The following is a 57,671-nucleotide window of genomic DNA, read 5'->3' on the forward strand; positions in this document are numbered from 1 at the left end:
ACATCCATGTATTCCTTCATTGTTTCAAGGGAGCTCTTGGTTTCATTCAAAGCACTGGCTTGTTCTCTATCAAAGGCATGAAGAGAACCAATGGTTTTCGAAATGTTCATCCATGCTTTTTGATAGCTTGCTTGAAAATCAGAATCGTCCACTCTTGGTAAATTAATGATATGGCTGACTTTACCGATGGCGCTGTTCGCATCTGACACGATGTCGGAAATGGCCTGTTCGGCATTTTTTAAGCCTTGATCAAGTTCATGTTCGAGAAACGATTGTGAGATAAAGCCTTTTTCGTTTGATTCAAATGAGCGAAGTGATGTTTTTATCTTTTTGAGCGCGGCGCTGTATTCCTCAATGGTAAGCACGAAGAATTTCAAAAAGGGGATATGACACTCGGTATAAAACGCTCGAATGGCTTCTCCAGCTTCTCCCTTTAGAGCACCATCTAATGAGATGATCTGATTGATTTGTTTTTCTAGGGATTTGATGTTCTGTGATTGTTGCTTTAAGCTTGTCAGTGTTTGAGCAATTGCATCATCCAAAGCTTGAACATCTAACGTTTTCATGGCAATCTCCTTCAATGCTTGGTTACAATCAATAGAGAGTTTACCACTAGATGGAGGTAAATTGAGAAATAAACCCTGGGTTTCCTTAAAAATGAATTTAATTGCATAGGTGAAATAGACTAGATAAGAATAAAAAAATTCTTGTGACTACATCTTAAAGTGTGCAAGTTGAGAACTAGTCTTTTATTACAGCAGAATCAAAAATAAAAAAGCCCTTCCATTTGGAGGGGCTTCATTTGAGGGAACGTTTATTCAACACTATCAATGTTAGTATCTACTTCCGAAATCCATTTTTTGGTTTTAGTTGTTTTATACTTTCCGTTTACATAGATTTTTGTTGTTGCTTGGTATTCAGCTTTGGTGTATTTTCTAATCCATCTATATTTTTCTACTGACTTTAATTTTATTTCTCCTTTGGATGCGACATAACCAGTCACCATTCCAGTAAATGCGGCAGCTGCAGCTGGTCCAAGTTGCAATGTTGAGGCTAAATATCTAGTGATATGGAACATGCCGTATGATGCGGCAGATGCGACTACATAAGAAGGTATAGTGTAATTAGAGGTGAATTGTCCGTCCCACTTTGCTTGAGCTTCCAATTCAGATTTTAACAAGTTCTCATTAAGAGCAAATCGAGAAGGTTCGTAGCTTACTAGTTTTTTAGGAGTCTCATCATTCTCCTGAGCTAATAAAGGAGCACTTACAGAAAACATTAAAACCAAAGACAAACTGACGAGAAACAAAGTTTTGAAGATGTTCATAATAACCCTCTTTCTGGTAATAATGTAGTACATTTCCGATTATAGACAATAAAGGCTTTTAATGCCATCCCTTATGTATTAAAATGTATATGATTTATATAAAGGGGTGTGGTGAGGGTGAGGCATTTTTTAACGGCAATCGTAGTGGCCATAGTTGTAGGGGTAATCGTATATGTTGCAGATCATCGTTTGGGCATGATCCCATTGATGCTAATCTTAGCAGTTGCGATCTATATTGTAAGTAGGATTAGTGAAGCACTGGTTAAGAAATATTCAAAAGAAGACAGTCAATAAAATGCCCCTCCATTCGAAGGGCATTTTTTACTTAAACCGCCATTCCTTTTTCTCTTTATCCCATTTCAATTCCTCACGAGAAACCAGATTCTTAACAGCCTTGCGGATCGCTTCCTCACCTTTGCCTGTTTTCCTTTTAAGGTCATCTATCGTGGGGTTTTTTCTGAATCTGCTCATGTTATAGATGATTCGATAAAGTTTTCTTTCAAGATCGGTCACAGGTCTTCCCTCCTGCAAAGAGAATATATGTTCGATTATAAACGTAAATAAAAGCCCCTTCAAATTGATTAGGAGGGGCTTTTTAATACATATACCAAAGAATTTACTGTTCGATTAATGACGTATCGGCTACAAAAGCTTAAAATCATTCATTTAGAAATTTGTGTGAAGCTTTAACACATTAGGTTCAATCGTATATGACATTCTTACCTTCTTCGCTTAACTTCTTTAAAGATGTGAGCATATGATTGATTTCTTCATCAGAATGTCTTTCCCATGAACCTAATTCAGCTACTATTTTTAAGGGAGATTTCGATCTATAAGAACGTGTTGGGTTTCCAGGGAACCTTTTGTCGGTTAAATTCGGATCATTTTCAAATTCACCTAAGGGTTCTACAATATAAATTCGCTCTTTAGATTGGGTTCTTGCTAATTCAGCGCCCCATTTAGCAGCTTCTAATGTTCCAGTAAAATAGATATGGTTAGATTTTTTATCTTGATAATTGGATAAGTACAATGGTTCTAGCAGGTCACCAATTTTTAGTTTTGCTTTAGTGCCATGAAAAAACGGACCAGGATCTAACACATTTTTCTTATCATTCATATAGCGACACCCCTTATCGATTTTGACTAGCGTATTACAGTATAAGGCTTGATTTGAGTGGAAAACAGTCTATAAAAAGTTTTCAATTAGGGTTATAATAAAAGTAGAGATTAGGATTTGATCGGACACAGAACATGTAGTATTTTCCTTACGATGAGGGTGCGAAAGAAAAGAGTCTATAAGGATTTGTATAACCCAGCTAAAAAAGCTGGGTTTTTCTTTTGAGTATCATAGGAACTCTCTCTAATAAGGAAGTACGCTCTATCATAAACATAAATATGAGACCTTTAAAATTGAATTGCAAATTTTATAAGGATAATGAAATCTTGATGCGGGATGGTATAATTTACATATAAGTTAATAACTGGGGGTATGTTATATGCATTTTCGTAAAGAGACAGTTGACGAAATCACTAAATATGACGACTACCCGTACAAGGTCTATACAAGGGTCTCGACAGATCGTGATGAACAAATATCATCAAAAGAAAACCAAATCGATGTTTGTAGGTACTGGATTGAACAACACAATTATCAATGGGATGACCGTTCTGTTTTGTTAGATGACGGTATTAGTGGTACTGTCCTTGAAGATAGAGCAGCAATGAAATACATTTTTTCATTGGCAGAAAAGAAAGAAATAAAAATGGTTATTTTCAAATCCATCACACGTCTTGCGAGGGATCTGAAAGATGCTCTTTATATTAGAGAGATCTTAGTATCTAACGGTGTTCGTGTCGTCACGCTTGAAGAAGATTATGACAGCCTTTATGAGAGTAAAGCGTCGATGAAATTTGAAATGTCAGCCCTTTTCGCAGAGCAGTTACCTAAATCTATGTCCGTAAACATAAGTGGTGTTCTTGCAGCAAAGGCCAGACGGGGAGAGCACTCTGGAAGAGTACCATATGGTTATATGAAAGAGGGGAAATACCTCGTAATCAACGAAAATGAAGCTGATGTGATCAGGTTGATTTTTCATTTATATAACAACGAGGGATTAGGTCAGAAAAGAGTTACATACGCTTTGCAGGAGAAGTGTAAAGCTGGTGAAATACCTCCACCAAGGAAAAGAAGTAACTGGCAGCTTACAACGGTCCAGACTATTTTAAAAAACCCTATTTATTGTGGAGTTCACATTGCTAATAGACATACAACGATAAAGGTAGATGGGCGAAAGAAATTTATTAGAAATCCACCTGAAAAATGGAATGTTTATGAAGATTTCTGTCCGCCAATCGTTTCTAGAGAAGATTGGGAAAAAGCTAACAGTAAACAAACAGTCAATAAAAAGAGAAAATTCACACCTTGGAATGAGTTGAGAAAGTTAATTATCTGTGGGAAATGTGGATCTAAAATGGTGATTATCCAAACACATCGAGTCAAGAAAAATGGAGAGCGGACTTATTGGAAATACCTAAAATGTAGTAATTTCAGAAGGTCCGGGCAAGATGGGTGTGTGAATCATGTCCCGATCAAATACGAGGAACTTAGAGATTTTGTGATTGAAAATCTCATTAAATTTTCAGAGGGAATTTCACACGACTTCAAGAAAAATTCGCTTGAACAAAAGGAAAAACAAATTAAAGCTATAAAGGCAGAATTGAAATCTTTAGAGACGCAAAACAAAAGATTGTTAGAACTGTACTTAGAAGATCAAATGATTACAAAAGCCGAATTTCAAAGTAAACGGAACGACATTCAGGCTAAAATAACAAATCTTGAACAGAGTTTATTTTCATTGCAACATGTACAAAATGAGAAGAATTCCATCATTGAAATGAAAGCAGTCATTCAAGAACTTGAGGATAGAGAAAAAGATTTAAAGCATGTGTTTGAGAAGCTCATTGATCGTATCGTGATTGATCCAAATGGGCAAATAAACATCTATTATAGATTCAAATGACAAAGCGCGGATAACAATTTGCAAAAGGTACGCTTAGCAAATGCCATGCAAAAGCTAGGAGTCAAAGGTCGTTCACAGGCCGTAGTCGAGCTTCTGCGTATGGGTGAGCTAGAGCTCTAAAGTCAGCCGGTTTTCCTCCATATCGAGGAGGAACCGGTTATTCTGTGTGAATTTCCTCACAGCATCTTCTTGCATTTTCTTTGAAAAACGAGGAAAATAGATGTGTACGTGTTAATTAAAGTGAGATGCTATAGTGAGGTATCAATGAAATGGAAACGAATGAGTTCGACCATGTTGCAGATATTGAGAAATCATTGCGCCATATTGCCGCAATCATTAAGCAAAAAGGTAGAGAAATCCTCAATCAATATACGATTACACCACCACAATTTGTAGGGCTTCAATGGCTCTATGAATTCGGGGATATGACAATAGGTGAATTATCACAAAAGATGTATTTGGCATGTAGCACGACCACTGATTTAATTGATCGAATGGAAAAAAATGAACTTGTTGAACGGGTCAAAGATCCTTCTGACCGCCGAGTCGTCCGTATTCATTTATTGCCAGAAGGTGAGCGGATTATTCAAGAAGTGATCGCCAAACGACAAGAATACGTCAGTGAACTTCTAGGGGCTTTCTCAGAAGAAGAAGCCATCGTTTTCAATCAATCTTTAACGAAACTACAGCAGCAAATGAATAGAAAATGAGGCGATTTTGTTGGATCAACCAATCGGCGTAATTGATTCCGGCGTCGGCGGGCTAACCGTAGCGAAGGAAATCATGAGACAACTGCCAAAAGAAAAAATTATATACGTGGGTGATACAAAACGATGTCCCTATGGCCCGCGGGAACAGGAAGAAGTTCGCCAATATACATGGGAAATGGCGCATTACTTATTGAGACATCACCACATTAAAATGCTCGTCATTGCTTGTAATACGGCAACTGCGATTGCCCTTGATGAAATCAAAGCAACGCTCGATATCCCAGTCATTGGGGTGATTCAGCCTGGTGCACGCACGGCCATCAAGGTGACGAATAATCAACATATTGGTGTTATCGGGACAGCCAATACGATCAAAAGTGAAGCTTATAAAGAAGCGCTGCTTTCTTTAAAAGAAGGTTTGACTGTTCAAAGTCTTGCTTGCCCGCTGCTCGTTCCATTTGTTGAGAGTGGCACGTTTTTAGATCAAACAGCAGACGAAGTTGTCAAAGATTCGCTTGAACCGATGAAAGATACTGGCATCGATACATTGATTCTTGGATGCACACATTATCCTATTTTAAAAGAACCCATTCAGCGCTATATGGGCAGTGATGTTCGCATCATATCATCAGGGGACGAGACAGCAAGAGAAGCCAGTACGATTCTTTCTTATAAAGGGTTGTTAAATGCGTCTCAGGAAGCACCCGATCATACATTTTACACAACAGGCGATCAACTAAATTTTCAAAACATTGCAAGTGACTGGTTCGGCTACCTACCAGGTAAGGTCAAATCCGTGTCACTTGAACGAATGTACCAGTCATAACTCACTTCTACTTGAAGTGGGTTCTTTTTTTATGAAAAGGGTCTAATCGTCCTCTGGAGCTCGTATACATAGTAGTACAAACTACCGGAGGAGGGTGAAGTATGCTGAAAAAAGGATCTACAGCAGCTGTCACATGTATTGCGTCAGCCATGCTTTTATCAGGATGCGGATTATTTCAAACAGACCAAGCGAAGACAGAGATTGATCCACCACAAAACGTCACATATGTGAACGAAAATAAAGAAGAAAAACAAACAGCGAAAGAAGGAAAAGAAGAGAAACAGGCTGATACCGTCATGAGAGAATTATATTTAATTGATAAAAACGGCTATGTCGTCTCCCAATCCATTCCGCTGCCGAAAAATGAAGGAAGTGCCAAGCAAACGCTTGAATATCTCGTAGATGGAGGACCGATTTCAAACCTCATGCCCAATGGATTTAGAGCGGTTTTGCCAGCTGATACGAGCGTATCTGTCGACATTCAAGACGGTACAGCCGTTGTGGACTTTTCAAATGAATTCAAAAACTATAAAAAAGAAGACGAACAGCGCATTTTGCAATCTGTCACATGGACGTTAACGCAGTTTGATTCAGTCGCCAAAGTCAAATTGAAGATGAATGGGCATGAACTAAAAGAAATGCCTGTAAATGGGACACCCATCTCAGATGATTTAAGCAGAGAAGATGGCATCAATATTCAGCACGAGGCGGCCGCTGATATGACGGCGACAAAGCCAGTCACGGTCTACTATTTATCAGAATCCGATGAGCAGACTTACTATGTACCGGTAACAAAGAGAGCGTCAAATGAAGAGGATGATCTGATTGTATCAGCCATTGATGAGCTGGTTTCTGGGCCAAGCAAAACAAGCCAATTGCTCACCGACTTTGACCGAGACGTAAAACTGAATGATGTACCAAAAGTAAAAGATGGTCATGTCACACTCGACTTTAATGAGTCCATTTTTGGCAGCGCAGATGAAAAGAAAAAAGTCATTTCTCAAAAAGTGCTAGATAGTATTGTACTCACATTAACAGAGCTACCTGATGTCAAAAGCGTTTCGGTGAAAGTAAATGGGAAGGCAGACCTGGTGAACGAAAAAGGAGCTGAGCTGACAAAGCCGGTTTCAAGACCAGAACAAGTGAATACAGGTAGTTTTTAACGGCACACATTGATATAATGTAGGAAAAGGGGCAAGCATTGACGCTGCCTCTTTTTTATTCTAGGCGACTAGAACTGAACGAGGTTGTCAAAGTTAGTAGGAGAACCTATTAACAACACATGGAAGTTATATCGTAACGGAGGTAAATCATGAGATTAGATGAAAGACAATATGATGAATTAAGAAAAATTGAAATAGAGGCAGGCTACATCACGCACCCAGAAGGCTCTGTCTTAATCTCAGCGGGAAATACAAAGGTGATTTGCAACGCATCCATTGAAGACCGCGTACCTCCTTTTTTAAGAGGCGAAGGAAAAGGCTGGATCACAGCAGAATATAGCATGCTACCAAGAGCAACAGCACAACGAACCATTCGTGAATCCTCAAAAGGAAAAGTCACAGGACGTACAATGGAGATCCAACGCTTAATTGGACGAGCACTTCGTGCAGTTGTTGATTTAGAAAAACTCGGTGAACGTACGATTTGGATTGATTGTGATGTCATTCAAGCAGATGGCGGAACACGGACGGCTTCCATCACAGGTGCTTTTGTCGCCATGGCGCTTGCCATTCAAAAGCTTCAAGCGGAAAAAGTGATCAAAGAAAACCCAATCACGGACTATTTAGCGGCAATATCCGTCGGAATTGATTCAAAGCAAGGACTTCTGTTAGATTTAAATTATGAGGAAGATTCCTCGGCTGAAGTGGATATGAATGTCATTATGACAGGTACTGGACGTTTTGTAGAACTGCAAGGTACAGGAGAAGAAGCGACATTTACAAGAGAGCAGCTGAACGGTTTGCTTGATTTAGCCGAAAAAGGCATTCGAGAATTAATTGAAAAACAAAAAGCAGTCACAGGAGAAGTCATATAAGGAGAAAGGTTTGATTAGGATGAAAACAGCGATCATTGCTACGCATAATTCGGGAAAAGCAAAAGAATTCAAAGCCATCCTTGAACCAAAAGGTTTCACAGTCAAAACACTAGCAGACATTGGATTTACTGAAGAGATTGAAGAAACAGGACAAACCTTCGAAGAAAATGCCGTGATCAAAGCTGAGGCAATCCAGGCCAAAGCAGGTGAAATGGTGATTGCGGACGATTCAGGTCTGTCGATTGATTATCTTGGCGGGAAACCGGGCGTCTATTCAGCGAGATATGCGGGTGTGGAAAAAGACGATGCTGAGAATGTAAAGAAAGTACTCGATGAACTCAAAGGTGTCGAAAAAGAAGACCGCACAGCCAGATTCCGATGTGCTCTTGCTGTCAGCATACCAGGGAAAGAAACCAAAACGGTTGAAGGATCGGTTGAAGGATTTATCTCAGAAGAACCAATTGGCGAAAACGGCTTCGGATACGATCCTATTTTTATCGTCAAAGATAAGGACAAAACAATGGCTCAATTAACACCAGAGGAGAAAAACAAAATCAGCCATCGAGCGGTTGCGCTTCAAAAACTTTCATCACTGCTAGACGCAAAAGATTAAGGGGGAATGAAGCCATGAAGATACTCATCATTAGCGACAGTCATGGACTCACAGACGAACTTCAAACCATTGCCAAACGGCATGCGGATGAAGTGGACATGATGATTCACTGCGGAGATTCAGAACTCGAAACAAACCATCCGGCACTAGAAGGATACAAAGTCGTCAAAGGAAATTGTGATTTTATAGGCGATTTTGAAGAAGAGCTCCTGCTTCCACTTGATGGAGGCGGAAAACTATTTCTCACCCACGGACATCTACATGGCATCAAACAAACCTTGCTTCAAGTCTACTACCGTGCAGAAGAACTCGGCGCAGACATCGTCTGTTTTGGTCACTCGCACATCCCGGGTAGCGAACGCTTAAGAGGAAAACTGTTCATCAACCCCGGCAGTGTCCACCTGCCAAGAGTGCGAAAAGAACGCAGCTATGCTATACTGACACTAGATGGAAACACAGCGAACATACAATTCTATACGGATGAAGGTCAGACGATTCCAGACCTCGAAAACACCGTCACAATGGAAAGTATTTCATAAGGGCGCATCATCTGCCCCTTATGAAAAAACTTTCGAAAAAACCGTTGACTTTAAAGAACAATAGTAATATAATAAATATTGTCGTTGAGGTATTCCTCATCAGCACACTACATAACAACATGTCCCAGTAGCTCAGCTGGATAGAGCAACGCCCTTCTAAGGCGTCGGTCGGGAGTTCGAATCTCTCCTGGGACGTCATTTAGAAAACCCGTTATTGATACGTATTGTCATTGTTTAATAAAACGATGACATAGACGTTTTGATAACGGGTTTTTTCGTGTACGTAAGACATACGTTAGGATGTACGTTGGTCAAAATGGTTATATTTATCGGCTACTTACAAAGTCTCACGGCTAACTCGTCACCCGAACGTAACGATCCGATCAAAGATGTGGTATCTACGCTTAGGACATTTCATCATTCTAATAAAAACACAAAAGAGGCGACCCAAAGCGGTATTGCTTTTATATACACATACTTTTACATCTGAGAAGCGATTTCATTAAATCCTAAATAAGTGAATATTATGTAATTTCACGATAAAATGATACATGATGATAAAGGGGGCTATTAAATGATCAAAGGGCTATATGAAGCGCATCTACCTGTCAGCAATCTAGAAAAATCTATTGAGTTTTATAAGAAGTTAGGGTTAGAAAAAGCCTATGAACAAGAAAAATTGGTGTTTTTCTGGATTGAGAAAGGATGTAGTTGGTTGGGGTTGTGGGAAACTGATCAGGTGAAAACACCTTATCATCCATCGTTAAGGCATATTGCCTTCCAAATTGATCGAGAGAATCTGCAAAGTGTTAAAGAATGGTTAGCAGAAAGGGACATAGATGTCTCAACTAGTTTTGGATTTCCACCTGAAAAACAGCCACTAGTATTGCCTAATAACCCGCAAGCGCACGCAGCAATTTATTTCAAAGATCCAGATGGCAATTTGATTGAATTCATTGCCCCATTAAGATTGGATGTCGAAGAAGAATTTAAAATGATGACATTAGAAGAATGGAATCAAACAAAATAGATGAACAAGTTGAATTGAGGTTAGTGGGACTGAGAAGATCTTAATATCCAGATTATAATAAAGCTTGATAAAAAAATGAAATAGAAAAATTTAAAATTACTCTAAGTAAACAAATAAGTTAATAGTGGGACAAATGGAAATTTTTAAGTTTGATGAGTTACCTTTTTGATCACCAGGTACAAGAATTGGAAGAGTAAGATTACTATATGATCGATGGTTACTTTACTAAATTAGCAAATAAATGCAAAGGTCGCTGTTTTGGGGAGCTGTGTTTCGAGGGATAATTTTAACTCTAAATTTATTCGTGATTATAAAAAATACGCTAGTTGTGTTCTGCACCAAAATCAAATGTCTATGATTTCTCTTATGTCTGATCCAATACCCTTTGATGAAAAACTCATTGATAATTTAAGTCCCTTTGATACTAGGCACTTCACTACAGAACTAAATAAAAGTTTTTTTAGCGAAATGGAAAAATGTCAACCAGATTACCTGATTATAGACTTTTATGGAGACCTTTTTTACGGTGTCCAAAGGATTGGTGATAGTTATATCACTAATAAACAGTGGTTATTTAAACAGACATCTCTATTTGAGCGCCTCGATATTAGAGAAAAATTTCAAATGTTTTTTGATCAGAAAGATCGTTATTTGGAATTATGGAAAGCTGGAGTAAAACGGCTATTCGACTTTTTAAGAGAAAAAGTGCCGAACTGTAAAGTTATCGTCAACAAAGCCAGATATATTGATGAGTATATCGACAAAGAAACCGGTGAAACGAAAATAATCAGTGAAAGCGGGAAGAAGAAATATATTAACGTTCTAGTATATAACAAGTGGTGGGATGCTTTAGATCATCATGTTATTAAAAATTACAATGTAAAAGTGATTGATTATCAAGGTGAGCGCTATCATTCGATCGAAGATCATCCTTGGGACATGTTTTATGTTCATTATGATATGTCGTTTTATCAGGACTTTTCTAGACAGCTTTTGATGATTGCTCTTGAAGATGTGTTTAAAGAAAAGGGAGGTTTAGCAACGAATTAACCTAGTGTAAAGTATGCGTTATTGAGCGGAGAATAAGGGAGAATGAATTATTATCTAACTCGTGGCTCACGACTATCTGTTCATTGATCGAACAGGAACGTGCATGGCAAACACTCAATAAATTCAGCGATAATTAAGACATTACATATTCTATCACTCTTAAAAATAAGTCAACATAGCTCGTTCGGTGGAGGCCGGCGGGCTTTTTATATTTTGATAGAATAAACAATCTATAGGCTTGATGATGTATGACATTAAGTAATAAAAAAATCTCGTTTTTTCAAATGTCTGTAATTAAATGTATGTTATGTATATGCCTTCTCACAGAATTGTTTTTTACATAATTAGTTATGCCTGTTATTTGTTAATTTTTTAAAGTGGATTTTTTGAAATATCTCTTTAATGCAGGAACGAAGGTATTAACATATTTGGGCGGAAATATGATTAAATGAAAAAATTACAAAAAGTATTAAGTATAACTATAAAAGTCCGATAATTGTAATGTTAATAAAATAAAGGAGTGTTTTTTTTGAAAAAATGTTTTCTTATTTTCTTTTTATTATTATCTTCAATAATTTATCCACTACAATCAATTAAGGCGAATGCAGTCGAGTGGAAAGATATGGCCGATTTACCGGAGGCTAGAGTAGGTGCTAGTAGCGGAGTTGTTGATGGGAAAATTTATGTAATTGGTGGTCAAACTCCGAATAATCAGAGTATTGGTGATCAAACGTTTGTCTATGATCCTAAAACGAATGAGTGGACAAATAAAAAATCGATGCCAACACCTAGATATGGTGCAGCGACGGTGACTTTGAATAACAATATTTATGTCATAGGTGGTTTCTCAACAGATGGACCTGTGAAGACAGTTGAAGTGTATAATCCTAAAAACGACTCGTGGGAAAAGGTTGAGGATGTTCCTCTAGAATATAGATTTGGACCATATAGAACATATGCTGGTAGTGTAAATGGAAAGATTTTCGTTATAGCTCCAGAATCAACAACAAAAATGAGAACGTACAGCTATGATCCCGAAACAAAAAAGTGGGAGAAAAAAAGCCTATTAGATTACTATATGACTGGCGGAACGTTAGATGAGGTAAATGGAAAGCTTTATTTAAATGGAGGAACTGATGCATTAAATAGATCTATCCGTGAATATGATCCTGATACAGACACCTGGACTAAAAAGCCAGGTGGATGGCCATTGGCGTATTATGCAACGGCTGTTTACAATGATAAAGTTATACTTACAGGTGGAACTTTGCGATTGCGTTTATATGATGTTATTTCAGGAACAAGTAATATAGTACAGACTCCTAAAACATATTATAGAAAGGGTCACGTCACTGCTATAGTAGATGATATTTTATATATCATTGGTGGACAAGAATCAACAAATAATGGAATGCCGGTAGCTATTGCGAAATTTAAATCAGTTCAATCAATCTCATTAAAAGAACTGTTACCTAAAGAAGATAACACCGAAACACCAGGTGACAAAGACTCAGAACCAACCACACCACCAAAAGAAGATAATACCGAAACACCAGGTGATAAAGATCCAGAACCAGCCACACCACCAAAGGACGATTCGTCAGATGAGGACGGCGATGCACTTCTCATCATTACAATGGTCAACGGATTGCAGAAAGAGTATGACCTTTCCATGAAAGAAGTCAACGCATTCCTATCTTGGTACAATAAGCGTGATGCAGGAGAAGGTCCGGGGTATTATGAAATTGATGAACATGACAACAATAAAGGTCCCTTCGAAAGTAAAAAGGATTATGTTGTATTCAAGAACATTCTCATGTTCGAAATAAACAAATATAAAAAGTAGATAAAATAAACCACCTAGAACCATTAGGTGGTTTTTTGTACATTTTAGACAAGTTTCAGCAAATTTTTAAGGGAAATTTAAACTTGTTTTTATTTCAAATAGATTAAATTATTGTTACAATAATACAGCTTTTGTTAAAAGGGTTCCAAATCGAAGTTTTCACTATTTTATGAATTGATTTGAAACCTTTCCATCATCCATGCGTCTCTATAAGTGTCAAAAGAAAAGAGGTTATGAATATGCTATTCAAAAAGCTATCAGAAAATAAATCTGTAAAGTGGATAGGATATACAAGTTTTTACTTACTTATTTTGCTATTATTGTTTTTTATTTACGGATTTCATACGGCAAATACGGGATCATTTATTTACAACGATTTTTAATTGGAGATTAAACGATGAAACTATTACACACGATTCATGAATACCAGCAAACGAAACCAACACAGCCAGCATTTGTTTCTCAACATGCTTCCATCACATATGATGCGCTTTGGCGTTTATCAGATCAAATGGCTGGTGCGATTGATGCAGTCGCAACTGACAGTGCACCTGTTATTGTGTACGGTCATATGGAGCCAGAGATGCTGATTTCTTTCTTAGGAACTGTGAAATCAGGTAGACCTTATATTCCGGTGGACATCTCAATACCTATAGAGCGTATCGTCTCAATTATTGAAAGCTCAAAAGCAAGTGTATTGATTTGTGCAAATGAGCAGAATGTACCGAATGTAGCAGAACATATTCAAGTGAAGAGTGCGGTATCACTTTTAGCACTTGAAAAAGAAGCGCCACCATCTTCTCAGTGGGTTCAAGGTGATGATGTCTTTTATATCATTTATACGTCAGGTAGTACTGGAAAGCCTAAGGGAGTTCAGGTTACAGCTAACAATTTAGAGAGCTTTACACAATGGATGTGCAAAGATTTTCCTCTTGGCAACGGGCGTATGTTTTTAAATCAAGCACCATTTTCTTTTGATTTATCTGTGATGGATTTATATCCGGCACTTCAATCAGGCGGCACGCTTTTCTGTTTAGTAAAGGATCTCGTGAATAAACCGAAGGATATGTTTGCAGCACTTGGGCAATCTGACGTTGAAGTGTGGACATCAACACCTTCCTTTGTCCAAATGTGTTTAATGGATCCATCTTTTACAGGGGAACTTTTACCAGAGCTAAAAGTCTTCTTGTTCTGCGGTGAGGCGCTTCCTGTCTCTGTAGCAAGTGCACTGACTGAACGTTTTCCAAAGGCGCAGGTTTTTAATACGTATGGTCCAACTGAAGCAACTGTTGCTATTACATCGATCGAAGTCACAAAGGAGATTCTTGATCAGCACGATTCTTTACCAGTGGGTTATGCCAAGCCTGATACAGAGATCGTCATTTTAGATGAAGAAAGCAAGAACCTTAGTGATGGAGAAAAAGGAGAAATTGTCATCGTTGGTCCGAGCGTCAGCAAAGGCTACTTAGGTGAAGAAGCCTTAACGGATCAAGTGTTCTTTGAATACGAAGGACGTTCTGCTTACCGCACAGGTGATGCGGGTGTGAAACAGGATGGATTAATCACATGCCACGGTCGTCTTGATTACCAAATTAAGCTGCATGGATATCGGATGGAGCTTGAAGAAATTGAATACCATGTTGGCGAGACAACTTATGTGAATGCTTGTGTGATTGTTCCGTTTCAGCCAAATGGGCATGTCGAGTACTTAATTGCAGCGATTGTTCCAACCGAACATTCATTTGAGAAGGAATATCAGCTGACAAGTGCGATTAAGAAAGAGATGGCGGACTCACTGCCTGCGTACATGATTCCAAGAAAATTTGTTTATCTTGAGCAACTGTACATGACGCCTAATGGGAAGGTTGATCGTAAGCGAATTGCGAAAGAGGTCCTACTATGATTCCGTTTAGTTCATTCTTCTTTTTCATTCTCATCGGTATTCTTCTTTTGCCAACGATGATCCTTGGTCTTCGTGGCAAAAGAATGCAAGGTTACAATATGTTTGCCACTGTTGTTGCACTGGCACTCATTTTTTCAAAAGATGCACACGGCGCGCTATTACTGTTTCTGTTTACCGTTTGGCAAGTGCTCATCATACGAATGTATCTATCGTATCGATTAAAGGAAAATAAGGCATATGTTTTCTATATCGCAGTTGTGGCATCAATTTTGCCTCTTGTGTTATCAAAGGTTTTACCTTTTTTCTTAACCCATCAGCCGAACCAACTGCCGCCAATCAACTGGCTGAGCTTTTTAGGGATCTCGTATTTAACATTTAAAGGTGTCCAGTTAATTATTGAGACGAGAGATGGTTTAATCAAAAAGAAAATCCCGATTCACCGTTTGGTGTATTTCATTGTCTTTTTCCCAACGATTTCATCAGGACCGATTGATCGTTATCGCCGGTTTGAAAAGGATATGGAAACGCCACCTGATCAAGAAGCTTATAGTCATCTTCTATATAGTGGAATGCATAAGATTTTTATCGGATTTTTATATAAATTTATTATTGGTTATCTCATTCACACATATATTTTAATGAATATTGATCAGGTGAGCGGCGGTCATTTTGTTCAACAGTTAACGTACATGTATGCTTACAGTATGTATTTGTTCTTTGACTTTGCTGGGTATACAGCGTTTGCCGTTGGTGTGAGTTATATTATGGGCATTAGATCACCAGAAAACTTTAATAAACCGTTTATTAGCCGGAATATTAAGGACTTCTGGAATCGTTGGCACATGTCGTTATCCTTTTGGTTCAGAGACTACGTGTTTATGAGATTTGTGTTCTTTATGACAAAAAAGAAGTGGATCAAGAACCGAATGGCTGTGTCGAATATTGGATATTTTGTCCTCTTTCTATTGATGGGGGCTTGGCATGGGCTTGCGCTACAATACATTATTTACGGACTATACCATGCAGTTGTCATGTCCGGTTACAATTTATTCGAGAAATGGAATAAAAAGCACAAGTGGTGGCCGGATAATAAGGTCACAATGGTTGTGTCAATCATTATTACATTCCATGTGATTTGTTTCGGATTTTATATTTTTTCAGGAAAACCATTTCAATAATAATGATTAAGGGAGTAGAAAATTATGGAATTTAAACATCAAGTATACGATATTATTGCAGAGATTTGTCAGGATGACGTCGTCAAAGAAAATCCAGAGATTGCGATTTTTGAAGAAGGTCTTCTTGATTCATTTGGTACAGTTGAACTACTTATGGCGATTGAAAGTCAGCTGGGAATTACTGTTCCGATTACAGAGTTTGATCGTGATGTGTGGGATACGCCGAATCACATTGCTGAGCAGCTGGCAGAGATGAAGTAATGAAAAAGCGTTTTTTTGGGCCGCTTATTTTAGCGGCTGTTCTATTCATTGGCATTCTTCTTGTCCCGAATGCATGGCTCTCACAGCTAATCCCACAAGATAAATTACAAAAGTCAGCCACAGGATTAGATCCGGGGATGTTTCAAGGTCTTTACTTACAAGAGGAAATGTTAAAAGATCCAACTTATTTACCGATTTATGGTTCATCTGAACTGTCACGTTTTGATCCATATCACCCATCCAATTATTTTCACGAAAATCCTCAAGGATTTACACCATATCTCATTGGGAAGGGTGGCTCGCAATCATTAATACATGCGATGAACTTTGCGGCGCATATGGATCAATTAAAAGGAAAGAAACTTGTGTTTATCGTGTCACCTCAGTGGTTTGTGAAATGGGGATCGGACGAACAGCATTTTGCGCCTAACTATTCAGCACTTCAAGCGCTTGATTTAGCTTATAATCAAAAAATTGATCCATCCGTAAAAAAAGAGCTTATTAAGAGAATAATGCATTTCAAAGCTGTGAAGAATGATATGGTCATCACAGAACTTTTCAAAGCAGAGCTTTCTGGGAATCAAATGGCTTTTAACGCTATTTCTCCTATTGCAAAGACGTACTATGGTATGCTTCAAAAGAAAGACATGTATTATACGATTGGATCGAGCAGTGAACGAACTCTACGTCCGTCTCCTTCGGTTAAGGGGAAGTCATGGGCTGAACTTGAAAAAGAAGCGAGTAAACTAGGTGCTGAAAAAGCAGGCGACAATCCGTTTTATGTCGATCAGAAACTGTTTGAACGTAACCTAAAACCGATAATGACAAAGATGAAGGGTGCTCGTAAGAATTACTCTTATGCAGAATCACCAGAATATAAAGATTTTCAACTTATGTTGGATATACTAAAACAAGCTGGGGCGAAACCACTATTTGTGACAATTCCAGTAAATGGCGACTGGTATGATCACACGGGTTTTCCAATAGAGGGGCGTACAACCTTTTATAAAAAAATCAATCGTCAAATTAGGGATAATGGATTTGAATTAGCAGATTTAACATCTCATGAATATGATCCTTATTTCTTTAAAGATACAATTCATGTCTCGTATAAAGGATGGGTACATATTGATAAGGCGATTGAACAGTTTTACAAAGAGCAGTAGGATGCAGCGGCTTTCTGCTGCTTTTTTATTTGTCCAATCATCAAATTTCTAGTATAACTAGATAGAAGGCTATGCTGATGATGGAGGCGATAAGATGAAACGATCTGAGAAAATAGAACGATTAAAGCGTTCGGAGAAGCACTTTCAAGATCATGCCTTTTGGGAAAAATTAAAAAAGACAGCACAAAAAGCGGGCGTCTCTCTTGTCTATGCTGTGTTGTTGCTTTACTATACATTGCAAAAACCTGATGTACCTGTGAAAGCGAAGACGCTGATTATTGGGGCGCTCGGTTATTTTATTCTTCCGATTGATCTTATTCCAGATGCAATGATTGGTGCCGGTTATACGGATGATTTAGGCGCGATTACATTTGCTCTATTTCAAGTAGCGATGTACATTGATGCTGATGTGAAAGGAAAGGCGAAGGACAGGCTGTCCAAATGGTTCGGTGAAAAAACAGATACATCGGTGATCGATCAAAAGCTTGAGGATGGCGGTATGCCTTCTTCTTAAAAAAAAGCCTCCATATTCGGAGGCTTTTTGATTTATCCTAAAAACTTCACACAAACTGGATGAGGCACTGCGATATCTGATTGTAAGACCGTTAGTTTACCTGTTTCATTGTCCCGTTTGTATAACACGAGGTTGCTGGATTCTTGGTTTGATCCCACTAAAAATTCTTCTGTCGGATCTAGGATAAAATCCCTAGGCCAGTTTCCTTCTGATGAGGCGATATCGACAAGACTTAGTTTGCCATCAGCGTCTGTTTTAAAAATGGCAATGCTGTCATGTCCACGATTTCCCGCATAAACAAATTGTCCGTCTGAAGACACATGAATCGCGCTTCCTTGGTTGTTCTCTGTAAAGTCACTTGGAATCGTCGAGATGGTTTGGACTTCTTCGAAATGTCCGTCTTCTTCAAAGTAACGAAGGACAATGACTTCTGAGCTTAGCTCTGTCATGACATATGCCAATGGTTTCGTCGGATGGAACGTCAGATGACGCGGCCCACTACCTGGTTTTGTTTCAAATGTATGTGCAAGCTCTAGTTTGCCGCTTTCTTTTGTATACGTATAAATTCCATCCGTTCCAAGATCAACAGCAATGGCATATTTTTCATCTGGCGAAAGACCCATAAAGTGTGTGTGCGGCTTTTCTTGTCGGTCTTCGTTTGGGCCAGTTCCTTCATGCTGCGCCTGTGATAGCGTGCGGACAATTGCACCGTTGTCAGCGTCGATGTCATACATTTCTGCTGTTCCTTTATGGTAGTTCGCAGTAAAAGCTAATGTCGTTTCACCATCAACACTGACATGACAAGGAGAAGCCCCATCGGCAAGCTCTTGATTGATCAATGTAAGTGCGCCTGTTGTTGAATCAATTTGATACGCAGCAAGACCGCCCTGTGTCCCTTTTTTTACAACTGCATAGACAAATTTTTGATCTTCTGACACCGTTAAATATGTAGGGTTTTCGAGTTCAGCAGCGACAGTTACTTGTTCGATCTGTTGCTTGTCCGTATTTAATGTAAATGAATAGATGCCTTTGCTGTCTCCCTTTGTATACGTTCCAATATAACCTCTGATGTTAGCCATGATTTGCCCTCCTTCATTAAGATGCTCTCATTTTATCATAAAATTCTAAGATTACACTTGTGAAAGATACTTCATACAAAATGAAACGATTCAATCGGAGTTTTCACGATAAAAAGGCTGTGAAAAAATATGACAAAAGATTGTGCAATGAGAAATCGATCATGTAAAGTAAAATTTTTGCAGAAAAAAACAAAAAATTTTATGTTTTTTCATTCCTTGTCTAGCAATGGTGTAAGCGTATACAATTTATTTCGATTAGTCTAAATTGTCTAATAATTTTAAAAATGCTGTTGACACTGTTTGGAAAGGAGCGTAAGATTGGTTCAACAAAAGCTAAACAAACACACACAGAGCAACATGCATCAGATATTCCAATATGAAGTATCTGAAAATTCAACTATTTTTATTTGCAAGAAAGGGTGCTCGCTGATTATGGAAGACCAAAGGGAACAGTGGATCTTTTTAAACGATAAACTCGTGAAAAAAGAGGATGCGAAAGTTTCAGTTTATGATCATGGTTTCTTATACGGTGACGGTGTTTTCGAAGGTATACGCGTCTATGACGGAAATATCTTTCGAATGAAAGAGCATTTAGATCGCCTATACGATTCGGCCAGATCCATTATGCTGAACATTCCATATTCATTTGAGGAACTCGCTGAACACATGATTCATACAGTTGAGAGGAACGGCTTAAAAGATGCCTACATTCGTCTTGTTGTGTCAAGAGGAGCTGGTGATCTCGGTCTAGATCCAAACAACTGCGGCAGAGCCAACACAGTGATCATTGTGGAACCACTGGCCATTTTTCCAAAGCACCTATATGAAACTGGCATTGATATTGTGACTGTACCGACAAGACGAAATCGTCCAGACGTACTTAGTCCGAAAGTGAAATCTTTAAACTATTTAAATAACATACTTGTCCGAATCGAAGCTCAAATGGCCGGTGTGAGTGAAGCGTTGATGCTAAACGATCAAGGGTATGTCGCAGAAGGTTCAGCGGACAACGTGTTTATTTATAAGCAAGGCAAGCTCTATACGCCACCAGGTTATATCGGTGCTCTCGAAGGTATTACAAGAAACGCGATCATGGAGATTGCAGACGACTTGGGGTATGAGGTAAAAGAAGAGCCATTCACGAGACATGATGTGTACACAGCAGAAGAAGTTTTCCTGACTGGAACCGCTGCAGAGGTCATTGCAGTTGTGAAGGTTGACGGCCGTACAATCGGTGATGGGAAACCAGGCTTCCACACAAACAAACTGCTTGAACAATTCCGCAAGCGAGTAGTTGAAGAAGGCGAAAAAGTCGTTTTTACAGATGAAAACATTCATGCAAGTTAAATAGATATCGATAAACGTTGAAGAGGACTAGTAGCTTTAGAGTCAGTATCTACAGAGAGCCGGTGTTAGGTGGAAACCGGTGTTACTTTCTAAAGTGAACTCACCTCTGAGTGTCTGCTTGAAATGATAGTAGGGCGGACCGAGTGAGATTGCTCACTCGTTACCAAAATGGATGAAAGATGTCCATGAGACGGCACGTTCAAGTGCCGTGAACAAGGGTGGTACCGCGAAAAATAAGCTTTTTCGCCCCTTTGACCTATGAATCGTAGTGTCATTGTGGGGTGAGAAAGCTTTTTTATATGGTCTCATATCTCTATCTTGAATGGAAAAGGGTGAAAGGACTTGACTGAAGCAAGACAAAGAGGAGGAAATCAAATGGGGACAAATGTACAAATGGAGACGGATCAATCAAAAGCACCACAAACGATGAACGGTGCACTCATGTTAATTGAAGCACTCAAAAGAGAAAAAGTAGAAGTCATTTTTGGATATCCAGGCGGAGCGGTTTTACCGATCTACGACAAAATTTATGATTCTGGTTTGTTTCATGTCTTGCCAAGGCATGAGCAGGGAGCCATTCACGCAGCAGAAGGATATGCAAGAGTATCGGGTAAACCGGGTGTTGTCATTGCAACGTCAGGTCCTGGTGCTACAAACCTTGTCACTGGAATTGCCGATGCAATGATTGATTCACTTCCACTTGTTGTATTCACAGGGCAGGTTGCCACCACAGTCATTGGATCTGATGCATTCCAAGAAGCAGATGTGCTTGGTATCACAATGCCTATTACAAAGCACAGCTATCAGGTGAGACGTCCGGAAGATTTACCAGGCATCATTAAAGAAGCGTTCCACATTGCGACAACAGGTAGACCAGGGCCGGTATTAATTGATATCCCGAAAGATGTTGCGGGCATTGAAGGGACATTTGATTATGATCAGCCTATTGATTTACCTGGTTATCAGCCAAAAATAGAGCCGAACTATTTGCAAATTCGCAAACTAGTAGAAGCAGTGAGTAGAGCGAAAAAACCTGTCATTCTAGCAGGAGCCGGGGTTCTTCATGGAAAAGCGTCTGAAGAATTAAGGCAGTACGCAGAGCAACAACAAATTCCTGTCACACATACGCTGCTAGGGCTCGGCGGATTCCCAGCAAATCATCCTCTGTTTCTTGGGATGGCTGGTATGCACGGCACATATGCCGCCAACATGGCGCTTCATCAATGTGACTTGCTCATTTCAATTGGAGCTCGATTTGATGACAGGGTAACAGGGAACCTGAATCACTTTGCGAAATATGCGAAGGTCGCTCATATCGATATCGATCCTGCGGAGATTGGCAAAAACATTCACACCCATATCCCAGTTGTTGGAGATAGTAAGCTAGTGCTAGAAGAGTTGATCAAGCAGGATGGAAAACAAGGGGAATCAGACGATTGGAAGGCTCAATTGAATGATTGGAAGGAAGAATATCCACTCTGGTATGTTGAAAATGATGGTGAGGGCTTTAAGCCTCAGAAATTGATTGAATATATTCATCAATTTACAAAAGGAGAAGCCATTGTAGCAACAGATGTTGGTCAGCATCAAATGTGGGCTGCTCAGTTCTATCCATTTGAACACTCAGATAAATGGGTGACATCTGGTGGGCTTGGCACAATGGGCTTTGGTTTACCGGCAGCCATTGGCGCACAGCTAGCTGATCGGGAAGCAACCGTTGTGGCGGTATTAGGGGATGGAGGTTTCCAAATGACCCTGCAAGAACTTGCCGTTATCCGTGAGCTGAACCTTCCAGTGAAAGTGATTATTCTCAATAATCATAGTCTTGGAATGGTAAGACAATGGCAAGAAATTTTCTACGAAGAACGCTACTCATATTCTAAATTTTCAGAGCAGCCAGACTTCGTGAAATTATCTGAAGCTTATGGCATTAAGGGGATCAGAATTTCTTCAGACGATGAGGCAAAAGAAAAGCTTGAAGAAGCGTTAACGTCAAAAGAACCTGTTGTCATTGATGTCAATGTAGCAAGAGATGAAAAAGTATTCCCAATGGTAGCACCAGGGAAAGGACTTCATGAGATGGTGGGGGTGAAACCTTGAAAAGAATTATCGTGTTAACGGTTTTAAATCGAACGGGCGTACTGAACAGAATCACAGGCCTTTTTACAAAAAGACACTACAACATTGAAAGCATTACAGTAGGCCATTCTGAGATTCAAGATGTATCACGTATCACGTTCGTCGTCCATGTAGACCAAGAAAAGGACATTGAACAGCTAACAAAACAGCTAAACAAGCAAATTGATGTTCTCAAAGTAACAGACATTACAAACCAATCAATCGTCCAGCGAGAGCTGGCTTTGATAAAAGTCGTATCTGCACCAGCATCTAGAATGGAGATCACAGGGGTCATTGAACCGTTTAGGGCTTCAATTGTAGATGTGAGCAGAGAGAGTGTTGTCATTCAGGTGACAGGTGAGTCTTCAAAAATTGAAGCGCTCATTGAATTGCTTAAGCCATACGGCATTAAAGAAGTCGCCAGAACTGGCACAACGGCCTTTGCAAGAGATAATCAGCAAAAGCCACAAACAAATAAAACAATTTCAATTGTCTAAACAAAAGGAGAGAGTCAAATGGTAAAAGTATATTATAACGGTGATATTCAAGAAAACGTATTAAATGGTCAAAAGGTTGCCATCATTGGATATGGTTCACAAGGTCATGCACATGCATTGAACTTAAAAGAAAGCGGCGTAGATGTCATTGTTGGTGTTAGAAAAGGTGGATCATATACAAAAGCACAGGAGGATGGACACCAAGTCTTCACTGTAAAAGAAGCAGCTGCACAAGCTGACGTGGTGATGGTATTACTTCCAGACGAGCAACAAAAGAAAGTATATGACGAAGAAATCAAAGATCAATTAGAAGCAGGTAACTCACTTGTATTCGCACATGGATTCAACGTTCATTTCCATCAAATTGTTCCGCCAAGTGACGTGGATGTGTATCTTGTAGCTCCAAAAGGTCCAGGACATCTTGTGAGAAGAACATATGAGCAAGGCGCTGGTGTACCTGCACTATTTGCTATCTACCAAGATGTATCTGGTCAAGCAAAAGATAAAGCACTTGCTTATGCAAAAGCGATTGGTGGAGCAAGAGCGGGTGTACTTGAAACAACTTTTAAAGAAGAAACAGAAACGGATCTATTCGGTGAGCAAGCAGTACTTTGCGGTGGTCTTACTTCACTAGTAAAAGCAGGATTCGAAACATTAACAGAAGCAGGCTATCAGCCGGAACTAGCATACTTCGAGTGTCTACATGAGTTGAAGTTGATCGTAGACTTAATGTATGAAGAAGGACTAGAAGGCATGAGATATTCAATCTCTGATACTGCACAGTGGGGTGACTTCGTATCAGGACCACGCGTTGTTGATGCAAACGTAAAAGAGTCAATGAAAGCTGTTTTGACTGACATTCAAAATGGAACATTCGCGAAAGAATGGATTGTTGAAAACCAAGTGAATCGTCCACGTTTCAATGCCATCAATGAAAGTGAAAGTGTTCATGAAATTGAAATCGTCGGAAGAAAACTTCGTGAAATGATGCCTTTCGTCAAACAAGGAAAGAAAAAGGAAGCGGTGAGCGTCGGTGCGAAAAATTAATTTTTTTGACACAACACTTCGAGATGGGGAGCAATCTCCAGGAGTGAACTTAAATGCACAAGAAAAGCTGATTATTGCAAAGCAGCTTGAGCGCCTTGGGGTCGATATCATTGAAGCGGGTTTTCCCGCTTCATCCCGAGGGGATTTCTTAGGCGTACAAGAAATCGCAAGAACGATTAAAAACTGTTCAGTTACAGGGCTTGCACGATGTGTGAAAAGTGACATTGATGCAGCATGGGAAGCATTAAAAGACGGAGTCGAACCAAGAATTCATGTCTTTATTGCTACTTCTGATATCCACCTCAAGCATAAATTGAAGAAAACACGCGAGGAAGTTGTTGAACAGGCTGTTTCAATGGTGAAATATGCGAAAGAACGTTTTCCAGTTGTTCAGTGGTCAGCAGAAGATGCGTGCCGTACAGACCTTGATTTCTTAGCGGAAATTGTAGAGAAAGTCATTGATGCAGGGGCAAGTGTCATTAACTTACCTGATACAGTTGGTTACTTAGCGCCGCAAGAGTACGGAAATATCTTTAAATATATGAAAGAACACGTTCCGAATATCGATCGCGTGAAATTGTCAGCACACTGTCATGATGACCTGGGAATGGCTGTAGCCAATTCACTTGCAGCGATTGAAAATGGTGCAGACCAAATCGAAACAGCGATCAATGGAATTGGAGAGCGTGCAGGAAATGCTGCTTTAGAAGAAATTGCAGTTGCCCTTCACATAAGAAAAGATTTCTATCAGGTTGAATCAACTATTCAATTGAACGAAATTAAACGTACAAGTGATGTAGTGAGCAAGTACTCCGGGATGATCGTTCCGCGCAATAAAGCGGTCGTTGGAAACAACGCTTTTGCACATGAATCAGGGATTCATCAGGACGGTTTCCTTAAAGAAAAAACGACCTATGAAATCATTTCTCCAGAGCTTGTCGGTGTTACAACAGATGTGCTTGTCCTTGGAAAACACTCCGGAAGACATGCGTTTAAAGACCGTATGAAGACACTTGGCTTTAAACTAACAGATGACGAAATTAATAAATTCTTCGAGACATTTAAGAACTTAACGGAGAAAAAGAAAGAGATCACTGATGATGATTTGATTTCAATCATTTTGGAAGAAAAAGTAGCCGATCGAAAAATTGGATATGAATTTGATAGTCTTCAAGTCCATTACGGTACAGAACAAATGCCAACCGCAACCGTTTCTTTGAAAAACCAAGAAACACAAGAATTCATACAAGAAGCCGCTACTGGCGCCGGTAGTGTAGAAGCTGTGTACAACACGCTGGAGCGTTGTATGGAAGAAAGAATTCATTTGCTAGATTACCGTATTCAATCGAATGGGAAAGGTAGAGATGCATTAGCAGAAGTATACGTCACTGTTTCAATAGAAGGAAACGAAACAGCAGGACGCGGTGTGGCGCAGGATGTGCTAGAAGCATCGGCAAAAGCCTATGTGAATGCAGTGAATAGACATTTAATTTTTAAATCAAATCTAATTGAAATTGAGAAACATCACGCGATCTCATAAGAAAGGAGGAACGTTCTCGTGAAAAAGAAAATTGCACTTTTGCCCGGCGATGGAATCGGTCCGGAAGTTGTAAAATCAGCGGTCGCAGTGTTAAAAGAGACCGCTGCACAATTTGAACACGAATTTGAATTTGAAACAGCACTGATTGGCGGAATCGCGATAGATGAAAAAAACAACCCACTTCCTCAAGAAACAGTGGATGTATGTAAAAGCGCGGATGCGATTTTATTAGGAGCTGTAGGTGGACCAAAGTGGGATCAAAACCCATCAGAACTGCGTCCAGAAAAAGGCTTGCTCGCCATTCGAAAACAATTAGACTTATTTGCAAATATCCGTCCTGTCAAGGTGTTTAATAGCTTGAGTGAAGCTTCGCCATTGAAGCAAGATCATATTCGCGGTGTCGATTTTGTCATTGTTCGTGAGTTAACTGGAGGCCTCTATTTTGGTGAACCAAGTGAACGCTACACGGATGATGAAGGAAAAGAAGCTGCGGTTGATACACTACTTTATACAAAAGAAGAGATTGTCCGTGTTGTAAAAGAAGCGTTTGACATGGCGCTAACTAGACGTAAAAAAGTCACATCTGTTGATAAAGCGAATGTTTTGGCATCTAGTAAGCTATGGCGTGATGCAGTAGAAGAAGTGGCTTTACAATATCCAGATGTTTCATATGAGCACATGCTGGTAGATAATGCAGCGATGCAGCTCATTTATCATCCCGCACAATTCGATGTCATCGTGACTGAGAACATGTTCGGTGACATTTTAAGTGATGAAGCTTCTATGATTACTGGTTCACTCGGCATGCTGCCATCTGCTAGTCTATCAAGCACAGGACTTCATCTATATGAGCCGATTCATGGCTCAGCACCCGATATTGCGGGGCAAAACGTAGCAAACCCGCTGGCAACCATTTTGTCAGCAGCCAGCTTACTGAGAACATCCTTTGCACTAGAAGAGGAAGCAACTGCAATAGAAGAAGCGGTGGAAGCAGTCCTTGCTTCTGGTAAGCGAACAAAGGATCTAGCGGCAAAAGAGGGAACGTACCAAACAACTGACGATATCACATTAGCGGTTGTGGATGCTCTGAAACAACGTACGAAAACGATTGTATAAAAAGAATCTTGTTGAATTAGGTAGAGGGAGGAAAAGGGTTATGCCTCGAACAATCATCGAAAAAATTTGGGATCGACATGTGGTCAAAAATGGCGAGGGAAAACCAGACCTTTTATATATTGATCTGCACTTGGTGCATGAGGTGACATCACCTCAAGCATTTGAAGGGTTAAGACAAAAAGGGCGCAAAGTAAGAAGACCTGAAAACACATTTGCGACAATGGATCACAATATCCCAACTGTCAATCGATTTGAAATCAAAGACGAAATTGCTAAGAAACAAGTGAGCGCATTAGAACGCAACTGTGCTGAGTTTGGTGTTCGTCTCGCTGATCTTCACAGTGTAGATCAAGGAATTGTCCATGTTGTTGGTCCAGAACTTGGTTTGACACTTCCGGGGAAAACGATCGTTTGTGGAGATAGTCATACATCCACCCATGGCGCGTTTGGCGCGCTGGCTTTCGGAATTGGCACAAGTGAGGTTGAGCACGTGCTATCTACACAAACACTTTGGCAAAAACGTCCGAAAACATTAGAAATTAGAGTGGACGGAAAGCTTCAAAAAGGGGTAACAGCCAAAGATGTTATTTTAGCAGTGATTGGTGCACATGGTGTGAAATTCGGTTCAGGTTATGTCATTGAATACACGGGGGAAGTATTCAGAAACATGACGATGGATGAGCGGATGACAGTATGTAATATGTCTATTGAAGCAGGCGCAAGAGCTGGTTTAATCGCACCTGACGAAGTGACATTCGAATATTGCCGCGGGCGAAAATACGCACCAAAAGGAGAAGATTTCGAAGCAGCCATTGAGGAGTGGAAAGCGCTTAGAACCGATCCGGGGGCAACGTATGATAAAACGATTGTATTAGACGGCAATGACATCTCACCAATGGTCACGTGGGGAATTAACCCAGGGATGGTACTGCCGGTTGATGCATCGATCCCTGGCCCTGAAGATTTTGTGCAGGAAGATGATAAAAAAGAAGCGCTTCGTGCTTACGAATACATGGGAGTAAATCCGCACCAGCGAATTGAAGACATTACGATTGAGCATGTCTTTATTGGCTCATGTACAAACTCAAGAATGACCGATTTGCGCCAAGCAGCTTCAATGATTGAAGGACAAAAAGTAGCGGATCATGTCAGGGCGATTGTGGTGCCTGGCTCTCAAAGTGTCAAATTGCAAGCAGAGGAAGAAGGCCTTCATGACATTTTTCTTGAAGCAGGATTTGAATGGAGAGAATCTGGCTGTAGTATGTGCCTTAGTATGAATAACGATGTGGTGCCAGAAGGCGAACGTTGTGCGTCCACATCAAACCGTAACTTCGAGGGACGTCAAGGGAAAGGCGCAAGAACGCATCTTGTCAGCCCAGCAATGGCTGCAATGGCTGCGATACATGGCCGATTTGTCGATGTCAGGAAGTTTAATCAAGAGAAAACAGTCGTGTAAGGAGTTGGCATAGATGGAGCCATTAGTGACACATAAAGGAAAAGCCGCTGTGCTTAACCGAATTAATGTAGATACAGATCAAATTATCCCGAAACAATTTTTGAAAAGAATCGAACGAACAGGATATGGTCGTTTTGCCTTTTTTGATTGGCGATATTTAGCCGATGGAAGCCCAAACCCTGAATTTGAGCTAAATCAACCAGTATATGAAGGGGCATCGATTTTGATCGCTGGAGAGAACTTTGGTTGTGGATCATCGAGGGAGCATGCACCATGGGCTCTTGATGACTATGGCATCAAGATTGTGATTGCACCATCATTTGCAGATATTTTCCACCAAAACTGTTTCAAAAATGGCATGCTTCCAATTCGTCTTGATTATGATGTGTGGAAAACATTCGTTGCGTCATATGAGAACACAGGATATGACATGACAGTCGATTTAGAAAAACAGCACATTCAAGATCATCAAGGGAATATCACACCATTTGAAGTAGATCCTCACTGGAGAGAGATGCTCCTTAATGGGTATGATGAGATTTCATTAACGCTTCTATTAGAAGAAGAGATTCAAGCCTTTGAGCAAAAACGCAGTAGCTGGCTACGTGCGTAAACAACGAGAAGCCGTCAATGCGACGGCTTCTTTTTACATGAAAACCTGTCCCTACTTGTGTTTACAAACCTTCGTTGGTAAACTGATAAAAAATATGCGCCCGAAAGGAACGTAAGCATGAAACATGACAAGAAGAAAGATAATGTCATTTTGTTTCCTGGTCTGAAAGAAAGACTGATTGAAAAAGGAATGGCAGCTTTAAAAGAGAAACAGTATCAAGAGGCACTTCACTTGTTTTCAGAAGCGAAATCTTATGATGACGATGAAGAATCCGATATCCACCTCGGCATGGCCATTTGTTTTCTGGAGCTAGGTGAACTACAAGATGCAAAGCGTGTCTGTGAAAAAATGTTAAATGAAGGGTATGGTCACTACTTTACAGTTCTTCAAGTGTATATGACCATTTTAATTCAGTTGAAACAATATGAAGAAGTCAAACAGACAATTGAAGCCGTGCTGGAAGAGAATCACCTTCCGGCAGACAGTGCGGAACATTTCTATAAGTTACTCGAATTTAGTAGAAAGATGATCGAATCGCCAGATGAGATCGTAAACGAGGACGATGATGATCGTGGTGATATCAATATCGATGATCTACTAGCGCGTCCCGAAGAACAAGTGCAGTTTATCCATTCATTAAAAGATCGCAATATTACACCGCACATGGGCTTATTAAATACCATTTTACAAAACCCTGACGGTCACCCTGTCATTAAATCACTCATCCTTCAGCTGCTTTCAGATCATGATGTGGCGAAGCCTGTACATGTCACCAAATTTGGTGATTCTTTAACGCTGATTCCTTCTGATGCTGTCAAACCAGAGCAAATGCCGCTTCTTCAGCAAGTGCTTCGTCTCTTAGATGATACGCTTGGAAATGAAAACCCTACCCTTTATCAAGGAGTAGAAGAGTTATGGCGCAGGCATTTGTTTGTACTTTATCCATTTTTGCCTAAATATACTGACCCGAATTTATGGGCGGCAGCACTTCATAAAGTAGGGTATGAGATGCATGGGATTGAGATTGACCTTGAGGAATTGCATTTTTTGTATGATTTTCATGAACATGAGTTAAGAGAAGCTTGTACGATGCTGAAGGATATTGAAGAAATTTCTTATTTGTAATTTGTCGATTTAGTTGAAACGCGTTTTCGTTATGTTATAATATAATGGTTGTATTTGTGCATATATAGTGCAGTTGTACGATTCCGATAGTTGAAAGACGATCAGTATAATCAAGGCAAATGTGATATACATAATACTGCTGCTTTAGCGAAGTGCGTGGTTTTGATTGGACGAAGTCTTTATGATGCTTTAGAATGTAACAACGCACAATCTGAATAGATTCTTGGAGGGAAACACACATGTCAGTAAAATGGGAAAAACAAGAAGGTAACGAAGGTGTTTTAACTGTAGAAGTTGACGCTGAAACATTTAACAAAGCACTTGATGATGCATTTAAGAAAGTTGTAAAGCAAGTATCGATCCCTGGATTCCGTAAAGGGAAAGTACCACGTGGTCTTTTCGAGCAACGCTTTGGTGTAGAATCACTTTATCAAGATGCATTAGATATTCTTCTTCCAGTTGAATATCCAAAAGCAATCGACGAAGCTGGTATCGAGCCAGTTGACCGTCCTGAAATCGATGTTGAGAAAATCGAAAAAGGCGAAAGCTTAATCTTCACTGCAAAAGTGACAGTAAAGCCTGAAGTAAAACTTGGAGACTACAAAGGTCTTAAAGTAGAAAAAGACGACACAACTGTCACTGATGAAGATGTACAAGAAGAGTTAAAAGCAATGCAAAGCCGTCAAGCTGAGCTTGTTGTCAAAGAAGAAGGCGCAATCGAAAACGGCGATACAGTTGTTCTTGATTTCGAAGGATTCGTTGATGGAGAAGCATTCGAAGGCGGAAAAGCTGAGAACTACTCTCTTGAAGTAGGATCTGGTTCATTCATTCCTGGTTTCGAAGAGCAATTAGTTGGTCTTGAAGCAGGCGCTGAAAAAGACGTAGAAGTGACTTTCCCAGAGGAATATCATGCTGAAGACCTTGCAGGTAAACCAGCTGTATTCAAAGTGAAAATCCATGAAATCAAAGCGAAAGAACTTCCAGCACTTGACGATGAGTTCGCAAAAGATGTTGATGAAGAAGTGGAAACACTTGCTGAGTTAACTGAAAAAACAAAGAAACGCCTTGAAGAGTCAAAAGAAAACGAAGCAGATGCAAAGCTTCGTGAAGAACTAGTAGCGAAAGCTTCTGAAAATGCGGAAGCAGATATCCCACAAGCGATGATCGACACAGAGCTTGACCGCATGATGAAAGAATTCGAACAACGTCTTCAAATGCAAGGAATGAACCTTGAGCTTTACTTCCAATTTTCTGGACAAGATGAAGAAGCGCTGAAAGAGCAAATGAAAGAAGATGCTGCTAAACGCGTGAAATCTAACCTAACTCTTGAAGCGATTGCTGCTTCTGAAGATTTACAAGTGTCTGATGAAGAAGTGGAAGAAGAACTTTCAAAAATGGCTGAAGCATACAACATGCCAGTTGAAAATATCAAACAAGCGATTGGATCAACTGAGGCAATGAAAGAAGATCTAAAAGTTCGTAAAGCAATTGATTTTCTTGTAGAAAACCGTTAATATGGTGCATAATAATAAAACAGGGCGCGAGTGACTCGTGCCTTGTTTTGTACAATTTTTGACTTATCATCGCTTCTTTTGGAAACGATAAGGTAAGTCACAACTTTCTGTTATACATATTCCAATATGCAATGTTGGAAACACATCGTTACCGTCTTATAAGAAAGTATGGTAAAATGCATACATACTGGACCCAGAAAGGTAGCTGACTGATAGCTACAGGCAAGTGAAGAAGAATAAGGGGTGAAAGAATGTTTAAATTCAACGAGGAAAAAGGTCAATTAAAATGCTCGTTTTGCGGTAAAACGCAAGATCAAGTGCGTAAATTAGTCGCAGGACCTGGCGTATATATATGTGATGAATGTATCGAGCTTTGCACGGAAATAGTTGAAGAAGAACTCGGTACTGAGGAAGAAGTTGAATTCAAGGATGTTCCGAAGCCTCATGAAATTCGGGAAATTCTTGACGAATATGTCATTGGACAAGACAATGCAAAGAAATCTTTAGCTGTAGCGGTTTATAACCACTATAAGCGCATCAATTCTAACAGTAAGATTGATGATGTTGAACTTTCAAAAAGTAACATTTCTATGATTGGACCAACTGGAAGCGGGAAGACATTACTTGCCCAAACGCTTGCTCGTATTCTAAATGTGCCATTTGCGATTGCAGATGCAACGTCATTAACTGAAGCGGGTTACGTTGGTGAGGATGTTGAAAATATCCTGCTGAAGCTGATCCAAGCAGCCGATTACGATGTAGAAAAAGCAGAAAAGGGCATTATCTACATTGACGAAATTGATAAAGTAGCAAGAAAATCAGAGAACCCTTCTATCACGCGCGATGTATCTGGGGAAGGTGTACAGCAAGCGCTATTGAAAATTCTTGAAGGAACAGTCGCAAGTGTACCGCCACAAGGTGGACGTAAGCACCCTCATCAAGAATTCATTCAAATTGATACGACGAATATTCTCTTCATTTGCGGTGGAGCCTTTGATGGCATCGAGCAAATCATTAAACGCCGTCTAGGTCAAAAAGTCATTGGATTCGGTGCGGAAAATAAAGTGGAAGATCTTGAAAAAGAAGTTCTTCTATCAAAAGTACTGCCAGAAGACTTACTTCGCTTTGGTTTAATTCCAGAATTCATCGGTCGTCTACCGGTTATCGCAAGCTTAGAGCCGTTAGATGAGAAGGCACTAGTTGAAATCTTGACGAAACCAAAAAATGCGTTAGTTAAGCAATATACGAAAATGCTTGAACTTGACGATGTTGCGTTAGAATTCGAAGAAGATGCCCTAAGTGAAATTGCGAAAAAAGCAATTGAACGTAAAACAGGTGCACGTGGCCTTCGTTCTATCATTGAAGGCATCATGCTTGATGTGATGTTTGATCTGCCATCTCGTGATGATATCGAAAAATGTGTCATCACTGGTGCAACGGTTTCTGAAGGTGAGTCACCACGTCTTGTGTTGAAAGATGGCACAGTCGTTAATAAAGATACCAAAACATCTGCATAAAAGAACGGATCACTCCTGAATCGATATGGTTCAGGAGTTTTTTATTTATCGTGGAAGATGTGTTTATTCCGTCCAGCTCTAGGAAATACTAGCAAACAGAAACCAATACATAAGATGGATGAAGGAGGGAGCACCGATTGAGCTGGACAGGAATCGTATTATTCATACAGCTGTTTTTTGGTATCGTCATCGGGCTGTACTTTTGGAATTTACTACGGAATCAACGGACACAAAAGGTGACGATCGACAAAGAATCTAAAAAAGAAATGGAAGCACTCAGAAAGATGAGATCGATCAAATTGAGTGAGCCTTTATCAGAGAGAGTCCGGCCAAAGGGGTTTCAAGATATTGTAGGACAAGAAGACGGTATTCGTGCATTGAAAGCAGCCTTGTGTGGTCCAAACCCGCAGCATGTCATCGTCTATGGACCTCCGGGTGTGGGGAAAACGGCAGCTGCTCGTCTTGTCATGGAAGAAGCGAAACGTCACGCTGATTCTCCGTTTAAGAAAGACGCCGTGTTTGTTGAACTAGATGCAACGACGGCGAGATTTGATGAGCGGGGGATTGCAGATCCATTAATCGGTTCAGTCCATGATCCAATCTATCAAGGCGCAGGGGCAATGGGACAAGCAGGCATTCCTCAGCCAAAGCAAGGAGCAGTCACGCATGCACATGGCGGTGTTCTTTTTATAGATGAAATTGGCGAACTGCATCCAATCCAGATGAACAAAATGCTAAAGGTACTGGAGGATCGCAAAGTATTTTTAGATAGTGCCTATTACAGTGAAGAAAACACACAAATTCCAAATCACATTCATGATATTTTTCAAAATGGCTTACCAGCTGATTTTAGATTAATTGGTGCGACAACAAGAACCCCCGAAGAAATTCCTCCAGCGATTCGATCAAGGTGTCTGGAGATATTTTTTAAGGATCTTGATCAGCATGAGCTCAAAATTGTGGCAGCCAAGGCCGTTCAGAAGATTCAAAAGGAATTGAGTGATGAGGGACTGAACTTGTTAACTTCTTATGTGAAGAATGGACGTGAAGCGGTCAATATGGTTCAAATCGCTGCTGGAATGGCCATATCCGAAAATCGAAAGGATATTACGATCGCTGATGTCGAATGGGTCATTCACTCAAGCCAGCTAACACCAAGATATGAACAAAAAATACCGGAACAGCCGAAAGTCGGTGTGGTCAATGGTCTTGCCGTGTATGGACCTAATAGCGGTGCGCTACTTGAAATAGAAGTGAACATATGTAAAGCCCTTGAAAAGGGGAGTATCAACATCACAGGCATTGCAGAAGAAGAAAGCATCGGAAACCAATCGAAATCGATTCGGCGGAAAAGTATGGCCAAAGGATCTGTTGAAAATGTATTAACTGTGCTTAGAAATTTAGGCATCCGTACAAATGAATATGATATTCACATTAATTTTCCTGGTGGTGCACCTATTGATGGACCGTCTGCAGGGATTGCGATGGCCACAGCGATTTTCTCTGCCATTCATCAAATACCGATTGATCACCTGACAGCCATGACAGGGGAGATCGGGTTACAAGGTCAGGTAAAGCCAATAGGTGGTGTGATACCTAAAATTAAGGCAGCCAAACAAGCGGGAGCCAAAACAGTCATTATTCCGTATGACAACAAACAATCAATCTTAAAGGAGATTGAAGGCATTCACATTGTACCTGTGAAGCACTTTCAAGAGGTGCTTGATCAATGTTTAATCAATCCGCCAGATGAGAAAAACGGCGGAATAGAAGACGAAATTAAAAGAAAATCTGTTTAATCCCCATCACATATGGGGATTTTTTAATGAAATAGATCTTTTTTTCTTTTTCAAGAGAAAAAGAAAGGGTATACTACGATAAGATCATCATTTCTCAGGTCTTTTACATTGTACAAGACTGAAACAGGTATATTATAATGATTCATACTAGTGACGGAGGTGTCAATCAACATGGCAGATGAAATCAAAAAGAGTGTTCCGCTCCTTCCATTGCGAGGTTTGCTTGTCTATCCAACGATGGTCTTGCATTTGGATGTTGGGCGCGAGAAGTCTGTTCAAGCATTAGAACAGGCCATGATGAACGATCATATGATTTTTCTAGCAACTCAGCGGGAAATTTCAATAGATGAACCAGGTGAAGAAGAAATTTTCAAAGTCGGCACCTACACAAAAATCAAACAAATGCTCAAGCTACCTAATGGAACGATTCGCGTTCTAGTTGAAGGCTTAAATCGAGCTCGCATTGAATCGTACGTGGAGCTAGAGAATTATACGTATGTGGATATTAAAGAATTAACCGAGCAAGAACTAAAAGACGCAGAAGCAGAAGCACTCATGCGTACGTTGTTAGATCATTTTGATCAATACATAAAAATATCAAAAAAAATCTCGGCTGAAACATATGCAACAGTAACGGATATTGAGGAACCAGGAAGAATGGCAGACATCGTCGCTTCACATCTCCCTTTAAAACTAAAGGACAAGCAAGAAGTACTGGAAACAGTCGATGTGAAGAAACGACTCAATCGAGTGATTAGCCTGATTCACAATGAAAAAGAAGTACTCGAGATTGAAAAGAAAATTGGTCAACGCGTGAAACGATCTATGGAGCGAACGCAAAAAGAGTATTATTTGCGTGAACAAATGAAAGCCATTCAAAAAGAGCTTGGAGACAAAGAAGGTAAAACAGGCGAAGTCAGTTCATTAATGGCTAAAATCGAAGAATCCAGCATGCCGGATTCAGTTCGTGAAACGGCTTTAAAAGAATTAAATCGTTATGAAAAAATTCCTTCAAGTTCTGCTGAGAGCTCTGTCATCCGAAATTATATTGATTGGCTGATCAATCTTCCGTGGGGGATTTACACAGAAGATCGTCTTGACTTAAAGCTGGCCAGTGAAATATTAGATGATGAGCATCATGGGTTAGAAAAAGTCAAAGAACGAGTGCTTGAATATCTTGCAGTACAGAAGCTCACCAATTCATTAAAAGGGCCGATTTTATGTTTGGCTGGACCTCCCGGTGTAGGGAAAACGTCCCTTGCCAAATCCATTGCGAAATCACTTGACCGAAAGTTTATCCGGATTTCTCTTGGTGGTGTACGTGATGAGTCAGAGATTCGCGGACATAGAAGAACGTATGTAGGTGCGATGCCGGGACGAATCATTCGCGGGATGAGCAAGGCAGGAACGATGAATCCAGTCTTTCTTTTAGATGAAATTGATAAGATGGCCTCAGACTTTAGAGGTGACCCGTCTTCAGCGATGCTTGAAGTGTTAGATCCAGAGCAAAATCATAACTTCAGTGATCATTACATTGAAGAAACGTTTGATTTGTCTCAAGTGCTCTTTATCGCAACAGCCAACAATTTAGCCACCATCCCTGGTCCACTTCGTGATAGAATGGAAATTATCACAATTGCAGGGTATACAGAGGTTGAAAAAGCGGAAATTGTGAAAGATCATCTTCTGCCAAAACAATTAAAGGAACATGGCTTAAAGAAAGCGAATTTACAGCTTCGTGAAGCGGCGATTTTTGATATCATACGCTATTACACGAGAGAAGCTGGGGTACGTGGACTAGAGCGTCAACTTGCAGCGATTTGCCGAAAAGTGGCGAGAGCCATTGTGGCTGAGGATCGTAAACGAATGACGGTGACAGAGAAGAACTTATCCGACTATCTTGGGAAAAGGCTTTACCGTTATGGACAAGCTGAAACGACAGACCAAGTGGGTGTTGTCACTGGGCTCGCGTATACAACGGTCGGAGGAGATACTTTATCCATTGAAGTATCGCTCTCACCTGGTAAAGGGAAACTGTTGTTAACTGGGAAGCTTGGGGATGTCATGAGAGAGTCAGCGCAGGCTGCCTTTAGTTATATTCGTTCAAAAGCAAATGAACTCAACATTGATCCTGATTTTAATGAGAAACATGATATTCATATTCATGTTCCAGAAGGTGCGGTTCCAAAGGACGGTCCATCTGCTGGTATTACCATTGCAACGGCACTTGTCTCCGCTCTTACAGGAAGACCTGTATCAAGAGAGGTCGGGATGACAGGTGAAATTACGTTAAGAGGAAGAGTACTTCCAATTGGCGGACTAAAAGAAAAAGCATTAGGCGCACATCGTGCAGGGCTCAAAACCATCATTCTTCCAAAAGACAATGAGAAGGACATTGATGATATTCCTGAAAGTGTGAGAGAAGGATTGACCTTTATTCCGGTCTCACATTTAGATGAGGTGCTTGAGAAAGCGTTAGTAGGAGAGGGAAGATGAAAGTTACAAAATCAGATATCGTCATTAGTGCGGTCAAACCAGAGCAGTATCCAAGCGGTGGGCTGCCAGAAATCGCACTTGCAGGGCGATCAAATGTGGGGAAGTCCTCGTTTATTAATTCATTAATTAATCGTAAAAACTTAGCACGTACATCCTCTAAACCAGGAAAGACACAAACGCTCAACTTTTACATTATTAATGATATGCTTCACTTTGTTGACGTTCCAGGTTACGGTTTTGCCAAAGTGTCAAAAACAGAGCGTGAAGCATGGGGAAGAATGATTGAAACGTATATCACGATGCGTGAAGAATTAAAAGCAGTGGTGCAAATCGTGGACCTGCGCCATAAACCATCCGTCGATGATGTCGAGATGTATGAATTCTTGAAATATTATGGTGTTCCTGTGATCGTCATTGCCACAAAAGCGGATAAAATTCCGAAAGGCAAATGGGAAAAACATGCGAAAGTCGTCAAACAGACGCTTGATATTGACCCATCAGACGAATTAATCCTATTCTCTTCTGAAACAAAAAAGGGAAAAGATGAAGCTTGGAATGCCATCCTTGCAAAGGTTAACAAGTAAAAGAAAGGGCATCTGCTATATGCAGATGCCTTTTTTATTGTATAAGTTATTTCCTTTTTAAAAATAATAAGAGGAGACTGATCGCAACAAGTACATATGGCCAGTATAATTCGAAGCCGGAAGTAGGGATAGATAATGCACTGAGCTGTTTTGTAATTTGCTGAAAGAAATAGAGAAACAAGCCGACAGCAATGAGCACGACACTTTCTACACGGTACTCCTTTTTTTGTGTAGATTTCATAAAGAGTGATAGTCCAACAACAAGGACAATCATCGTAAATGTGTCTGGCCAATGATCCCATATTGGCTGGAGAATAAAGTGTAGCGAAAGGCCTGTCATCAGCATACCGATAAACACATGTGAGTGATCCTGTTCCTTCTTTCCTTGGTATAAGAAAGCTAGTCCAAAGAGCAACACAAGCGTGTACCATTTCTCCTGGTTCTTCCAGATGTCAAATTGATCACCTGAGAGAATGGCATAGAGTGCTACACACAATAAAGTGAGTGGCAGTAAAATAGATTTCTTCTTCAAAGATGTCACCTTCTTTTAAGCAGATCATTTGTCCGCACGCATCAAATCTGGTACATTGCATGGAGTGATGAGATGGCATGTGCGATGTCGAACATTTTTCTACTATATCACAACATTTTTGAAATCTGTTCACAATTTTTATCCAGATAAAAATGAATATATGTTATAATCATTATAAATAATAAATTCTATATTGTAATTATTATAAATTAGACAGGGCGTTGGGGGTGCAAGCTAAAGTTATGCATATTCTTGTTGTGGGTTTAGATTATAAAACAGCCCCTGTTGAGATACGGGAACAGCTAAGCTTTGAACCGAGTGAACTCGGAACAGCGATGTCCAAGCTTAAAGAAGAAAAAAGCATTCTAGAGAATATCGTCATCTCAACATGTAATCGAACAGAGATCTATGCGGTTGTGGATCAGCTTCATACTGGGCGATTTTATATAAAAAGATTTTTAGCAGACTGGTTTGGCTTAGAAAAGGAAGATGTCTCTCCTTATTTAAAGTTTTACGAAAATGATGGAGCGGTTGAGCATTTATTCCGAGTGGCATGTGGACTCAATTCAATGGTAATTGGCGAAACACAAATACTTGGTCAAGTGCGTGCTAGCTATAAAATAGCACAAGAGGAGAAGACCATTGGTACCGTTTTCAATTATTTGTTTAAGCAGGCAGTAACTGTGGCGAAACGTTCTCATGCAGAAACAGACATTGCATCGAATGCCGTTTCTGTTAGTTATGCAGCTGTGGAGCTTGCCAAGAAAATCTTTGGGCGCCTTTCTGATAAACATGTTCTGATTCTTGGAGCAGGGAAAATGGGCGAGCTGGCCGCACAAAACCTTCAAGGTCAAGGGATTGGGCAGGTCACGGTCATTAACCGAACATTTGAGAAGGCGAAAGAGCTAGCAGGTCGTTTCTCCGGTGAGGCAAAGAGCTTCAATCAATTAGAAAAAACATTATCAGAAGCGGATATTTTAATTAGTTCAACTGGTGCAAAACAATTTGTGATTACAAAAGAAATGATCGAGAATGCCAATAAAAAACGTAAAGGTAGACCTCTATTCTTGGTGGATATTGCAGTGCCACGTGATTTAGATCCAGCCATTTCTGAAGTAGAGGGTGTCTTTTTGTATGACATCGATGATCTTGAGGGCATCGTGGCAGCCAACTTAAAAGAGCGACGTGCTGTAGCTGAGCAAGTTGAACTGCTAATTGAAGCGGAGATCGTCGAATTTAAACAATGGCTCAATACGCTCGGTGTGGTGCCGGTCATCTCTGCTTTAAGAGAAAAGGCGCTAACCATTCAAGCAGATACGATGCAAAGCATCGAAAGAAAGCTGCCGAATTTAACGCAACGTGAAATGAAGCTGTTGAATAAACACACGAAAAGCATCATCAATCAAATGCTAAAAGATCCTATTCTAAAGGCAAAGGAAATTGCCGGAGAGCCGAATGCGGAGGAAAAACTGTTACTCTTTAAAGAAATCTTTGACTTACAGGTTGAAGATGACATGCAACAGGTAGAGCCTGCACAGGTGGAACAAGGAGCATTTCAGTTGTTTAAACCACATTTGGCACAAAGCTTTGCTAAAGTTGCCAGTGAGTGATTAGGCGATGATGGAATCCATTGTAGCCAGACTCAATGAAGCGACAATTTTGATTTATGCACTAAGTGTCTTGTTCTATTTCATAGATTTTCTTCAACACAACCGGAAGGCTGGAAAGATGGCTTTCTGGTTGCTTTCTATTGTCTGGCTGCTCCAAACAGCCTACATGTTCTATCTGATGAAGGAAACAGATAGATTCCCTGTGTTGAATGTAGCAGAGGGGTTATATTTTTATACGTGGGTGCTCGTAACCCTTTCACTCGTACTCACGAAAGTGTTACGCGTGGAATTTATCGTCTTTTTTACAAATGTGATTGGTTTTTCGATGATGGCCATTCACACCTTTACACCATCTGCGCTTCATTCTGCCGAACTGACGGGGAAGCTGACAAGTGAATTGCTTGTCATCCATATTACGATGGCGATTTTATCGTATGGGGCTTTTTCACTTTCTTTTGCTTTTTCATTGCTGTATCTCTTTCAATATCGCTTGCTGAAAAAGAAACAATGGGGAAAATGGCTTCTTAGAATTGAAGATTTATCAAAACTTGATCATATGGCGTATGTTTTAAATATCATTGCAGTGCCAATGCTGTTACTAAGTTTAATACTTGGTGTGATATGGGCATACATCTCATATGACACGCTGTACTGGACAGATGCAAAGGTACTTGGTTCGTTTATAATGCTGTTTTTATACGGCTTTTACTTATACATCAGATTGGTGAGAAATGTGCAAGGGAAAATCGTGGCACGCTGGAACGTGGCCTCATTCCTTGTACTACTGATCAATTATTTTCTGCTTGGTAGCTTATCAACTTTTCATTGGTTTCAATAATGATGAGTCTTAAGGGCATTGGGAGGAAAACAGAATGCGTACAATTAAAGTAGGTACTAGACGAAGTAAGCTTGCAACGACACAAACCAAATGGGTCATTCAACAGTTGTCTGAACTGAACCCATCTTATTCTTTTGAAATGAAAGAAATTGTCACAAAGGGAGATCAAATCTTAGATGTGACTTTATCAAAAGTGGGCGGTAAAGGGCTGTTTGTGAAAGAGATTGAGCAGGCGATGCTAGATCAGGACATTGATATGGCGGTTCATAGTATGAAAGACATGCCCGCTTCTCTTCCGGAAGGTCTAGTCATTGGCTGTATTCCTGAGCGTGAAGATGTCAGGGATGCACTCATTTCGAAAAATCATGTCCGTTTACATGAATTACCGAAGGGAGCCATTGTTGGAACGAGCAGCTTACGGCGCAGTGCCCAGCTTCTTCAGGAGAGACCGGATCTTGAGATCAAATGGATCCGTGGAAACATTGATACAAGACTTGAGAAGCTAAAAAATGAAGAATATGATGCCATTATTTTAGCGGCAGCTGGTTTGTCTCGAATGGGATGGAGTCAAGAGGTTGTGTCTGAATTTTTATCCCCTGACATTTGTTTGCCGGCAGTTGGCCAAGGTGCATTGTCTATTGAATGTCGTGAGGATGATCAAGAACTATTGCAACTTCTTTCTCAATTTACCAATGAATATACGAAGAAAACGGTTCTTGCTGAAAGAGCTTTTCTCAAGCAAATGGATGGAAGCTGCCAAGTGCCAATTGCTGGTTATGCCACAATGAATGAACGTGATGAAATTGAACTGACTGGTCTTGTCGCTTCTGCTGATGGACGAATCATGATTCGAGAAACAGTCACAGGTACTGACCCAGAGGCGATTGGCATAGCGTGTGCAAAGCAGATGGCCGATAAGGGAGCAAAGGATCTGATTGATCAGGTGAAAAAGGATTTGTCCTCCGAATGAAGAGAGCCAAATCGCTGAACGGACAGACAGTGCTTGTCACACGAAATGAACGTCAAGCGGGTGTGTTTCAGCGAAAGATTGAAGCGCTGGACGGCCATGCAGTTCTAACGTCTCTCATACGGTTTGAGCCTACACTCACAAGTGAACAAGCGAAGGCTTTCTTGAAAGACTTACAAGCAAGCCATTGGCTTGTTTTCACAAGTGTGAATGGCGCGTCTTATTTTCTCACATATATACAGAAACATTATTTACATAAGAGCTTCTCACATTTGAAAGTCGCGGCAGTGGGCGAAAAGACGGCTGCTTATCTTCAGCAGCATGGGATCAAGGTCGATGTCGTACCAGAACGATATATCGCAGAGGAATTGGCAGATGCTTTAGTAATGCATGTTCGGCCCGGGGAACGTGTTTTTGTGGCAAAAGGCAACTTGTCACGAGATGTTGTCAAGCGGACCCTGACGCCGCTTGGTATTGAGGTAAGGGAATGGATTTTATATGAAACGATCAAAGATGAGGAAGGTATTGCTGCACTCAAATCGACGATGAGGAAGCAACCGTTTGATTTTATTACATTCACTAGCTCATCCACTGTTCATTCCTTTATGCATGCAATGGAATCAGATAGAGCGCAGCTTGCTTCTTCGGATACATGTTTTGTGACGATCGGTCCTCTGACAAAAGAGGCACTGCTACAATATGGAATTCCATCTGAAACCCCAGATACTTATACGATTGATGGCATGCTTGACTTAATGTGCCGTTTATCTGAAAGGAAGTTGAATGATTGATGAAATTTAACAGACACCGTCGATTACGTACAAGCGCAGGAATGAGAGAATTAGTCAGAGAAACGTTTTTAAGATCATCTGACTTTATTTATCCGATCTTTTTTGTTGAGGGAGACAATGTGCGAAAAGAAGTACCTTCGATGCCGGGGGTATATCATATTTCGGTTGATCTTGTGAAAGAAGAAGTGCAAGAGATTGTCGATCTTGGCATCAAATCTATTATTGTATTTGGTGTCCCAGACCATAAAGATCATGTAGGTAGTGAAGCGTATCATGATCATGGCATAGTTCAAAGGGCAACACATGAGATCAAAAAGCATTTCCCTGACCTTGTTGTCATTGCTGATACATGCTTATGCCAATATACGGATCATGGCCATTGCGGAATCGTGGAAGACGGGGAGATTTTAAACGATGAATCTCTTCAGCTATTAGCAAAAACAGCAGTAAGCCAAGCACGTGCAGGGGCAGATATTATCGCACCTTCAAACATGATGGATGGCTTTGTGATTGCCATTCGTGAGGCGCTTGATGAAGCGGGATTTGTTCATGTGCCTGTCATGTCATATGCGGTGAAATATGCAAGTGCCTTTTACGGTCCGTTTCGCGATGCAGCGCATAGCACACCGCAATTTGGAGATCGTAAAACGTATCAAATGGACCCAGCGAACCGTTTAGAGGCGCTGAGAGAAGCCCAATCGGATGTGGAAGAGGGAGCGGATTTCCTCATTGTGAAACCATCTCTTTCTTACTTAGATATTATGCGTGATGTGAAAAATGAATTTACGCTTCCAGTTGTTGCGTACAATGTGAGTGGGGAGTATGCAATGGTAAAAGCAGCAGCTCAAAATGGCTGGATTTCTGAAAAAGAACTTGTACTTGAAATGCTGACAAGCATGAAACGTGCAGGCGCAGAACTGATTATTACGTATCATGCAAAAGATGCGGCAAAATGGCTTTCAGAATAAAGAACGGTGAAATAGGAGGACGTTTCATATGGCGCGTAGCTATGAAAAATCAAAACAAGCATTTGAGGTAGCAAAACAATTAATGCCTGGTGGTGTGAATAGCCCTGTTCGTGCATTTAAATCAGTCAACACAGACCCGATTTTTATGGAGCGAGGCAAAGGAGCGAAAATCTACGATATAGACGGAAATGAATACATTGATTACGTCCTGTCTTGGGGACCGCTCATTTTAGGACATAGCAATGATCGTGTAGTCGAGAGTATCAAGCGAGTCGCTGAACAAGGTACGAGCTTCGGTGCGTCTACTTTAGTTGAAAATGAATTAGCTCAGCTTGTATCAGAACGTGTTCCTTCCATTGAGGTCATTCGAATGGTGAGCTCTGGTACAGAAGCCACAATGAGTGCGTTACGTTTAGCGCGTGGTTTTACAGGGAGAAACAAAATCGTCAAATTCGAAGGGTGCTACCATGGTCACGGCGACTCATTGCTGATTAAAGCGGGTTCAGGTGTCGCAACACTTGGTCTTCCAGATAGCCCTGGTGTACCTGAAGGAACTGCAAGTAACACCATTACAGTTCCGTACAATGATTTAGAAAGCATTCAAGTGGCCTTTAAAGAATTCGGCGATGATATCGCGGGTGTGATCGTAGAACCAGTTGCAGGGAATATGGGTGTTGTTCCTCCGCAAGACGGGTTCTTACAAGGATTGAGAGATATCACTGAACAATATGGCGCATTGCTCATTTTTGATGAAGTCATGACGGGCTTCCGTGTCGATTATCACTGCGCGCAAGGTTATTTTGGGATCACACCTGATTTGACTTGTCTTGGTAAGGTCATTGGTGGCGGTCTTCCGGTCGGTGCTTATGGCGGAAGAGCGGATATCATGAGACAAATTGCACCAAGCGGTCCTATTTATCAAGCAGGTACCTTATCTGGAAACCCACTTGCGATGACAGCAGGTTTAGAAACGTTAAAACAGCTCACGCCAGCGTCTTATGAAGAGTTTAGACGAAAAGGCGATATGCTTGAAGAAGGGATTTCAAAAGCAGCGAAAGCGGCAGGTATTCCATTGACATTTAACCGTGCGGGTTCCATGATTGGGTTCTTCTTTACGAATGAAGAAGTGACCAATTATGACAAAGCGAAAACAGCAGATCTTGCTTTATTCGCTGAGTTTTATAAAGAAATGGCTGACCACGGCATCTTCCTGCCACCTTCACAATTCGAAGGCCTGTTTTTATCCACTGCACATACAGATGAAGACATTCAATATACCATTGAAACCGTTGAAAAGGTTTTTCAAAAACTGCGTTAAATCATGAAGCCGATATGGAGACATATCGGCTTTTTTGCATGAGCAAAACCATTCATATTTTTACCTGTTCTCACATACAACTGTATGGACATCTAATTTTATTTTGAAGGATTAGATGAAAGGAGGACATCGACTTGTCTCAAAACAATCGATTACAGTTTTCTGTAGAAGAATCTATCTATTTTAAAAACGGACAGGAAGTCAGTGAGCTACTGTCAATTTCTCTCGATCCTGACATTCTCGTTCAAGAAGTGAATGATTATGTTTCTATTAGAGGTTCACTCGAGCTAACAGGAGAATACAACATATATCAAGAGGAGCTAATGGGTGAACTTAGTTCCTATGCGGCATACAGGCAAGCTGATGAGGTGAAGGTGAGAGAGGATGGAACAGCAGAGCTACTTCACCAGTTTCCGGTGGATATCACCATTCCGAGGAACAAAATCAGCCATTTGAATGATGTGTTTGTGTTCATTGAGTCCTTTGATTACCAGCTGACAGAAAGCCGTTTGTTGACCATTCAGGCTGATTTGGCGATTGAAGGGTTGTTAGATGAAGAAACGCCGCAAATGCCGCAAACGCCTGAAGAAGAGCCGTATGAATTTGTTCAGCGGTCTGAAGAGGAATATAGCCTTATGGACAATGACACATTTGAATATCAGGATGATGAGCCGGAACTTGAGGAACAGGAAGTATTGCAAGAAGATGTACGCGAGGAACAGGAAGTGCAACAAGAAGTGCAACAAGAAGACGTGCGTGAAGAATATGAGGATCAGGTAGTGCAACTAAGTGACGCGCGCAGTGAACAAGAGGATGAAGAGGAAATCGAAGAAATCGATATAGACATCGTGTCGGCAGAGGTAGAGGAAGTGGAAATGGAAGAATCTGAGGAGTCGGAAGAAATAGAAGAATCAGAGGACCAAGAAGAAGTGGCACTTGGTTATCGTTCTTATCCAGAAACTCAGATACAAGAACCGCCATTTTTTGAGCCGCCTAAGTTATTAGAAGAAGAGGAACCGGAAGAGATGTTCTTTGACGTGGAGGTAAGAAAAGATCCTGATATAGCCGCCCAGGAAGAGGAACCACCGGAGCTTCCGACCTTTGAATCACCTGCTTTTCATGTTGAGCCAATGCAGGAAGAGCGTCAAGAGTCTTATCAAATCGAGCGATTATATGAACGGGAAACACCACAAGTAAATGAGGTGTCTCAAAAAGCAGAAGTACATGAAAGTGACGATAGAGAAACGTCTGGCAGTGAGAATTCTCTCTATTTAACAAAGCTGTTCGCTAAGCAGGAGGAGGAAGATTTTTCTCGCATGAAAATATGTATAGTTCAGCAAGAAGATACGGTGGATCGTATTTGTGAACGATACCAGTTGAATGTACAGCAACTCCTACGGACGAATTCATTATCGGCTGATGCAGAGCTTGAGGAAGGGCAAATTCTTTATATTCCCGAATATCAAAAAAGCAAAGTATAGTCAGAAATGACCGACCTAGAAAATGTGGTGAGTGAACGTGGATGACATTCAATCCGTCTTATCCGAATATGGGCTTGAGGCTGAATATGTAGAACCTGTCAGTCCTTCCGTTGTGAGGGTGTATGCAAAGCAAGGCGTGTTTGCACTGAAACGTGTGAAGGTAGATCGACAAATGCAATTTACTGAGCAAATGCTTGAACTAGAGTCAAAAGGCTATCGCTCGTTTGTCCCGATTTACCGGACACAAAGTGGCTCTTTTTTCTCCAATGATCGGTCGAGTCAGTCGGCATATTATCTGATGCCGTGGCTGACGAATGAAAAGAGAGAAGAACAGGACGATAAACATGAGTACCTAATCCAAGAGATTGCAAGGCTTCATAAACGAACCGAAGTGATGATGGACATCACAATGCAAGAGATCGAAGCACACTATACACAACTCAAAAGCAAATGGGACGCAGAGAAAGACATGTATGAGCGATTCATAGAGCGGGCAGAACAAGCATGGTATATGTCGCCATTTGAGCTGGCCGCTGCTATGTATTTTTCAGAGACAATGTCTGCAACTGAATTTGCGCTTGAACGATTAGATGATTGGTATGAGGAAATGAAGGATCAGGAGACAACGCGTGTGGTATTAAACCATGGGCAATTGTCGATCCATCACTTTTTATACAATGATGTAGGGATCGGACATTTTACCAATTTTGAGCGATCTAAAAAGGCTGCCCCCATTTATGATCTTCTCACCTTTTACTTTCGGACATTCAAAACATATCCTGCTTCTTTTCCAGAATGCACCGACTACTTTTATACGTATCAAAAGGGGAATCCGTTAAGGGAAGAGGAGCTTCATTTGTTCTTGAGTTATCTTGCGTATCCGCAAGGTTTATTGGATACGGTGAAAACATATGAAGCGGGCGGACAGGATGAAATGGAAAGCTGTCAGCAGCTATTAAGAGCGTATTGGCAAATGAAAAATTCGGAACCAACTGTCATGAAGATACATGAGATTGAGCAGGCTAGACGCCTTGAAGAAGAGCAAAACGCCTCGTCATCGACAGAATGACGAGGTTGTTTTCAGTGTATGGTGTTCGGTTTGATGCCTTTTTGAAGAAAAAGCCACGATTAAAACCAATCGAGGTGGAAAGCGCACGCAAGAAAAATGAGTATACCTAAGATGAGGACGTCAAATGTGGTCGGGAAAATAATCGTACGAAACCCTTGAAATATCGCAATCGGGAGAACGACTTGAGAGGCAACTGCCCGAATTTGTCCGAGCCACGGGGGAAGTGTATAAGGATTGATTTTTTTCAAAAGAAAACGCCCTCCTTCTTCATTTTGCTATTATCTTATGGGCGATAAAGAGAAGAGTGCCTGCCTCATTTGTATAAAGAACAAGAAAAGCGGAAAAGATGATTGACGAAAACAAAATGCATTTAGTAATATTAATAATAGATGAGTACGAGCTGATGAACGTGAATATATCGTAAGCGTTGACTAGGAAGAGTACAACCAAGACCCTAAAGAGAGGGAAACCATGAGCTGAAAGGTTTCCTAGGATGAACTTGTTTGGAAGGTCGCCTGTGAGCTTAATTTCTTGAATGGTCAGTAGAGAAATTCGGGAGAACCCCGTTATCCTTTAAAGTGTACGGCACACGTATGTGTTCCGTAAAAAAAGGTGGTACCGCGAAAAAAGCTTTTTCGTCCTTTTATAGGGATGGAAAGGCTTTTTTTATGTTTCATCAGCCGATTAAATGTGGAGGTAACACAAACATGGGAACAAATAATCAAGAAATGCCAACAAAGTATGATCCAAATGCGATTGAAAAAGATCGCTATACGTACTGGCTTGAAGGAAAATTTTTCGAAGCGCAAAATGACAAAACGAAAGATCCATATACGGTCGTCATTCCTCCACCAAACGTGACAGGAAAACTGCACCTTGGTCATGCATGGGATTCAACACTGCAAGATATTGTGACACGCATGAAGCGAATGCAAGGATATGACGTTCTATGGCTTCCTGGAATGGACCATGCCGGCATTGCTACTCAAGCAAAGGTGGAGGCAAAACTTCGCGAAGAAGGTGTGAGCCGATATGATATCGGACGCGAAAAATTTGTAGAGGAAACATGGAAGTGGAAAGAAGAATACGCTGATTTTATTCGGAATCAGTGGGCGAAAATGGGACTTGGACTCGATTACTCACGTGAGCGTTTTACATTAGATGAAGGGCTTAATCAAGCGGTACGCCAAGTATTTGTTCAATTGTATGAAAAAGGCCTCATCTATCGCGGAGAGTATATCATTAACTGGGACCCAGCGACAAAGACGGCACTATCTGATATTGAAGTCATCTATAAGGATGTTCAAGGGGCATTTTATCACCTGAGATATCCACTAGCCGATGGAACAGGATCGATTGAGATCGCCACAACAAGACCGGAGACGATGCTTGGAGATACAGCAGTAGCTGTGCATCCAGAGGATGAGCGCTATCAGCATTTAATTGGGAAAACAGTCATTTTACCAATTACAGGACGTGAAATTCCAATCGTTGGTGATGACTATGTCGATATGGAGTTTGGTTCTGGAGCAGTCAAAATTACCCCAGCACATGACCCGAATGACTTTGAACTTGGAAATCGTCATGAATTAGAGCGAATTCTTGTGATGAATGAAGATGGCACAATGAATGACAATGCCTTGAAGTACAAAGGAATGGACCGTTTTGAATGCCGTAAACAGCTTGTGAAAGATTTGCAAGAAGAAGGCGTTCTGTTCAAAATTGAGGATCATATGCATTCTGTTGGTCATAGTGAGCGAAGCGGAGCTGTAGTTGAACCATATTTATCAACACAATGGTTTGTAAAAATGCAGCCGCTAGCCGATGAAGCGATTCACTTGCAAAAAGGTGAAGAACAAGTTCAATTTGTTCCAGATCGTTTTGAAAAGACGTACTTACACTGGATGGAAAATATTCGTGATTGGTGTATTTCTCGTCAGCTATGGTGGGGACACCGCATCCCAGCTTGGTATCATAAAGAAACAAAAGAAGTGTATGTTGGACTGGAAGCGCCAGAAGATCTTGAGAACTGGGAACAAGACAGTGATGTATTGGATACGTGGTTTAGTTCAGCTCTTTGGCCGTTTTCTACAATGGGCTGGCCAGATGTTGAGAGTGAAGACTTCAAACGTTATTATCCAACAAACCTGCTAGTAACAGGGTATGACATCATCTTCTTCTGGGTATCTCGAATGATTTTCCAAGGGCTTGAATTTACAGGGGAAAAGCCGTTTAAAGATGTCCTCATTCACGGACTCATTCGTGACGAACAAGGACGTAAAATGAGTAAATCACTCGGCAACGGCATTGATCCAATGGAGGTCATCGACAAATACGGTGCGGATTCATTACGATATTTCTTAGCTACTGGAAGCTCACCAGGTCAAGACTTACGCTTTAGCTTTGAAAAGGTAGAGTCCACTTGGAACTTTGCGAATAAAATTTGGAACGCTTCCCGTTTTGCTTTAATGAATATGGATGGTTTGACGTACGATGAGCTTGATTTGACAGGTGAAAAATCAGTGGCTGATCAATGGATCTTAACACGATTAAATGAAACCATTGAAAGTGTCACACAGCTTGCGGACAAGTATGAATTCGGAGAAGTGGGCAGACATTTATATAACTTCATCTGGGATGATTTCTGTGATTGGTATATTGAAATGGCAAAACTCCCGCTTTATGGAGAAGATGAAGCTGCGAAGAAAACGACCCGCTCGATTCTTGCATATGTATTAGATCAAACGATGAGACTTCTTCATCCATTTATGCCGTTCTTAACTGAGGAAATCTGGCAGCATCTCCCGCACGAAGGAGAGTCGATCACTGTTGCTAAATGGCCTGAAGTGAAGCCTGAACTTTCAAATGAACAAGCCGCTGCTGACATGAAGCTCCTTGTTGAACTCATTCGCTCTGTTCGTAACATTCGCAGTGAAGTGAACACGCCAATGAGCAAACAAGTTGAACTGTTTATTAAAGCATCGACACCTGAAGTACAAGAACGTTTAGAGAAAAACCGTTCGTATATTGAGCGATTTACGAACCCAAGTGTTCTTGAAATTGCGACAGACATTCCAGCTAGCGATAAGGCGATGACCGCTGTTATTTCTGGAGCAGAGCTCATTTTACCGCTTGAAGGGTTAATCAACTTAGACGAAGAAATTGCCCGTCTACAAAAAGAACTGGATAAGCTCACAAAAGAAGTAGAGCGTGTGCAGAAAAAGCTTGGAAATGAAGGCTTTATGAAAAAAGCCCCTGAAAGTGTCGTAGAGGAAGAGCGTGCGAAAGAAAGAGATTATGTTGCGAAGCGAGAAGCTGTTCAGAAACGTATTGAAGAGCTGAAAGCATAATAGTGAAAGGACGGCTCCTAACTGAATGGAGCCGTCCTTTTTGAAAAATTTCGTATGAAATGAGAGATGACTTTGTTTACAACGTATCAAGAAGCAATTGATTGGATTCATAGTAGACTTGCGTTCGGTGTCAAACCAGGACTAGAAAGAATGGAATGGCTCATGCATAGACTAGATCATCCAGAACAAAAAATAAAGGCAGTACATATCGCAGGTACAAATGGAAAAGGATCGACCATTGCGTTTACGCGTTCCGTTTTGCAGGCAGCCGGTTATTCAGTCGGTACCTTTACATCTCCATTTATTTTAACATTCAATGAACGAATTAGTGTCAATGGGGAGCCAATTCAGGATGAAGAATGGCTGAGATTGGTGAATGAATTGAAGCCACTCGTTGAGGAGCTCGATACAACAGATCTTGGTCCAGCAACAGAATTTGAAATCATCACAGCATGTGCGTTTGCTTATTTTGCACACGTCCATCCAGTAGACATTGTCCTTTTAGAAACAGGGCTTGGCGGGAGACTTGATTCAACCAATGTGGTGCATCCGATCTTAACAGCCATCACGTCAATTGGTCATGATCATATGGCGATCCTTGGAGACACGCTCGATCAAATTGCTGCTGAAAAAGCGGGGATTATCAAACGAGGGATCCCAATCATGACAGCTGTCCATCAAGAAGAGGCATTGGCGGTCATTCAACGTATCGCCAACAAGCAGCAGGCGACATGTATTTCATTACACGATACTTGTACTTTTGGGCATGTGGAGCCAACAGAAACAGGTGAACGTTTTACATTACGCACACCAAAAGGCCAGTATGTGGAGCTTGAAACAGGATTAATCGGGACGCATCAAAGGCAGAATGCGGCACTTGCTGTTCTAATGATCGAACGACTAGAAGAGGAAGGCGTTGTGAAGGTCGAAGAAGAAGATGTGTATACAGGCATTCGGCAAGCTGTATGGGCTGGTAGATTTGAAAAGGTGAGAAATCAGCCGCCTGTCTATTTAGACGGTGCACACAATGAAGAGGGGATGAACCGTTTAATCGAAACAGTACAAGCCCATTTTCCAAACAAGCAGGTCCACGTGTGTTTCAGTGCACTTCGAGATAAACCGTACAAAGACATGGTTCAACAACTAGAGACGATTAGTTCATCCATTCATTTTGTTTCGTTTGATTTCCCAAGAGCGGAATCAGCGGAAAAGCTTTATACGAGCAGCCGATTAGAAGCAAAGACGTATGATGACGATCCAGAATCGGTACTGGACTTTATTCAGGAAAAGAAAGACGACCCTACGGCGATTGTCCTTGTTACCGGCTCACTTTATTTTATTTCTGATATTCGAAATCGTATTTTAGGATAAACAAATGGCGCAATTGCTTTGAGGCAACTGTGCCTTCTTTATTTTTGACGTATTTTTGAGAGGGAAACTCATACATTCAGCATGTGCTGATGGGCACATGCTTATGTTACACTCCGATCGATTTCTTATTTCGAAAGGAGTGAAAGGATGATCAGTATCCTTGTATTTTTTGCAGGCATCAGCATGGGCTCGTTTTTCCATTTAGTCGGTGAAAGGTTGCCGGTTCGCCGGTCTATTCTCTATCCGCGTTCACACTGCCCGTCCTGTAAGCAGCTGCTCTCAGCGTATGAAATGATTCCTCTAGTTTCATTTGTTGTGTTAAAAGGGGCTTGTAAACGGTGCGGTGCAAGGTTGTCTTGGCTTTATTTAATCATTGAACTTTTAACAGGATTTCTTTTTTTGTCTATTTACATTGTGGCGGGTTTTTCGTTTGAGGGTTTGTTCCTTGTGATTCTTTGTAGTTTATTCGTGATTGCTGTCGTGAGTGATCTACTGTATATGAGGATACCAAACGAGTTATTTCTTTTCTTTTTTCCGCTTTTCGTCATATACCGCACACTGAACCCCCTTCATATTTGGTGGGAAGGGGCAGCTTCTTTGTTGTTTTGCTTCTTCATGTTTTATGTGTTAGATCATGTAAAGCCAAATAGCATGGGCGGTGCTGATATGAAGCTGTTTTGTGTGCTCGCTTTTTGCTTTGGTTTTAAAGCATTTCTCATGATTCTTTTCCTTTCATCCCTGACTGGAATGCTATATGCGAAACTATTTTCCTATCAAGCACATGAACCGTTCCCCTTTGTTCCAGCCATTGCTGTTTCTGTTTTGCTCTACCTCTTTGGCGAAAAGATCGTCTTACAGAGCGGAATATGGCCCGTATGAAAAAATTGGCGAACACTTTTTTAGACTGCCGACAAAAGTCTTGTTCTTTTTTCTACCTCCTATGTTAAAGTGTGAAACAGAAAGAAGGACGGGCTAAATTTGCGCTGATTCTTGGACAGAAAGGTCTTTCTTACACACAATGTCAGAAAGAGGGGAATCACAATGAAAAAAAGGCAGGCCAAAAAGCAAGGGTTAAAGGTTCATATTAATGGAAAAGAAGAAACATTTCATGCAGATGATCATCAAACGGAAAAGCAGCAAGAAGACGGTGTAACCTTTTCAAATTGGGAGGAAAAGAGACAGACAGAGCAAGAGACTGCGGCTTCCCAAGAAGACCAGTCCAAACCGAGAGAAGAAGATTTCCAATGGGATGATGCGGCGGATCATATTTATCATGCTGACCCGAAGGTGGTCACCCCTTATCAAAAGAAAAAAGGTTCATTCGACCAAAAGCTTAGCAAAAATCGTGGACCATTCAAAAGAGTCATGACAACAATTGTATTTGCAGTCGTTCTTGGGACAGGTCTTGGTGTGTTTGCCCTTAGTTTGAGCAAGGACGGTTCGCCAAATCCAGCAAATGGAGACCAGCTGAGTGTATCAGCTTCTGGAAAGCAATCGTCTATGAAAGCGGGAGGGGATGCACCTCAAGCAGCGAGTGCGGAGGAATCAAAGGAAGAGAAAAAGGACGGAGTTTCTGGAAGCTTTTCAACGTTTGTTGTACAGACCGGAAAATTTTCTGCAGAAAAAGGGGCAGATGATTTAGTTGCCAGCTTAAAAGATGCGGGATTCGCGGGGAAAAAAGTGTCGATGGACGATGGATATTATGTGATCGCGGGACTAGCCACAGGACAAGACATGACAAGTGCAGTCGGTAAAAAGCTGATCGATCAGCACTTTGAGGCGTGGGGAGGCAAGGAGCTGTCATTTCAGGTGCCAGATGAGTTTATCAGTATTATAGAAAAAGCGTCCGTCTTATCTTCTAAGGTCATCACAGGAGACACTGTCGAGAAAAGTGACGTCACGCAGCTGATTTCTGAGATTGAAGGTGCCAATACAGCAGATGGATCGGCCAAAAGTAATTTGCTGAAAGCCATTCAACACTTAAATGAACCAACCGCCGAAAATGGGTGGAAAGCACAGCAAATGTTGCTTGATCAATTAAATACGTAAAATCACTTTTTAAATGATCAAACTAGTCCAAAAAAGACTAGTTTTTTTCTTTTGTCTCAAAGATAATGGTAAAGGCTCAATAAAAGAGAATTTTCGTTCATTGTCGGTAAGATGTACATTTGATAGGATGAGTGGGTATCTTACTTCTTAGACTAAAACCTTGAAAGGATGAACAAACATGAACCAATTCATTCTTGCATCTCAATCACCTAGAAGGAAAGAGCTGCTTGATTTAGCAGGGTATTCTTACGAAATTCATGCAAGTCAACTAAAAGAAGAAATAAATCGAAACCTTTCTCCAGCTGAGAACGTCCAATGGTTGGCAGAACAAAAAGCTAATGATATTCATACGAAACATCCCAATGCAGTGGTGATTGGTGCAGATACGATTGTTGCATTAGATGGGACATGTCTTGGGAAGCCGAAGGATCAAGCAGATGCTTCCGAGATGCTTCAATTACTGTCAGGAAAGACACATCAAGTCTTGACGGGTGTGACGATTCAATCAGAAAATAGAAAAGAAACGTTTTATGAGTCGACAGAAGTGACGTTTTGGACACTTACCCAACAGGAAATAGACCGCTATATAAAGACTGGCGAACCTCTTGATAAAGCTGGGAGCTATGGGATTCAGGGAAAAGGTGCTTTGTTTGTACAAAAAATAGCTGGGGATTATTTTTCCGTTGTCGGTCTTCCAATCGCCAAAACAGCAAAAGTGTTACAAACATTTGGAATCACCCCTTTTTGATGACAGGAAGGAATTCACAAAGGAGTGTTCGTCATGGACCATTTTCCAATGTTGTTAAAGCATTTTCCTAAAGATGAAAAGCCGAGGGAACGGTTTATTCAATTTGGCCCGGGCAGTTTGTCGAATCAGGAGCTTGTGGCGATTCTTTTACGAACTGGTACGAAAAAAGAATCCGTTCTTCAAATTTCCGCAAGATTACTTCAAACATTTGGCAACCTCCGTTCTGTAAAAGAAGCTTCAATTGAAGAACTATCACAGATCCGAGGAGTTGGAAAAGCAAAGGCCATCTCTCTTTTAGCTGCATTAGAAATTGGCACGAGGTTACATCATCAAGCAATGGACAACCGTTATGTGATTCGTACACCAGAGGATGGAGCGAATTATGTGATGGAAGATATGAGATTTCTGACGCAGGAGAACTTCGTTTGTCTTTATCTCAATACAAAAAATCAAGTGCTGCACAAACATACCGTGTTTATTGGTAGTTTGAATTCATCGATTGTTCACCCGCGCGAAATTTTTAAAGAGGCCTTTAAACGATCGGCCGCCTCGTTTATTTGTGTACACAACCATCCATCTGGAGATCCCACGCCTAGCAGGGAGGATATTGAAGTCACAAAGCGACTTTTTGAATGTGGAAAGCTGATAGGAATACAGTTGCTTGATCATCTCGTCATAGGTGATCAAAAATTTGTGAGTTTGAAGGAAAAAGGGTATTTGTAACACTTTTTTTTTCATTGTTTTACGATATAATAGAGTTTATGAGTTTTTCCCTAAAGGGAATTTTGGTTTAAGAAAGGAAGATACATACATATGTTTGGAATTGGTACGAAAGACCTTGGAATAGATCTTGGAACAGCGAATACGCTTGTTTTTATTAAAGGAAAAGGCATTGTTGTGAGAGAACCTTCGGTCGTAGCTTTGGAAACTGATACGAAGTCTATAGTGGCGGTCGGTAATGACGCTCGAAATATGATTGGTCGTACACCAGGAAATGTTGTAGCACTTCGCCCAATGAAAGACGGAGTAATCGCAGATTATGAGACGACTGCAACAATGATGAAATACTATATTAATTCAGCCTTAAAAAAAGGGTTGTTTTCTCGTAAGCCATACGTGATGGTATGCGTGCCTTCTGGAATTACAGCTGTCGAAGAGCGTGCTGTCATTGATGCGTCAAGACAAGCGGGTGCACGTGATGCGTATCCAATTGAAGAACCATTTGCTGCAGCAATCGGTGCTAACTTACCTGTTTGGGAGCCAACAGGAAGTATGGTTGTGGATATCGGCGGTGGTACGACAGAAGTGGCGATTATTTCACTTGGCGGTATTGTGACATCTCAGTCTATCCGTGTGGCGGGAGATGAGATGGATGAGGCAATTAGTAGTTACATCCGTAAAACGTATAATCTCATGATCGGTGACCGGACATCAGAAGCCATTAAAATGGAAATCGGTTCAGCACAAACAGATGTACATGATGAGATGGATATCCGCGGACGAGACCTTTTGACTGGTCTGCCAAAAACAATCTCAATTACTGCTGAAGAAATTTCAAAAGCGCTTCGCGATACAGTGGAAACCATTGTAGATGCCGTGAAAGTAACTCTTGAAAAAACACCACCTGAGCTAGCAGCTGATATCATGGACCGTGGTATTGTTTTAACTGGTGGCGGTGCATTGCTACGTAATCTTGATAAAGTCATTAGTGATGAAACAAAAATGCCAGTCATTATTGCGGAAGACCCGCTTGATTGTGTGGCGATCGGAACAGGGAAAGCACTTGAGCATATTCACTTATTCAAAGGAAAATCTAAAGATAATCGGGCGTAATTAAAGAGGTGTAAGACATGCCGCAATTTTTTATGAACAAAAGATTAATGTTGCTCCTTGTCTGTGTCATCGTACTGGCCGCCATGATTGGTTTTTCAGTGAAAAGTGGCAGAGGTGCTACATGGCCGGAGAAATTAGTGGGGGATACGACTGGCTTTTTTCAAAGTGTCTTTCATAAACCCTCCCAATTTATTGCCGGTATTTATGGGAATGTACAAGATCTAAAAAACACATATGAAGAAAACGAGCGACTTCGAAAAAAGCTTGATGGACAAACCCAATACGAAGCGAAGCTTCAAGAATTAGAAGATGAGAACAAACAGCTTCGCAAGCAGCTCGGTTATGTGAACTCAATTCGTGATTATACGCCAATTCTCTCAACAGTGATTGCAAGGAACCCATCCCTCTGGGATAGCTTTGTCATGATTGATAAAGGGAAAAAGCAAGGCGTTGAACAGGATATGGCCGTCACAAATGAGAGCGGTGCGTTAATCGGGAAAATCGAAAGTGATAAGCTCAACAATTTTACTTCGACTGTAAGATTGCTAAGCTCTACAGACCAAAATAATAGAATTTCAACGAAAATTTTCGCGAAAAAGGGCAAAGAAGAGCTCAATGGAATTATAAACGGCTATGACAGCAAGAAAAAAATGTTGACAATGAATATTTTAAAATCCGATGCTGATGGTGATGTCAAAAAAGGTGATCTGGTTGAAACATCTGGAGCAGGAGGCGTGTTCCCGCAAGGTTTGACTGTTGGAAAGGTAAGTGAAATTGAGCCTGACCATTACGGACTGACAAAAATCATTTATGTAGAACCGGCTGCTGAACTCAACAACTTAGATCATGTCATTGTTGTGAATCGCAGTGCAAGTAC

Annotated in this window: 54 protein-coding genes, 1 tRNA gene, 1 pseudogene and 2 other annotated features (1 of these 58 running past the window's edge); of the genes and pseudogenes, 49 read left to right on the forward strand and 7 right to left on the reverse strand. The window is 40.7% G+C overall.

What is annotated here, in order from left to right:
* Positions 1-566, reverse strand: a 566-nt coding sequence (locus tag AB1K80_RS04005) for a T7SS effector LXG polymorphic toxin (protein WP_412855335.1), incomplete at its 3' end; no start/stop codon positions are given.
* A gap of 248 nt (positions 567-814) precedes the next feature.
* Positions 815-1,327: a hypothetical protein gene (locus AB1K80_RS04010; protein ID WP_412855336.1), complete on the reverse strand. Its 513-nt coding sequence runs from the start codon at positions 1,325-1,327 to the stop codon at positions 815-817.
* A 111-nt stretch (positions 1,328-1,438) separates the two neighbouring features.
* On the opposite strand from AB1K80_RS04010, the gene AB1K80_RS04015 reads away from it, so the two are divergent.
* Positions 1,439-1,621: a hypothetical protein gene (locus AB1K80_RS04015; protein WP_412855337.1), complete on the forward strand. Its 183-nt coding sequence runs from the start codon at positions 1,439-1,441 to the stop codon at positions 1,619-1,621.
* Between the two features lie 27 nt (positions 1,622-1,648).
* On the opposite strand, the gene AB1K80_RS04020 is transcribed toward AB1K80_RS04015, so the two are convergent.
* A complete protein-coding gene (locus tag AB1K80_RS04020) occupies positions 1,649-1,840 on the reverse strand; it encodes a hypothetical protein (protein ID WP_412855338.1) in 192 nt (63 codons plus the stop codon).
* 187 nt (positions 1,841-2,027) lie between these two features.
* The gene (gene arr, locus AB1K80_RS04025) at positions 2,028-2,444 is read right to left on the reverse strand and encodes an NAD(+)--rifampin ADP-ribosyltransferase (RefSeq protein WP_412855339.1); all 417 of its coding nucleotides are present in this window, start codon (positions 2,442-2,444) and stop codon (positions 2,028-2,030) included.
* Positions 2,445-2,823: 379 nt separating this feature from the next.
* Here arr and AB1K80_RS04030 point away from each other — a divergent pair, with 379 nt between their 5' ends.
* The 18 genes and pseudogenes from AB1K80_RS04030 (at position 2,824) to AB1K80_RS04115 (ending at position 18,021) form a co-directional block, all read left to right on the forward strand.
* Complete coding sequence (locus AB1K80_RS04030) at positions 2,824-4,347, forward strand: recombinase family protein (RefSeq protein WP_412855340.1); 1,524 nt, start codon at positions 2,824-2,826, stop codon at positions 4,345-4,347.
* A 33-nt stretch (positions 4,348-4,380) separates the two neighbouring features.
* A pseudogene (locus tag AB1K80_RS04035) lies at positions 4,381-4,467 on the forward strand (hypothetical protein); the annotation flags it as partial.
* Positions 4,468-4,616: 149 nt separating this feature from the next.
* Positions 4,617-5,057: a MarR family winged helix-turn-helix transcriptional regulator gene (locus AB1K80_RS04040; RefSeq protein WP_412855341.1), complete on the forward strand. Its 441-nt coding sequence runs from the start codon at positions 4,617-4,619 to the stop codon at positions 5,055-5,057.
* A 7-nt stretch (positions 5,058-5,064) separates the two neighbouring features.
* Positions 5,065-5,883, forward strand: coding sequence for a glutamate racemase (racE, locus tag AB1K80_RS04045; protein WP_412855342.1), 819 nt, complete (start codon positions 5,065-5,067; stop codon positions 5,881-5,883).
* 101 nt (positions 5,884-5,984) lie between these two features.
* Positions 5,985-7,046, forward strand: coding sequence for a GerMN domain-containing protein (locus AB1K80_RS04050; RefSeq protein ID WP_412855343.1), 1,062 nt, complete (start codon positions 5,985-5,987; stop codon positions 7,044-7,046).
* Positions 7,047-7,195: 149 nt separating this feature from the next.
* Positions 7,196-7,921 (forward strand): ribonuclease PH, encoded by a 726-nt coding sequence (gene rph, locus AB1K80_RS04055; RefSeq protein ID WP_412855344.1) that lies wholly within the window; start codon positions 7,196-7,198, stop codon positions 7,919-7,921.
* Between the two features lie 10 nt (positions 7,922-7,931).
* Positions 7,932-8,534 carry an XTP/dITP diphosphatase gene (locus tag AB1K80_RS04060; protein ID WP_412855345.1) on the forward strand — a complete coding sequence of 201 codons (603 nt, stop codon included), beginning with the start codon at positions 7,932-7,934 and terminating at the stop codon, positions 8,532-8,534.
* A gap of 14 nt (positions 8,535-8,548) precedes the next feature.
* Entirely contained in the window at positions 8,549-9,073 is a 525-nt protein-coding gene (locus tag AB1K80_RS04065; RefSeq protein ID WP_412855346.1) for a YfcE family phosphodiesterase, read from the forward strand.
* A 121-nt stretch (positions 9,074-9,194) separates the two neighbouring features.
* A tRNA-Arg gene (locus AB1K80_RS04070) sits at positions 9,195-9,268 on the forward strand.
* Positions 9,269-9,647: 379 nt separating this feature from the next.
* Positions 9,648-10,103, forward strand: a complete 456-nt coding sequence (locus AB1K80_RS04075) for a VOC family protein (RefSeq protein WP_412855347.1) — start codon at positions 9,648-9,650, stop codon at positions 10,101-10,103.
* 258 nt (positions 10,104-10,361) lie between these two features.
* Complete coding sequence (locus AB1K80_RS04080; RefSeq protein WP_412855348.1) at positions 10,362-11,153, forward strand: DUF6270 domain-containing protein; 792 nt, start codon at positions 10,362-10,364, stop codon at positions 11,151-11,153.
* A 520-nt stretch (positions 11,154-11,673) separates the two neighbouring features.
* Positions 11,674-12,999, forward strand: a complete 1,326-nt coding sequence (locus AB1K80_RS04085; RefSeq protein ID WP_412855349.1) for a Kelch repeat-containing protein — start codon at positions 11,674-11,676, stop codon at positions 12,997-12,999.
* Positions 13,000-13,232: 233 nt separating this feature from the next.
* The gene (locus AB1K80_RS04090; RefSeq protein WP_024427820.1) at positions 13,233-13,382 is read left to right on the forward strand and encodes a teichoic acid D-Ala incorporation-associated protein DltX; all 150 of its coding nucleotides are present in this window, start codon (positions 13,233-13,235) and stop codon (positions 13,380-13,382) included.
* Positions 13,383-13,396: 14 nt separating this feature from the next.
* Positions 13,397-14,902: a D-alanine--poly(phosphoribitol) ligase subunit DltA gene (dltA, locus tag AB1K80_RS04095; RefSeq protein ID WP_412855350.1), complete on the forward strand. Its 1,506-nt coding sequence runs from the start codon at positions 13,397-13,399 to the stop codon at positions 14,900-14,902.
* Positions 14,899-16,080 carry a D-alanyl-lipoteichoic acid biosynthesis protein DltB gene (dltB, locus tag AB1K80_RS04100; protein ID WP_412855351.1) on the forward strand — a complete coding sequence of 394 codons (1,182 nt, stop codon included), beginning with the start codon at positions 14,899-14,901 and terminating at the stop codon, positions 16,078-16,080. The genes dltA and dltB overlap by 4 nt, the downstream gene beginning before the upstream one ends.
* Before the next feature lie 24 nt (positions 16,081-16,104).
* Positions 16,105-16,341: a D-alanine--poly(phosphoribitol) ligase subunit 2 gene (dltC, locus tag AB1K80_RS04105; RefSeq protein WP_412855352.1), complete on the forward strand. Its 237-nt coding sequence runs from the start codon at positions 16,105-16,107 to the stop codon at positions 16,339-16,341.
* The gene (dltD, locus tag AB1K80_RS04110; protein WP_412855353.1) at positions 16,341-17,507 is read left to right on the forward strand and encodes a D-alanyl-lipoteichoic acid biosynthesis protein DltD; all 1,167 of its coding nucleotides are present in this window, start codon (positions 16,341-16,343) and stop codon (positions 17,505-17,507) included. The genes dltC and dltD overlap by 1 nt, the downstream gene beginning before the upstream one ends.
* A gap of 94 nt (positions 17,508-17,601) precedes the next feature.
* Complete coding sequence (locus AB1K80_RS04115; RefSeq protein WP_412855354.1) at positions 17,602-18,021, forward strand: YkvA family protein; 420 nt, start codon at positions 17,602-17,604, stop codon at positions 18,019-18,021.
* Between the two features lie 32 nt (positions 18,022-18,053).
* On the opposite strand, the gene AB1K80_RS04120 is transcribed toward AB1K80_RS04115, so the two are convergent.
* Positions 18,054-19,100 carry a lactonase family protein gene (locus tag AB1K80_RS04120; RefSeq protein WP_412855355.1) on the reverse strand — a complete coding sequence of 349 codons (1,047 nt, stop codon included), beginning with the start codon at positions 19,098-19,100 and terminating at the stop codon, positions 18,054-18,056.
* A 432-nt stretch (positions 19,101-19,532) separates the two neighbouring features.
* Between AB1K80_RS04120 and ilvE the strand changes: the two genes are divergently transcribed.
* The 14 genes from ilvE to yihA all read left to right on the forward strand — a co-directional run bounded on the left by ilvE (position 19,533) and on the right by yihA (position 37,869).
* On the forward strand, positions 19,533-20,447 hold the full coding sequence (ilvE, locus tag AB1K80_RS04125) for a branched-chain-amino-acid transaminase (protein ID WP_412855356.1): 915 nt from the start codon (positions 19,533-19,535) through the stop codon (positions 20,445-20,447).
* Between the two features lie 8 nt (positions 20,448-20,455).
* Positions 20,456-20,701, forward strand: a binding site (T-box leader).
* A 121-nt stretch (positions 20,702-20,822) separates the two neighbouring features.
* Positions 20,823-22,547 carry an acetolactate synthase large subunit gene (gene ilvB / locus AB1K80_RS04130; RefSeq protein WP_412855357.1) on the forward strand — a complete coding sequence of 575 codons (1,725 nt, stop codon included), beginning with the start codon at positions 20,823-20,825 and terminating at the stop codon, positions 22,545-22,547.
* Positions 22,544-23,062 carry an acetolactate synthase small subunit gene (gene ilvN / locus AB1K80_RS04135; protein ID WP_412855358.1) on the forward strand — a complete coding sequence of 173 codons (519 nt, stop codon included), beginning with the start codon at positions 22,544-22,546 and terminating at the stop codon, positions 23,060-23,062. The genes ilvB and ilvN overlap by 4 nt, the downstream gene beginning before the upstream one ends.
* Positions 23,063-23,080: 18 nt before the next feature.
* Positions 23,081-24,109 carry a ketol-acid reductoisomerase gene (ilvC, locus tag AB1K80_RS04140; RefSeq protein ID WP_412855359.1) on the forward strand — a complete coding sequence of 343 codons (1,029 nt, stop codon included), beginning with the start codon at positions 23,081-23,083 and terminating at the stop codon, positions 24,107-24,109.
* Entirely contained in the window at positions 24,096-25,649 is a 1,554-nt protein-coding gene (locus AB1K80_RS04145; protein ID WP_412855360.1) for a 2-isopropylmalate synthase, read from the forward strand. The genes ilvC and AB1K80_RS04145 overlap by 14 nt, the downstream gene beginning before the upstream one ends.
* A gap of 18 nt (positions 25,650-25,667) precedes the next feature.
* On the forward strand, positions 25,668-26,765 hold the full coding sequence (gene leuB / locus AB1K80_RS04150; protein ID WP_412855361.1) for a 3-isopropylmalate dehydrogenase: 1,098 nt from the start codon (positions 25,668-25,670) through the stop codon (positions 26,763-26,765).
* Positions 26,766-26,805: 40 nt separating this feature from the next.
* Positions 26,806-28,221, forward strand: coding sequence for a 3-isopropylmalate dehydratase large subunit (leuC, locus tag AB1K80_RS04155; protein WP_412855362.1), 1,416 nt, complete (start codon positions 26,806-26,808; stop codon positions 28,219-28,221).
* A 13-nt stretch (positions 28,222-28,234) separates the two neighbouring features.
* Positions 28,235-28,834, forward strand: coding sequence for a 3-isopropylmalate dehydratase small subunit (gene leuD / locus AB1K80_RS04160; protein ID WP_412855363.1), 600 nt, complete (start codon positions 28,235-28,237; stop codon positions 28,832-28,834).
* 117 nt (positions 28,835-28,951) lie between these two features.
* On the forward strand, positions 28,952-29,959 hold the full coding sequence (gene ddcA, locus AB1K80_RS04165; protein WP_412855364.1) for a DNA damage checkpoint antagonist DdcA: 1,008 nt from the start codon (positions 28,952-28,954) through the stop codon (positions 29,957-29,959).
* A 239-nt stretch (positions 29,960-30,198) separates the two neighbouring features.
* The gene (gene tig / locus AB1K80_RS04170; RefSeq protein ID WP_412855365.1) at positions 30,199-31,473 is read left to right on the forward strand and encodes a trigger factor; all 1,275 of its coding nucleotides are present in this window, start codon (positions 30,199-30,201) and stop codon (positions 31,471-31,473) included.
* Between the two features lie 251 nt (positions 31,474-31,724).
* Positions 31,725-32,990, forward strand: coding sequence for an ATP-dependent protease ATP-binding subunit ClpX (gene clpX, locus AB1K80_RS04175; RefSeq protein WP_412855366.1), 1,266 nt, complete (start codon positions 31,725-31,727; stop codon positions 32,988-32,990).
* Between the two features lie 137 nt (positions 32,991-33,127).
* Positions 33,128-34,789: an ATP-dependent protease LonB gene (gene lonB / locus AB1K80_RS04180; RefSeq protein ID WP_412855367.1), complete on the forward strand. Its 1,662-nt coding sequence runs from the start codon at positions 33,128-33,130 to the stop codon at positions 34,787-34,789.
* Positions 34,790-34,960: 171 nt separating this feature from the next.
* Complete coding sequence (lon, locus tag AB1K80_RS04185) at positions 34,961-37,285, forward strand: endopeptidase La (RefSeq protein WP_412855368.1); 2,325 nt, start codon at positions 34,961-34,963, stop codon at positions 37,283-37,285.
* A complete protein-coding gene (gene yihA, locus AB1K80_RS04190; protein WP_412855369.1) occupies positions 37,282-37,869 on the forward strand; it encodes a ribosome biogenesis GTP-binding protein YihA/YsxC in 588 nt (195 codons plus the stop codon). Before lon ends, yihA begins: the two co-directional genes overlap by 4 nt.
* Before the next feature lie 46 nt (positions 37,870-37,915).
* Here yihA and AB1K80_RS04195 read toward each other — a convergent pair whose 3' ends face one another.
* Positions 37,916-38,401, reverse strand: a complete 486-nt coding sequence (locus AB1K80_RS04195; RefSeq protein ID WP_412855370.1) for a hypothetical protein — start codon at positions 38,399-38,401, stop codon at positions 37,916-37,918.
* A gap of 242 nt (positions 38,402-38,643) precedes the next feature.
* Here AB1K80_RS04195 and hemA point away from each other — a divergent pair, with 242 nt between their 5' ends.
* The 8 genes from hemA to ysxE all read left to right on the forward strand — a co-directional run bounded on the left by hemA (position 38,644) and on the right by ysxE (position 47,443).
* Complete coding sequence (gene hemA / locus AB1K80_RS04200; protein ID WP_412855499.1) at positions 38,644-40,011, forward strand: glutamyl-tRNA reductase; 1,368 nt, start codon at positions 38,644-38,646, stop codon at positions 40,009-40,011.
* 7 nt (positions 40,012-40,018) lie between these two features.
* Entirely contained in the window at positions 40,019-40,849 is an 831-nt protein-coding gene (locus AB1K80_RS04205; RefSeq protein WP_412855371.1) for an inner membrane protein YpjD, read from the forward strand.
* 34 nt (positions 40,850-40,883) lie between these two features.
* Positions 40,884-41,819, forward strand: coding sequence for a hydroxymethylbilane synthase (gene hemC / locus AB1K80_RS04210; RefSeq protein ID WP_412855372.1), 936 nt, complete (start codon positions 40,884-40,886; stop codon positions 41,817-41,819).
* Positions 41,816-42,607 (forward strand): uroporphyrinogen-III synthase, encoded by a 792-nt coding sequence (locus AB1K80_RS04215; protein ID WP_412855373.1) that lies wholly within the window; start codon positions 41,816-41,818, stop codon positions 42,605-42,607. Before hemC ends, AB1K80_RS04215 begins: the two co-directional genes overlap by 4 nt.
* The gene (hemB, locus tag AB1K80_RS04220) at positions 42,607-43,575 is read left to right on the forward strand and encodes a porphobilinogen synthase (protein WP_412855500.1); all 969 of its coding nucleotides are present in this window, start codon (positions 42,607-42,609) and stop codon (positions 43,573-43,575) included. Before AB1K80_RS04215 ends, hemB begins: the two co-directional genes overlap by 1 nt.
* 28 nt (positions 43,576-43,603) lie before the next feature.
* The gene (hemL, locus tag AB1K80_RS04225; RefSeq protein ID WP_412855374.1) at positions 43,604-44,893 is read left to right on the forward strand and encodes a glutamate-1-semialdehyde 2,1-aminomutase; all 1,290 of its coding nucleotides are present in this window, start codon (positions 43,604-43,606) and stop codon (positions 44,891-44,893) included.
* Between the two features lie 134 nt (positions 44,894-45,027).
* Entirely contained in the window at positions 45,028-46,374 is a 1,347-nt protein-coding gene (locus AB1K80_RS04230) for a LysM peptidoglycan-binding domain-containing protein (RefSeq protein ID WP_412855375.1), read from the forward strand.
* A gap of 37 nt (positions 46,375-46,411) precedes the next feature.
* Positions 46,412-47,443: a spore coat protein YsxE gene (gene ysxE / locus AB1K80_RS04235; RefSeq protein ID WP_412855376.1), complete on the forward strand. Its 1,032-nt coding sequence runs from the start codon at positions 46,412-46,414 to the stop codon at positions 47,441-47,443.
* Positions 47,444-47,502: 59 nt separating this feature from the next.
* Here ysxE and AB1K80_RS04240 read toward each other — a convergent pair whose 3' ends face one another.
* Positions 47,503-47,691: a hypothetical protein gene (locus AB1K80_RS04240; RefSeq protein ID WP_412855377.1), complete on the reverse strand. Its 189-nt coding sequence runs from the start codon at positions 47,689-47,691 to the stop codon at positions 47,503-47,505.
* Positions 47,692-47,861: 170 nt separating this feature from the next.
* Positions 47,862-48,089 (forward strand) — a binding site (T-box leader).
* A 61-nt stretch (positions 48,090-48,150) separates the two neighbouring features.
* Between AB1K80_RS04240 and AB1K80_RS04245 the strand changes: the two genes are divergently transcribed.
* The 8 genes from AB1K80_RS04245 to mreC all read left to right on the forward strand — a co-directional run.
* Positions 48,151-50,793 (forward strand): valine--tRNA ligase, encoded by a 2,643-nt coding sequence (locus tag AB1K80_RS04245; protein ID WP_412855378.1) that lies wholly within the window; start codon positions 48,151-48,153, stop codon positions 50,791-50,793.
* Positions 50,794-50,859: 66 nt separating this feature from the next.
* Positions 50,860-52,164 (forward strand): bifunctional folylpolyglutamate synthase/dihydrofolate synthase, encoded by a 1,305-nt coding sequence (locus tag AB1K80_RS04250; protein WP_412855379.1) that lies wholly within the window; start codon positions 50,860-50,862, stop codon positions 52,162-52,164.
* 147 nt (positions 52,165-52,311) lie between these two features.
* Positions 52,312-53,043, forward strand: a complete 732-nt coding sequence (locus AB1K80_RS04255; protein ID WP_412855380.1) for a prepilin peptidase — start codon at positions 52,312-52,314, stop codon at positions 53,041-53,043.
* 162 nt (positions 53,044-53,205) lie between these two features.
* Positions 53,206-54,213, forward strand: a complete 1,008-nt coding sequence (locus tag AB1K80_RS04260) for an SPOR domain-containing protein (RefSeq protein WP_412855381.1) — start codon at positions 53,206-53,208, stop codon at positions 54,211-54,213.
* A 178-nt stretch (positions 54,214-54,391) separates the two neighbouring features.
* Entirely contained in the window at positions 54,392-54,961 is a 570-nt protein-coding gene (locus AB1K80_RS04265; RefSeq protein ID WP_412855382.1) for a Maf family protein, read from the forward strand.
* Positions 54,962-54,994: 33 nt separating this feature from the next.
* Positions 54,995-55,684 carry a RadC family protein gene (gene radC, locus AB1K80_RS04270; protein ID WP_412855383.1) on the forward strand — a complete coding sequence of 230 codons (690 nt, stop codon included), beginning with the start codon at positions 54,995-54,997 and terminating at the stop codon, positions 55,682-55,684.
* A 90-nt stretch (positions 55,685-55,774) separates the two neighbouring features.
* Complete coding sequence (locus AB1K80_RS04275) at positions 55,775-56,794, forward strand: rod shape-determining protein (protein ID WP_412855384.1); 1,020 nt, start codon at positions 55,775-55,777, stop codon at positions 56,792-56,794.
* A gap of 17 nt (positions 56,795-56,811) precedes the next feature.
* Positions 56,812-57,671: the 5' portion of a rod shape-determining protein MreC gene (mreC, locus tag AB1K80_RS04280; protein WP_412855385.1), read on the forward strand. Its footprint extends 40 nt past the window's final position; only the first 860 of its 900 coding nucleotides appear in the window; the start codon lies at positions 56,812-56,814; its stop codon lies off the right edge, out of view.

The sequence above is a fragment of the Bacillus sp. 179-C3.3 HS genome, from assembly GCF_047229225.1.
GTDB lineage: Bacteria > Bacillota > Bacilli > Bacillales > Bacillaceae > Bacillus.

What these genes read in the sequence shown, in the direction of transcription:
- ddcA (WP_412855364.1), top strand. Translation starts at nt 28,952, where the DNA reads ATGAAACATGACAAGAAGAAAGATAATGTCATTTTGTTTCCTGGTCTG.
- lon (WP_412855368.1), top strand. Translation starts at nt 34,961, where the DNA reads ATGGCAGATGAAATCAAAAAGAGTGTTCCGCTCCTTCCATTGCGAGGT.
- clpX (WP_412855366.1), top strand. Translation starts at nt 31,725, where the DNA reads ATGTTTAAATTCAACGAGGAAAAAGGTCAATTAAAATGCTCGTTTTGC.
- AB1K80_RS04205 (WP_412855371.1), top strand. Translation starts at nt 40,019, where the DNA reads ATGATGGAATCCATTGTAGCCAGACTCAATGAAGCGACAATTTTGATT.
- AB1K80_RS04245 (WP_412855378.1), top strand. Translation starts at nt 48,151, where the DNA reads ATGGGAACAAATAATCAAGAAATGCCAACAAAGTATGATCCAAATGCG.
- AB1K80_RS04050 (WP_412855343.1), top strand. Translation starts at nt 5,985, where the DNA reads ATGCTGAAAAAAGGATCTACAGCAGCTGTCACATGTATTGCGTCAGCC.
- AB1K80_RS04255 (WP_412855380.1), top strand. Translation starts at nt 52,312, where the DNA reads ATGATCAGTATCCTTGTATTTTTTGCAGGCATCAGCATGGGCTCGTTT.
- AB1K80_RS04090 (WP_024427820.1), top strand. Translation starts at nt 13,233, where the DNA reads ATGAATATGCTATTCAAAAAGCTATCAGAAAATAAATCTGTAAAGTGG.
- AB1K80_RS04065 (WP_412855346.1), top strand. Translation starts at nt 8,549, where the DNA reads ATGAAGATACTCATCATTAGCGACAGTCATGGACTCACAGACGAACTT.
- dltA (WP_412855350.1), top strand. Translation starts at nt 13,397, where the DNA reads ATGAAACTATTACACACGATTCATGAATACCAGCAAACGAAACCAACA.
- dltD (WP_412855353.1), top strand. Translation starts at nt 16,341, where the DNA reads ATGAAAAAGCGTTTTTTTGGGCCGCTTATTTTAGCGGCTGTTCTATTC.
- leuC (WP_412855362.1), top strand. Translation starts at nt 26,806, where the DNA reads ATGCCTCGAACAATCATCGAAAAAATTTGGGATCGACATGTGGTCAAA.
- AB1K80_RS04275 (WP_412855384.1), top strand. Translation starts at nt 55,775, where the DNA reads ATGTTTGGAATTGGTACGAAAGACCTTGGAATAGATCTTGGAACAGCG.
- AB1K80_RS04030 (WP_412855340.1), top strand. Translation starts at nt 2,824, where the DNA reads ATGCATTTTCGTAAAGAGACAGTTGACGAAATCACTAAATATGACGAC.
- hemL (WP_412855374.1), top strand. Translation starts at nt 43,604, where the DNA reads ATGGCGCGTAGCTATGAAAAATCAAAACAAGCATTTGAGGTAGCAAAA.
- AB1K80_RS04115 (WP_412855354.1), top strand. Translation starts at nt 17,602, where the DNA reads ATGAAACGATCTGAGAAAATAGAACGATTAAAGCGTTCGGAGAAGCAC.
- tig (WP_412855365.1), top strand. Translation starts at nt 30,199, where the DNA reads ATGTCAGTAAAATGGGAAAAACAAGAAGGTAACGAAGGTGTTTTAACT.
- leuD (WP_412855363.1), top strand. Translation starts at nt 28,235, where the DNA reads ATGGAGCCATTAGTGACACATAAAGGAAAAGCCGCTGTGCTTAACCGA.
- yihA (WP_412855369.1), top strand. Translation starts at nt 37,282, where the DNA reads ATGAAAGTTACAAAATCAGATATCGTCATTAGTGCGGTCAAACCAGAG.
- AB1K80_RS04075 (WP_412855347.1), top strand. Translation starts at nt 9,648, where the DNA reads ATGATCAAAGGGCTATATGAAGCGCATCTACCTGTCAGCAATCTAGAA.
- AB1K80_RS04260 (WP_412855381.1), top strand. Translation starts at nt 53,206, where the DNA reads ATGAAAAAAAGGCAGGCCAAAAAGCAAGGGTTAAAGGTTCATATTAAT.
- rph (WP_412855344.1), top strand. Translation starts at nt 7,196, where the DNA reads ATGAGATTAGATGAAAGACAATATGATGAATTAAGAAAAATTGAAATA.
- ilvE (WP_412855356.1), top strand. Translation starts at nt 19,533, where the DNA reads ATGGAAGACCAAAGGGAACAGTGGATCTTTTTAAACGATAAACTCGTG.
- dltC (WP_412855352.1), top strand. Translation starts at nt 16,105, where the DNA reads ATGGAATTTAAACATCAAGTATACGATATTATTGCAGAGATTTGTCAG.
- AB1K80_RS04010 (WP_412855336.1), bottom strand. Translation starts at nt 1,327, where the DNA reads ATGAACATCTTCAAAACTTTGTTTCTCGTCAGTTTGTCTTTGGTTTTA.
- hemB (WP_412855500.1), top strand. Translation starts at nt 42,607, where the DNA reads ATGAAATTTAACAGACACCGTCGATTACGTACAAGCGCAGGAATGAGA.
- radC (WP_412855383.1), top strand. Translation starts at nt 54,995, where the DNA reads ATGGACCATTTTCCAATGTTGTTAAAGCATTTTCCTAAAGATGAAAAG.
- AB1K80_RS04120 (WP_412855355.1), bottom strand. Translation starts at nt 19,100, where the DNA reads ATGGCTAACATCAGAGGTTATATTGGAACGTATACAAAGGGAGACAGC.
- AB1K80_RS04250 (WP_412855379.1), top strand. Translation starts at nt 50,860, where the DNA reads ATGACTTTGTTTACAACGTATCAAGAAGCAATTGATTGGATTCATAGT.
- ilvB (WP_412855357.1), top strand. Translation starts at nt 20,823, where the DNA reads ATGGGGACAAATGTACAAATGGAGACGGATCAATCAAAAGCACCACAA.
- dltB (WP_412855351.1), top strand. Translation starts at nt 14,899, where the DNA reads ATGATTCCGTTTAGTTCATTCTTCTTTTTCATTCTCATCGGTATTCTT.
- ilvC (WP_412855359.1), top strand. Translation starts at nt 23,081, where the DNA reads ATGGTAAAAGTATATTATAACGGTGATATTCAAGAAAACGTATTAAAT.
- arr (WP_412855339.1), bottom strand. Translation starts at nt 2,444, where the DNA reads ATGAATGATAAGAAAAATGTGTTAGATCCTGGTCCGTTTTTTCATGGC.
- AB1K80_RS04040 (WP_412855341.1), top strand. Translation starts at nt 4,617, where the DNA reads ATGGAAACGAATGAGTTCGACCATGTTGCAGATATTGAGAAATCATTG.
- hemA (WP_412855499.1), top strand. Translation starts at nt 38,644, where the DNA reads ATGCATATTCTTGTTGTGGGTTTAGATTATAAAACAGCCCCTGTTGAG.
- AB1K80_RS04215 (WP_412855373.1), top strand. Translation starts at nt 41,816, where the DNA reads ATGAAGAGAGCCAAATCGCTGAACGGACAGACAGTGCTTGTCACACGA.
- hemC (WP_412855372.1), top strand. Translation starts at nt 40,884, where the DNA reads ATGCGTACAATTAAAGTAGGTACTAGACGAAGTAAGCTTGCAACGACA.
- AB1K80_RS04265 (WP_412855382.1), top strand. Translation starts at nt 54,392, where the DNA reads ATGAACCAATTCATTCTTGCATCTCAATCACCTAGAAGGAAAGAGCTG.